The sequence below is a fragment of the Brevibacterium sp. FME17 genome (assembly GCF_014897515.1).
Lineage (GTDB): Bacteria > Actinomycetota > Actinomycetes > Actinomycetales > Brevibacteriaceae > Brevibacterium.
Genome location: NZ_JABUYD010000019.1, coordinates 1 through 56,849, shown reverse-complemented (window position 1 = coordinate 56,849; position 56,849 = coordinate 1). Strand labels below are relative to the sequence as shown.

Annotated in this window: 54 protein-coding genes and 1 pseudogene (1 of these 55 running past the window's edge); 19 read left to right on the top strand and 36 right to left on the bottom strand. The window is 61.4% G+C overall.

The window, feature by feature from the left end; all coding sequences use genetic code 11:
• Positions 1–699, bottom strand: partial view of a hydroxymethylglutaryl-CoA reductase, degradative gene (locus INT40_RS15595; protein WP_193096471.1) — the 5' portion only. It extends 579 nt beyond the left edge of the window; only the first 699 of its 1,278 coding nucleotides appear in the window; it begins with the start codon at positions 697–699; the stop codon falls past the left edge of the window.
• A 186-nt stretch (positions 700–885) separates the two neighbouring features.
• Here INT40_RS15595 and INT40_RS15590 point away from each other — a divergent pair, with 186 nt between their 5' ends.
• The gene (locus INT40_RS15590; RefSeq protein WP_193096470.1) at positions 886–2,214 is read left to right on the top strand and encodes an MFS transporter; all 1,329 of its coding nucleotides are present in this window, start codon (positions 886–888) and stop codon (positions 2,212–2,214) included.
• A 2-nt stretch (positions 2,215–2,216) separates the two neighbouring features.
• Here the strand turns inward: INT40_RS15590 and INT40_RS15585 are convergent, their stop codons facing one another.
• From INT40_RS15585 to INT40_RS15550, 8 genes are all read right to left on the bottom strand, one after another.
• Positions 2,217–4,181, bottom strand: coding sequence for a helix-turn-helix domain-containing protein (locus INT40_RS15585; RefSeq protein WP_193096469.1), 1,965 nt, complete (start codon positions 4,179–4,181; stop codon positions 2,217–2,219).
• A 54-nt stretch (positions 4,182–4,235) separates the two neighbouring features.
• Positions 4,236–5,051: an enoyl-CoA hydratase/isomerase family protein gene (locus INT40_RS15580; RefSeq protein ID WP_193096468.1), complete on the bottom strand. Its 816-nt coding sequence runs from the start codon at positions 5,049–5,051 to the stop codon at positions 4,236–4,238.
• Positions 5,048–6,310 (bottom strand): CaiB/BaiF CoA transferase family protein, encoded by a 1,263-nt coding sequence (locus INT40_RS15575; protein ID WP_193096467.1) that lies wholly within the window; start codon positions 6,308–6,310, stop codon positions 5,048–5,050. Before INT40_RS15575 ends, INT40_RS15580 begins: the two co-directional genes overlap by 4 nt.
• 370 nt (positions 6,311–6,680) lie before the next feature.
• The gene (locus tag INT40_RS15570) at positions 6,681–7,460 is read right to left on the bottom strand and encodes a dipeptide/oligopeptide/nickel ABC transporter ATP-binding protein (protein ID WP_193096466.1); all 780 of its coding nucleotides are present in this window, start codon (positions 7,458–7,460) and stop codon (positions 6,681–6,683) included.
• The gene (locus tag INT40_RS15565; RefSeq protein ID WP_193096465.1) at positions 7,457–8,329 is read right to left on the bottom strand and encodes an ABC transporter ATP-binding protein; all 873 of its coding nucleotides are present in this window, start codon (positions 8,327–8,329) and stop codon (positions 7,457–7,459) included. The genes INT40_RS15570 and INT40_RS15565 overlap by 4 nt, the downstream gene beginning before the upstream one ends.
• Complete coding sequence (locus tag INT40_RS15560) at positions 8,326–9,903, bottom strand: ABC transporter substrate-binding protein (RefSeq protein ID WP_193096464.1); 1,578 nt, start codon at positions 9,901–9,903, stop codon at positions 8,326–8,328. Before INT40_RS15560 ends, INT40_RS15565 begins: the two co-directional genes overlap by 4 nt.
• On the bottom strand, positions 9,900–10,916 hold the full coding sequence (locus INT40_RS15555) for an ABC transporter permease (protein WP_193096463.1): 1,017 nt from the start codon (positions 10,914–10,916) through the stop codon (positions 9,900–9,902). The genes INT40_RS15560 and INT40_RS15555 overlap by 4 nt, the downstream gene beginning before the upstream one ends.
• Entirely contained in the window at positions 10,913–11,863 is a 951-nt protein-coding gene (locus INT40_RS15550; RefSeq protein WP_193096462.1) for an ABC transporter permease, read from the bottom strand. The genes INT40_RS15555 and INT40_RS15550 overlap by 4 nt, the downstream gene beginning before the upstream one ends.
• Positions 11,864–12,494: 631 nt before the next feature.
• On the opposite strand from INT40_RS15550, the gene INT40_RS15545 reads away from it, so the two are divergent.
• Positions 12,495–13,949, top strand: a complete 1,455-nt coding sequence (locus tag INT40_RS15545) for an NAD(P)/FAD-dependent oxidoreductase (RefSeq protein ID WP_193096461.1) — start codon at positions 12,495–12,497, stop codon at positions 13,947–13,949.
• A 5-nt stretch (positions 13,950–13,954) separates the two neighbouring features.
• Here INT40_RS15545 and INT40_RS15540 read toward each other — a convergent pair whose 3' ends face one another.
• On the bottom strand, positions 13,955–15,580 hold the full coding sequence (locus INT40_RS15540; protein WP_193096460.1) for an amidohydrolase: 1,626 nt from the start codon (positions 15,578–15,580) through the stop codon (positions 13,955–13,957).
• A gap of 52 nt (positions 15,581–15,632) precedes the next feature.
• The gene (locus tag INT40_RS15535) at positions 15,633–16,955 is read right to left on the bottom strand and encodes an MFS transporter (RefSeq protein WP_193096459.1); all 1,323 of its coding nucleotides are present in this window, start codon (positions 16,953–16,955) and stop codon (positions 15,633–15,635) included.
• Between the two features lie 138 nt (positions 16,956–17,093).
• On the opposite strand from INT40_RS15535, the gene INT40_RS15530 reads away from it, so the two are divergent.
• Complete coding sequence (locus INT40_RS15530; protein WP_193096458.1) at positions 17,094–18,008, top strand: LysR family transcriptional regulator; 915 nt, start codon at positions 17,094–17,096, stop codon at positions 18,006–18,008.
• Positions 18,009–18,088: 80 nt separating this feature from the next.
• A complete protein-coding gene (locus tag INT40_RS15525; protein WP_193096457.1) occupies positions 18,089–19,258 on the top strand; it encodes a pyridoxal phosphate-dependent aminotransferase in 1,170 nt (389 codons plus the stop codon).
• A gap of 30 nt (positions 19,259–19,288) precedes the next feature.
• On the opposite strand, the gene INT40_RS21245 is transcribed toward INT40_RS15525, so the two are convergent.
• Positions 19,289–20,341 (bottom strand): XRE family transcriptional regulator, encoded by a 1,053-nt coding sequence (locus tag INT40_RS21245; protein WP_096146919.1) that lies wholly within the window; start codon positions 20,339–20,341, stop codon positions 19,289–19,291.
• On the bottom strand, positions 20,338–20,946 hold the full coding sequence (locus INT40_RS15515) for a hypothetical protein (RefSeq protein WP_193096456.1): 609 nt from the start codon (positions 20,944–20,946) through the stop codon (positions 20,338–20,340). The genes INT40_RS21245 and INT40_RS15515 overlap by 4 nt, the downstream gene beginning before the upstream one ends.
• 96 nt (positions 20,947–21,042) lie before the next feature.
• Between INT40_RS15515 and INT40_RS15510 the strand changes: the two genes are divergently transcribed.
• On the top strand, positions 21,043–21,726 hold the full coding sequence (locus INT40_RS15510) for an NAD(P)H-binding protein (RefSeq protein WP_096158039.1): 684 nt from the start codon (positions 21,043–21,045) through the stop codon (positions 21,724–21,726).
• A gap of 18 nt (positions 21,727–21,744) precedes the next feature.
• Here INT40_RS15510 and INT40_RS15505 read toward each other — a convergent pair whose 3' ends face one another.
• The 7 genes from INT40_RS15505 to INT40_RS15475 all read right to left on the bottom strand — a co-directional run bounded on the left by INT40_RS15505 (position 21,745) and on the right by INT40_RS15475 (position 27,005).
• Positions 21,745–22,392, bottom strand: coding sequence for an RraA family protein (locus INT40_RS15505; RefSeq protein ID WP_193096492.1), 648 nt, complete (start codon positions 22,390–22,392; stop codon positions 21,745–21,747).
• Positions 22,393–22,397: 5 nt separating this feature from the next.
• The gene (locus INT40_RS15500; protein WP_096158037.1) at positions 22,398–22,796 is read right to left on the bottom strand and encodes a RidA family protein; all 399 of its coding nucleotides are present in this window, start codon (positions 22,794–22,796) and stop codon (positions 22,398–22,400) included.
• Positions 22,793–24,202 (bottom strand): MFS transporter, encoded by a 1,410-nt coding sequence (locus tag INT40_RS15495; RefSeq protein ID WP_226831474.1) that lies wholly within the window; start codon positions 24,200–24,202, stop codon positions 22,793–22,795. Before INT40_RS15495 ends, INT40_RS15500 begins: the two co-directional genes overlap by 4 nt.
• Before the next feature lie 196 nt (positions 24,203–24,398).
• A complete protein-coding gene (locus INT40_RS15490; protein ID WP_226823970.1) occupies positions 24,399–25,031 on the bottom strand; it encodes a homing endonuclease associated repeat-containing protein in 633 nt (210 codons plus the stop codon).
• Positions 25,032–25,041: 10 nt separating this feature from the next.
• Positions 25,042–25,461 (bottom strand): hypothetical protein, encoded by a 420-nt coding sequence (locus INT40_RS15485; protein ID WP_069599283.1) that lies wholly within the window; start codon positions 25,459–25,461, stop codon positions 25,042–25,044.
• A 17-nt stretch (positions 25,462–25,478) separates the two neighbouring features.
• Positions 25,479–26,108 (bottom strand): hypothetical protein, encoded by a 630-nt coding sequence (locus INT40_RS15480; protein WP_009883493.1) that lies wholly within the window; start codon positions 26,106–26,108, stop codon positions 25,479–25,481.
• 132 nt (positions 26,109–26,240) lie between these two features.
• On the bottom strand, positions 26,241–27,005 hold the full coding sequence (locus tag INT40_RS15475) for a MerR family transcriptional regulator (protein ID WP_164513776.1): 765 nt from the start codon (positions 27,003–27,005) through the stop codon (positions 26,241–26,243).
• Positions 27,006–27,115: 110 nt separating this feature from the next.
• Here INT40_RS15475 and INT40_RS15470 point away from each other — a divergent pair, with 110 nt between their 5' ends.
• Complete coding sequence (locus INT40_RS15470; RefSeq protein WP_009883491.1) at positions 27,116–27,286, top strand: hypothetical protein; 171 nt, start codon at positions 27,116–27,118, stop codon at positions 27,284–27,286.
• Positions 27,287–27,339: 53 nt separating this feature from the next.
• Entirely contained in the window at positions 27,340–27,708 is a 369-nt protein-coding gene (locus INT40_RS15465) for a hypothetical protein (protein ID WP_009883490.1), read from the top strand.
• Positions 27,709–27,727: 19 nt separating this feature from the next.
• Here INT40_RS15465 and INT40_RS15460 read toward each other — a convergent pair whose 3' ends face one another.
• Positions 27,728–28,075 carry a biopolymer transporter Tol gene (locus INT40_RS15460; protein WP_413463557.1) on the bottom strand — a complete coding sequence of 116 codons (348 nt, stop codon included), beginning with the start codon at positions 28,073–28,075 and terminating at the stop codon, positions 27,728–27,730.
• 69 nt (positions 28,076–28,144) lie between these two features.
• Here INT40_RS15460 and INT40_RS15455 point away from each other — a divergent pair, with 69 nt between their 5' ends.
• The gene (locus INT40_RS15455; protein ID WP_193096455.1) at positions 28,145–31,213 is read left to right on the top strand and encodes a DEAD/DEAH box helicase; all 3,069 of its coding nucleotides are present in this window, start codon (positions 28,145–28,147) and stop codon (positions 31,211–31,213) included.
• A gap of 32 nt (positions 31,214–31,245) precedes the next feature.
• Positions 31,246–31,884 (top strand): hypothetical protein, encoded by a 639-nt coding sequence (locus tag INT40_RS15450; RefSeq protein ID WP_009883487.1) that lies wholly within the window; start codon positions 31,246–31,248, stop codon positions 31,882–31,884.
• Between the two features lie 142 nt (positions 31,885–32,026).
• Here INT40_RS15450 and INT40_RS15445 read toward each other — a convergent pair whose 3' ends face one another.
• Entirely contained in the window at positions 32,027–32,350 is a 324-nt protein-coding gene (locus INT40_RS15445) for a CHY zinc finger protein (RefSeq protein ID WP_193096454.1), read from the bottom strand.
• 101 nt (positions 32,351–32,451) lie between these two features.
• On the opposite strand from INT40_RS15445, the gene INT40_RS15440 reads away from it, so the two are divergent.
• Positions 32,452–33,492 (top strand): DUF2891 family protein, encoded by a 1,041-nt coding sequence (locus INT40_RS15440; protein WP_193096453.1) that lies wholly within the window; start codon positions 32,452–32,454, stop codon positions 33,490–33,492.
• A gap of 102 nt (positions 33,493–33,594) precedes the next feature.
• Here INT40_RS15440 and INT40_RS15435 read toward each other — a convergent pair whose 3' ends face one another.
• From INT40_RS15435 to INT40_RS20715, 7 genes are all read right to left on the bottom strand, one after another.
• The gene (locus INT40_RS15435; RefSeq protein ID WP_193096452.1) at positions 33,595–34,620 is read right to left on the bottom strand and encodes an Abi family protein; all 1,026 of its coding nucleotides are present in this window, start codon (positions 34,618–34,620) and stop codon (positions 33,595–33,597) included.
• A gap of 126 nt (positions 34,621–34,746) precedes the next feature.
• Entirely contained in the window at positions 34,747–36,306 is a 1,560-nt protein-coding gene (locus INT40_RS15430; RefSeq protein WP_226831472.1) for an aspartate ammonia-lyase, read from the bottom strand.
• Between the two features lie 131 nt (positions 36,307–36,437).
• Positions 36,438–36,599, bottom strand: a complete 162-nt coding sequence (locus INT40_RS15425) for a hypothetical protein (protein ID WP_164514354.1) — start codon at positions 36,597–36,599, stop codon at positions 36,438–36,440.
• Between the two features lie 47 nt (positions 36,600–36,646).
• Positions 36,647–36,880 (bottom strand): hypothetical protein, encoded by a 234-nt coding sequence (locus tag INT40_RS21390; protein WP_125187634.1) that lies wholly within the window; start codon positions 36,878–36,880, stop codon positions 36,647–36,649.
• A gap of 6 nt (positions 36,881–36,886) precedes the next feature.
• A complete protein-coding gene (locus tag INT40_RS15415) occupies positions 36,887–37,192 on the bottom strand; it encodes a hypothetical protein (RefSeq protein WP_125187633.1) in 306 nt (101 codons plus the stop codon).
• Positions 37,193–37,308: 116 nt separating this feature from the next.
• On the bottom strand, positions 37,309–37,488 hold the full coding sequence (locus INT40_RS15410) for a hypothetical protein (protein WP_125187632.1): 180 nt from the start codon (positions 37,486–37,488) through the stop codon (positions 37,309–37,311).
• A 137-nt stretch (positions 37,489–37,625) separates the two neighbouring features.
• The gene (locus INT40_RS20715; protein WP_206426721.1) at positions 37,626–37,835 is read right to left on the bottom strand and encodes a hypothetical protein; all 210 of its coding nucleotides are present in this window, start codon (positions 37,833–37,835) and stop codon (positions 37,626–37,628) included.
• Positions 37,836–39,004: 1,169 nt separating this feature from the next.
• On the opposite strand from INT40_RS20715, the gene INT40_RS15400 reads away from it, so the two are divergent.
• Positions 39,005–40,393, top strand: a complete 1,389-nt coding sequence (locus tag INT40_RS15400) for a DNA cytosine methyltransferase (RefSeq protein ID WP_193096451.1) — start codon at positions 39,005–39,007, stop codon at positions 40,391–40,393.
• Here the strand turns inward: INT40_RS15400 and INT40_RS15395 are convergent.
• The 7 genes from INT40_RS15395 to INT40_RS15365 all read right to left on the bottom strand — a co-directional run bounded on the left by INT40_RS15395 (position 40,373) and on the right by INT40_RS15365 (position 49,006).
• The gene (locus INT40_RS15395; RefSeq protein WP_125187628.1) at positions 40,373–41,143 is read right to left on the bottom strand and encodes a PmeII family type II restriction endonuclease; all 771 of its coding nucleotides are present in this window, start codon (positions 41,141–41,143) and stop codon (positions 40,373–40,375) included. The genes INT40_RS15400 and INT40_RS15395 overlap by 21 nt on opposite strands.
• A 481-nt stretch (positions 41,144–41,624) precedes the next feature.
• On the bottom strand, positions 41,625–42,782 hold the full coding sequence (locus INT40_RS15390) for a CoA transferase (RefSeq protein ID WP_193096450.1): 1,158 nt from the start codon (positions 42,780–42,782) through the stop codon (positions 41,625–41,627).
• 9 nt (positions 42,783–42,791) lie between these two features.
• Positions 42,792–43,661 (bottom strand): MaoC family dehydratase N-terminal domain-containing protein, encoded by an 870-nt coding sequence (locus tag INT40_RS15385; protein WP_193096449.1) that lies wholly within the window; start codon positions 43,659–43,661, stop codon positions 42,792–42,794.
• Between the two features lies 1 nt (position 43,662).
• Entirely contained in the window at positions 43,663–44,841 is a 1,179-nt protein-coding gene (locus INT40_RS15380; RefSeq protein WP_193096448.1) for an acyl-CoA dehydrogenase family protein, read from the bottom strand.
• Positions 44,842–44,855: 14 nt separating this feature from the next.
• Positions 44,856–46,004 (bottom strand): acyl-CoA dehydrogenase family protein, encoded by a 1,149-nt coding sequence (locus INT40_RS15375; RefSeq protein WP_193096447.1) that lies wholly within the window; start codon positions 46,002–46,004, stop codon positions 44,856–44,858.
• A gap of 93 nt (positions 46,005–46,097) precedes the next feature.
• Positions 46,098–47,813, bottom strand: coding sequence for a FumA C-terminus/TtdB family hydratase beta subunit (locus INT40_RS15370; RefSeq protein ID WP_193073223.1), 1,716 nt, complete (start codon positions 47,811–47,813; stop codon positions 46,098–46,100).
• Positions 47,814–47,818: 5 nt separating this feature from the next.
• Entirely contained in the window at positions 47,819–49,006 is a 1,188-nt protein-coding gene (locus tag INT40_RS15365) for a CaiB/BaiF CoA-transferase family protein (RefSeq protein WP_319020948.1), read from the bottom strand.
• A gap of 154 nt (positions 49,007–49,160) precedes the next feature.
• Here INT40_RS15365 and INT40_RS15360 point away from each other — a divergent pair, with 154 nt between their 5' ends.
• The 8 genes and pseudogenes from INT40_RS15360 to INT40_RS15325 form a co-directional block, all read left to right on the top strand.
• On the top strand, positions 49,161–49,841 hold the full coding sequence (locus INT40_RS15360; protein WP_164743140.1) for a GntR family transcriptional regulator: 681 nt from the start codon (positions 49,161–49,163) through the stop codon (positions 49,839–49,841).
• Between the two features lie 246 nt (positions 49,842–50,087).
• Positions 50,088–51,131 carry a TRAP transporter substrate-binding protein gene (locus INT40_RS15355; RefSeq protein ID WP_193073219.1) on the top strand — a complete coding sequence of 348 codons (1,044 nt, stop codon included), beginning with the start codon at positions 50,088–50,090 and terminating at the stop codon, positions 51,129–51,131.
• A 2-nt stretch (positions 51,132–51,133) separates the two neighbouring features.
• On the top strand, positions 51,134–51,712 hold the full coding sequence (locus tag INT40_RS15350) for a TRAP transporter small permease (RefSeq protein ID WP_226831482.1): 579 nt from the start codon (positions 51,134–51,136) through the stop codon (positions 51,710–51,712).
• A complete protein-coding gene (locus tag INT40_RS15345) occupies positions 51,712–52,998 on the top strand; it encodes a TRAP transporter large permease (RefSeq protein ID WP_193073216.1) in 1,287 nt (428 codons plus the stop codon). The genes INT40_RS15350 and INT40_RS15345 overlap by 1 nt, the downstream gene beginning before the upstream one ends.
• 291 nt (positions 52,999–53,289) lie before the next feature.
• Positions 53,290–54,633, top strand: a complete 1,344-nt coding sequence (locus INT40_RS15340) for a hemolysin family protein (protein ID WP_193073215.1) — start codon at positions 53,290–53,292, stop codon at positions 54,631–54,633.
• Complete coding sequence (locus INT40_RS15335; RefSeq protein ID WP_193073213.1) at positions 54,630–55,664, top strand: CNNM domain-containing protein; 1,035 nt, start codon at positions 54,630–54,632, stop codon at positions 55,662–55,664. Before INT40_RS15340 ends, INT40_RS15335 begins: the two co-directional genes overlap by 4 nt.
• A 414-nt stretch (positions 55,665–56,078) precedes the next feature.
• Positions 56,079–56,387 (top strand): IS3 family transposase, encoded by a 309-nt coding sequence (locus INT40_RS20710; protein ID WP_009885298.1) that lies wholly within the window; start codon positions 56,079–56,081, stop codon positions 56,385–56,387.
• A pseudogene (locus tag INT40_RS15325) lies at positions 56,384–56,849 on the top strand (hypothetical protein); the annotation flags it as partial. The gene INT40_RS20710 and the pseudogene INT40_RS15325, both read left to right, overlap by 4 nt.

Sequence of the window (56,849 nt, the reverse complement as noted above, 5' to 3'; positions counted from 1 at the left end):
GTCGAAGACACCACGCACTCGGGTGAGGCGTCGGTCGGCCTTATTCGTGAGAATGCGCAGCAGCGGACGCCCCCCAGCAATCTCTCCCAACCTCGGCGCCACGGCCTCTGCCATCGTGTTCACGGCATTGGCGCCCATAGCGTCGCGCACATCGACGACGAGGTGAACGACGACATAGTTCCCTCGCCTGCTCGGCACGAGGCGAACGATGATGTCACGAACACCGCCGCCGACCTCGACGAGTCGGGGATCCTGGCTGTCGGCGAGGGCGCTGATCTCTTCCGTCGATTCGAGCAGCCGCAGACGAGCGGCTTCGGGGTCAGTGACGTCGAGGAGTTGAATCTGCGCCTGCATCAGGGGATCTGTCTGCGACGTGGTGAATCCGCCGGTCCCACGTGTCATCCTCGCGAGATTGCTCGCCGCCGCAACGACGGAAGGTTCTTCCGTCGCCATCGGAACGAGCATATCTCTTCCATCGACGAGGAAGTTCGTCGCGATCCCGATCGGTGTGCCGAGCACACCCACAACGTTCTCGATCATCCGGTCGGCCTGGTCGAGCAGCAACCCCGACTCAGGGTTCCACGTCTCGAAACGGGACTCTGAAAGGCCCGAGACCTCGGCTACTTCGGCCCGTCTCTGGCTGACTGAGTACTTTCGGAATCCCGAAATCCTACTGCTCCGCGCCGCGTCACTGCTCACGCTGTTCCTCCACTGATGGCTCTCATCGATTGTCTGACGTGGTCACTGTAAGTGCTATGCCCCGTTCCGCGGTATGGCCGAAAGTCCATGCGCGCCCTCCTCATCATGGGCAGCCTGCCATACCTGTTTCAGCGCGCATGGGACACGATATGGCTGTCATGTCCGCTGCTCTCGATGAGGAGAACAATGTTCACGCCCAATTCCGATGCGCCCCCAGAGATCTCCGGGCCCGAGCCCGCCCCGGTGAACGGGGGTGGGAGACACGCACCTGAACCGAGCATGCGGACCATCGCCTTCTCTAGCCTGATGGGCACGACCGTCGAATGGTTTGACTTCTTCGCCTATTCCACTGCCGCAGCACTCATCATCAATTCGCTGTTCTTCCCCGATTACGACCCCATCGTCGGTACGATCCTCGCCTTCGGCGGTATCGCAGTCGGCTACTTCGGACGCCCACTCGGATCGATCGTCTTCGGGCATTTCGGCGACCGCATCGGTCGCAAGACCATGCTGGTCCTCTCGCTCATGCTCATGGGAGGTGCAACGTTCGCAATCGGACTCCTCCCGACTTACTCACAGATCGGAGTTGCGGCACCGCTGCTGCTCATGTCATTGCGCTTCGTCCAGGGCTTCGCTCTGGGTGGCGAATGGGGCGGGGCCGTCCTCATCGTCGTCGAGCACGCGCCGGCCAGACGCAGAGGACTGTATGGGAGCGTGCCTCAGATCGGTCTCGCACTCGGTCTGACTCTGGCAACGTTGATCTATCTCGGCCTCACCCAGCTTCCTGACGCGGCATTCGCGTCGTGGGGCTGGCGCGTGCCCTTCCTCGCCAGCGCTGCACTGGTCATCATCGGACTGCTCATCAGGATGCGGATCTCCGAGACTCCGGAGTTCCAGGCTCTGCAAGTAGAAGGACGCAGCTCACGCATGCCGATCGTGGATGCGCTGAGAACACATTGGCGTGAGATTATTCTTGCCGCACTGAGCTTCGCGGGCATCGGCGCGGTCTTCTATATGCTCTTCACCTTCAGCCTCACGTATGGAACCGAGTACATCGGCTTCGATCGAGGTCTAATGCTCATGATGGCAACGGTCTGCTCGCTGCTCTCTATCGTCGGGCTGCCGATCGCCGGATGGCTGGCGGACACATACGGGGCCCGGAAGGTATTCGGAGTCGGATCTGCGGCCATTGCCGTCACCGCGCTACCGTCGTTCTGGCTCATCGACACCGGCAATGCCGGGCTGGCCTTCCTCGGCTATCTTCTCGCCACAATTGCGTTCTGTGCCGCATATGGCACCCTCGGAGTCCTCTATGCGGACGCCTTCGACGCTCGAGTCCGATACACGGGTATCTCTCTTGCTCTGGGGCTCGGCACCATTCTCGGTTCGGCCTTCGTCCCCATCATCTATCTTGAACTGCTGTCGACGTTCGGCGGATCGTGGGCGATCAGCGTCTATATGATCGTCGCCGGTGCGATCTCGTTGGCAGCCTCGGCACTGCTTCGCCGACGCTGAGATCAAGTCGCGGTTGCCGGGCCCGACAGATTCTGCGCAGACTCGATGAGTTCGCTTCTGAGCCTGCGCAGTCGTACCGCCGCATGCATCCGAAAACGATACTCGGGATCGGCGAAGGCACCGCCGGTGAGTTCGCCGATCCGCTCCAGTCGCTGTTGGATGGTGTTCTTGTGGACGTGGAGTTCTCGTGCCGATCCGCTGCCGCTCTCCCCTGTGTCGAAGTACGCGCTCAGGGTGCCGAAGAGGTCTGTTCCCCTGCGTTCATCCCAGGCGACGATCGGTCCGAGCATCTCGGCGATGAACTGCTCAGCTGAACCGGGGTCGGATGACACCAAGGCCTGATACGGAGCGAAGGAGACGGCAGGCACGCTCACACCCTCGACACCAAAGGAGGGAAGGAGCTCCAGGCATCCCGTGACCCTCTCGACGGCTTTGAGAATGCCCGAAGAAGTCACTTCGGAGTGAACGGCGGTCGTGCGGTTGCGGTTCTCAGCTTCGAGGTGCTCGCGCAGGGCCTCAGTGCGCTTCCCTCCATCCGCCGCTGCCCACAGAACTATCAGGTGCTCGCCGCGCATCGCGAACAGGCCAGAATCTCCGATGAGCTGAACGAGGCGTCGAGATCGGCGACTGAGCTCACCGCCGGGCGACCACAGGGCCGACGCCGATTGAAGGGGGCCCGCGAGCGAATTGAGCTCGTCGGCAGGGTCGGCCCGAGCAAGTTCGGTGCCGTCAAGGATGTCGTTGAGGATACGAGACCGCCGGCTCGCACGGGCGCTGTCGACCGCCTCCTGTTTCAACGACAGCAGAGCGGCCACATGCGCCGCGCGTTCGAGCAGTCTGCCCTCGACGTCCCGTCGCTGTCCGGAAGCCACAGGCACTACGATCGCGCCGGTCACGGAATCGGCACCGACGATAGCGACGACGATCCACTCTGTGCCTCCGGCTTTGACCGCGGTGCACCGTCCACTGTCGCGACTCTCAGCGACCGAAGAGGCAAGGAGACGTGGTGGAGGAGCTGACCCGCAGTCGCTCGGCGACGACGACACTCTCCGCAGACGGGCATCGAGCGCGATGACCGGTCGGTTCAGCGCCTGGGCGAGCGTGGCGGTGATCTCCCCGATCGAGCCACCCGCTACGACAGCTGCCGTGAGGGTCTCGTGAACTCTATTCGCGCGTTCCATGTCGGTGACGTGGTCCGCAAGCTCACGATAAGCCTCTTTTGCTCTCTGAGCCGCAAGTTCGCTGTTGCCGAGAAGACGCGCAGAATTGAGCGCCAGCGCGGCGTGGTCGGCAAAGGCCGACAGAAGAGCGATCTGCTCAGGCGTGTATTCGTGGTCGAAGCGATTGCAGGCGAACAGTGCACCGATGATCTCGTCACCGACCATCATCGGAACCCCGAGGAATGAGACTAGGCCCTCTGCCTCAACTGCCGCATCGATGCTCGGATCCCGCGGTGCCGCGATCATCTCTTCGTATCGTGCGACCCACACTGGAGCCCGCGCCTCCACCACCTTGTTCGCCAGTCCTTTTCCGGCTGGAACGAAGAGATCCCTGAAGATCTCGGTGACTGTGCCGACGGAATGTCTGACTCGCATGCCGTCTGCACCGGCTTCCGTCTCGGCGAGATAGGTGACATCGGTGCCGATGAGCTCATGGGCTCTCTGCACCAACCTGCTGAGCACTGTGCCGACGTCGTGGAGCTGGACGAGTTCACGCGCCGTCGCAAGCAGCCCGGTCAGCTCCTGTGAGCGGCGACGAAGATGGGATCTGGTGCTCTGCAGTTGCCCGACTGCATCGGTGACCTGTCTCGATCTCTCGGGGCTGATCCCCTCGGACCGGACTCGATCGTCGAGGGTTCTGAGGGCATCCTGCTGCTCCGAATTCGCAGCTCTGAGGAGTTCGACAACCGTGTCAGTCGAGAGTCGATCGACCTCAGATGACCCGTCATGCGAACCCAGTTGCTCCATAAGCTCATCATAGTTCTCGTGCACCGACATCATCGTCGCCGCAGTCCCTTCAGATCAGCCCCTCTCATGCCCCTCCGGCGGTTGTTTCGTTGCCTCTGTCCTGCTAGGGAACCGAGGAGTTCGCCCCTCGGAGAAGGCTGCCAGACCCTCCTTCGCATCTGGACTCGCGAACGCTTGCTGACCGTAGAGGGCTTCGGCGTGAAAAGCGGCATTCAACGGCATCTCGGACAATTGAGCCGTCGCAGATTTGATGACGGAGAGCGAGGTCCCACTGCATTCGAGCAGCCGGTGTGCAAGTGCGAACGTCTCGTCGAGAAGGTCACCTGCCGGTACCACTCTGTTGACGAGGCCTCGACGTTCAGCGGTCACTGCATCAACTGGCTGCCCTGTGAGCAGCAGCTCCATCGCCCAAGGATAGGGAATCTGCCGGGTGAGGCGGGCCAGAGTTCCTCCTGCAGGAACGACCCCCACACCCGCCTCCGGCAACCCGAAGCGTGCGGTATCTGCAGCAATCCGAAGATCCGTAGAGAGCATGATCTCAAAGCCGCCGCCCAGGCAGAGCCCGTTCACCGCCGCGATGACCGGCTTGAACAGGCGCGAGTGCTTCTGGTGGGCGCCGTCCCACTCGGAGATGTCGAAGCGTTTCTCGGCCAGAGCAGGAATCGATTCTTTCAGGTCGGCACCCACGCAGAACGCCCGATCCCCGGCGCCAGTGAGGATGGCGACTCCGATCGCGGGATCGTCGCGTACCTCGTCAAAGGCATCGGACAGCTCGTCATACATGGACAGTGTGAGCGCGTTGAGCTTCTCCGGGCGGTCGATCGTGATGACTCCCACGCCGTCGGAACGCTCGAGAATGATCCCGCTCATCGGACAGTGCCCTCCGCTCGCATTGCCGCGATACCTTCATCGTCATATCCCGCCAGCTCTCGCAGGACAGCATCGGTGTGCTCTCCCGTCAATGGGGCCAGCGCCCGAGTCAGCGGTGGCGTGCGGCTGAGCTTGATCGGCGAACCGAACATCCGCAGCGGGCCGTGGTCGGGATAGTCGACTTCGACGACCATGTCTCGAGCGGCGATCTGCGGATCGTCGACAACCTCGGCGATGTCCTTGACCGCGCTGAGCGGAAGGGAATCCCCGGCGAGCTCTTCGAGCTCCGTCTTCGTCCTGTCGGCGAACCAATGGTTGACCAGCGGACGCACCTTGCGCTCGTAGACCTCGTCGTCGAACCGTGCGGCCATGGTTGCAAGCTCGGGATCATCTGCCTGATCGGCTGTTCCGAAGGTTTCGCAGCTCAGACGCCAGAATTTGTCGGTGTAACCGCCGAAGAACACGTATCCGTCCTTGCACGGGAAGAGCTCGTAGGGCCGAACAAAGGGATGCTGGTTGCCAAGCGGCTGCGGGACCGTGCCCTCGACGTCATAGGCGACTACCGCATTCTCGGTGAGACTGAGGACTGAATCCTGCTGAGAGATGTCGACGAGCTGACCTTCTCCAGTCGCTTCAGCGTGCCGAAGAGCGGCAAGCGTCCCGATCACCCCATAGAGGCTTGCCGAGAGATCTCCGATGATCGTTCCGACGCGAGTCGGCTGTCCGCCCTTCTCGCCGTTCATCGACCACAGCCCGCCTGTCGCCTGCGCGCTGTTGTCGTAAGCGGGTTTGCGCCGATAGGGGCCGGTCTGCCCGTAGCCGGACAGCGCTGTGTAGATGAGCTTCGGATTGACGGTGCGCAGGTTGTCCCAACCGAGGCCGAGTTTGTCCATCGTGCCTGCGCGGAAGTTCTCGACCAACACGTCTGCCCGTTCAGCAAGTCTGCGCAGCGCCTCCTTGCCCTCCTCATGGCGGAGGTTGAGAGTGAGACCCAGCTTGTTTCTGTTGTACTGCGCGAAGAAGCCGCTCACCGGCTCGCCGGCGTCCCCGGTCCTCAGCTCAGGGGGAAAGCCCCGGGTGTAGTCAGGGTCATCCGGATGCTCGATCTTGATGACTGTCGCACCCAGATCGGCCAGTACCTCCGAGCAGTAAGGGCCGGCAACAACTCGAGTGATGTCGAGCACCACAACTCCGTTGAGCGCCCCAGGGGCTGCGGATTCCTGACGCAGCGCGGTCAGGAGTCGATCAATCTCTGTCATGCTCTCTCCTCTGTCGGTTCGACGAGCACCCTTGCCGAGAGCCGGGTGCCGTATTCGGGGCTGAACAGTTCTTCGATGAGGATGCGTTCGCTCATCGTTGAGCCGGTCAAGTCTGAGGAGCGGTTCGTTTCGCCGCTCTTTGGCATCAAGCCTAGGGTGAAATTGGAGCGTCGAATATATGACGTGGCCACAGGTGCACACCCTTGACTGTGGTCAAATCGACCACACATATTGGTTTCTGCAACGGCCCACCGGAAATAGGCGCTGACAGTAAACGGCTGCGGAGAACGGTACCTGCAGCAGGAGGAGTGAGGCCCTGAGCGCCACCCCTCCTGCTGTATCGGCCGACCGCTCCACCGCCACAGACCGGTCAGCTCCGATAGAGCCCAGGCATCGAGGAGACCAGCTGCCGAGTGTATTCGTTCTCTGGGGTGTCCATGATTGAGTCACCGGCACCCTGCTCGACGATCTTCCCCCGCTCCATCACCGCGATGCGGTGGGATAGGTGGCGGACAACGGCGAGGTTGTGCGAGATGAACAGATAGGTCATTCCAGTGGCATTCTGGATCTCGACGAGGAGGTTGAGGACCTGAGCTTGGACCGAAACGTCGAGCGCCGAGGTCGGCTCATCCAAGACGATGAGCTCCGGCTCGGTGATGATCGCCCTTGCGATCGCGATGCGCTGGCGCTGTCCACCGGAGAATTCGTGTGGCAGGCGGTCGAGCACGTCTCGTTCGAGTCCCACAGATTCCAACGCGTCGGTGGCTCTTTGGTCCCATTCGGCTCGCGGGCTCCTGGCGGACCGCAGAGGTTCGACAAGTGTTCGACGCACCGAGAACCTCGGATCCAGCGAGTCATTCGGGTCCTGGAAGACCATTCGCACCGTTCTCCGGTAGGCCCTCCGTCGTCTCTTCGGAAGGTGGGTGACATCCTGCCCATCCATGAGGATGGATCCCTGAGTCGGTGCATCCATCAGTGTGATGGCGCGAGCGAGGGTGCTCTTCCCACACCCCGATTCTCCAACCAGTCCAAAAGTCTGACCTTGGGGAACCTCCAGAGAGACGCCGTCAAGGGCACGGAACTTGTTCTTGCCGTGGCCGTAGTCTTTGACGAGGTCGATTGCGGCGATCTTCGGCGTACTCTCACTCATGCGTCTTCCAACTCCTGGATGGTCTGCCGTCTGACAGCATCGATGGTTGCCAAGGGCGAACGTGGCGACAATGCTCTGCGCGGAAGGCTCTCGAGCAGAGCTCGTGTGTAAGGGTGCTCGGGTGCATCGAGAACTGCTGCGGCTCGACCACGTTCGACGATTCGTCCCTGGTACATCACCGCCACCCGATCGCATACCTCACTGACTATTCCCAGGTCATGGCTGATGAAAAGAATTCCGATTCCGGTTTCGTCTCGCAGATCACGGAAGATCTTGAGGATCTGTGCCTGGACCGTGACGTCCAGGGCCGTTGTTGCCTCGTCCGCCACCAGCAGCCGTGGTCCAGCCACCATCGCCATCGCAATCACGACTCGTTGTCGCTGACCTCCCGAGAGCTCATGCGGGAATGCACCGATACGTCGCTTGGCATCCGGCATTCTCACCGCTTCGAGCAGTTCGAGAGCGCGCGCGTCTGCCTCCTGCTTGGCCGGATGGCCGTGGATATAGAGCGCCTCGGCAATCTGATCGCCGATCCTCACGCACGGGTTGAGAGCCGTCATCGGTTCCTGGAACACCATGCCGGCATTCCGACCTCGGACTTCGGCCCATTCCGTCTCCTTGGCTCCGATCATGTCCCGACCAGCCACCTCGAGCCTCTCAGCGGCGACCACTGCCGAATCCGGAAGGAGGCCGAGAGCAGCATGGGCGATGCTTGATTTTCCACTGCCGGACTCGCCGATGAGGCCGACTATCTCTGAGCTGCCCACAGTCAGGCTGACGTTGCTGACGACGTTGTTTCCCGAACCGTAGTGCAGGTCCATCCCCTCGATGGCGAGGGCGTCGTTTCCTCCCGTCTGTGCCCGGTTCATTGCGACATCCAAGCGGTGCGCAGCGCAATTCGAGACGTGCTGTAGTCAGTGGAGTAGTCCTTGAGGACGTCTTGATTCCATACTTCGAAGTCCGACGGGACAGCCATTGGAACGATCACGAGTGCCTCCTCGGCAACGTTGTCTGCGAGGTCTTGGATGAGCTGCGCCTTCTTCTCCTCATCGGTTTCCTTCTTCGCTGCAGCCAGCAGCTCCATGGCCTTAGCAGCGTCAGGATTGCCCTTCCACTGATTGAGCGCACCATTCTCTGACAGGAACGAGTCGTAGTAGAAGGTCGGATCCGGCTTGTACGACCAGGGCAGTGAGACCAGGTCGTCGAAGCTCTGTCCCGAAGTGAAGATCGGACTCAGCTCGCTCGTTGATTTCGCTTTGAGGCTGACGTTGATGCCAACGTCCGAGAGCTGCTGCTGCATGAGCTCGTAGATCGGGTGCTGTGATTGGGAGGTGTCTCCGAAGTACGACAGCTCGATGGTGGGGTTGGGAGTCTCAGCCTCTTGGAGCAGCTGTTTGGCCTCGTCCAGATTGCGCTGGTAGTTGGGAGTCCTGTCCGTGACCGCTGGGGCAGCAGGGTCGCCTGCGGGCGCCGCATACGAGACTTCACCGTCACCGTACTGAGCGGTCTTGATGAGCACGTCCCGGTTGAGTGTCAGTGACACCGCCTGCCTGACCTTCTTGTCCTTCAAAGGACCAGATGTCGGGTTGATGAAGATCGGCAGAGCCTGGGTGGAATAGGTCTTGCCCAGCTTCCAGTTGCCGAATGCGGCCTGCTTTGCAGTGACGCCATCGGTGAAGCTCGCAGCGTCGACACTGCCCTGTTGGACCGCTGCCAATCTCGTGCTGTCATCTGGGATGATGCGAAACTCTATTCCATCCAATCTGGGCTGGTCCTTCGCCCAATACTCGTCATTCTTCTCAAACGTCATTGAAACGCCGTCCTGCCAGTCCGTGAGTACAAACGGACCCGTGCCGTAGCTGCGCTTCTCACGGTCTTCCTTGGACGCCTTCGCGTACCCATCGGAGCTGACCATGAGGAACAGCTCCCTGTTGGCCAGAGCGTTGACGAAGGTGCTGTCTGCCTGATTGAGAGTGAGCTCGACGCTGTACTCATCGAGCTTCTTCGCCGATTTCAGACTGGGCAGATATGCGGCTTTGCCTGAGGTCGACTTAATGTACTGCTCGAACGAATAGACGACATCGTCGGCGTCGAAGGCAGATCCGTCTGCGAACTTCACTCCCTCTCGCAGCTGGAAGCGGTAGGTCGTCTCGTCTTCTTGAGAGTAGGACACCGCCAGCTCTGGCTGAATCTTCCCCGCCTCATCCTTCGACAGCAGGGGCTCGTAGGCCTGGTCCATGAGGTGCTGGCCTGCGATGGACGATGCGATCACCGGGTCGATGCCTCCTGCCGGGGGCTGGATCGCAATGGCATATTTCAATGTGCCGCCGTCGGTGGGAGGGCCGTCGGCACTTGTCGATGAGGTGTTCCCGCAGGCTGTCACACCAATGAGCATGGCCGCGGCCGATGTCACGGCAATGGCCGAGCGAATGATTCTCTTCATCGTCGTGTCCTTTCAGATCCGGTCGATACGACGTCTTCGGGTTGATGTGCGGTTACTGTTTCTGTCGAGTCTGTGCGGTCCGTCGTGCCCGCAGGCGACGGAGTCTTCGACTTTCGAAGGATCGTGGGCCCACCTCGTGAACCGGGCAGACCGACATCGACACGGGGCGCAAGGTATTCCTGGGCACCGTCGGCCAGCAGATTCCACGCGATGGCAAGGACGACGATGAGCAACGTGGGCAAGATGACGAGGAGGGGGTCGATCTGCATGAATCTCGTCGATTCACTGATCATCCTTCCCGCCGATGGATTGGGGGCAGGCACTCCCTGTCCCAGGTAGCTCAGCGCAGCCTCGACGAGTACGACGGTCGAGGCCACAGTGGCGAAATTGATGGCGAGCGGAGTGAAGGCGTTCGGAAGGAGGTGGCTGAGCGCGATGCGCACCGGGCCCACCCCGTTCATCTCCGCGGCCCGAACGAAGTCACGTTCTTTGAGGACGAGCACCGGCCCTCTCGTCACTCGGGCGAATGACGGAGCGAAGACGACGCCAAGGGCGAAGACGAGAGGCAGCGGCCCGGTTCCGAAGGCCACGCCCACGATCAGGGCGACCAGAATCGCCGGGATGGAGAGCACAGTGTCGACGATCCGCATGATCACTGAGTCGACCCACCCTCCGGCATAGCCGGCTACCAGGCCGAGAACGGTGCCGACGACTCCGGCGAGCACGGCCGTACCGGCAGAGATGAGGAGGGACAGGCCAGCAGCGATGCCCATTCGCACGAGCAGGTCTCGGCCGACGTGGTCGGTGCCGAGCGGATGCAGTCCCGACGGCAGGAGCAGGGGGTCGCTGACGGTTTCGTTCATCGGAGACGTCGGTGCCAGGAGCATCACCAGCGCCCAGCAGACGAGCAGTCCGATGATGACGGCGCCTGCAATCAACGACGGCGCCTTGCGCAGGCCCGACCGCTTGCGTGCTCGCGGTATCCGGGCAATGCCGGTGTTCGGATTGTTCATGACGCCAGGCTCCTTACGCGTGGATCGATGATCGGGTACATCAGATCGATGACGAAGTTGATGAGCACGTACACACAGCCGATGAGAAGAACACACGCCTGAATCACCGGATAGTCCGAGGATCGAATTGCATCAACGAGCGTCGTACCGAAGCCAGGCAGTGAGAACACGGTTTCAACGACCACCGTCCCGCCCACGAGTGTGCCGAGCTCGATCCCGACCACGGTGGTGACCGGAATGAGTGCATTCCGAAAAGCATGCCGGGTGATAATGCGCCCGGGGAGGGCCCCTTTGGCTCGAGCGGTCTTCACGAAGTCCTGCGAGAAGGTGTCGAGGAGTGTTCCGCGCAGGTAGCGCATGATCACCGCTGCCATCACGACGCCCAGCAGCAGCGCCGGGAGCAGAAAGACGCTCAGATTCCTCACCGGATCCTGTGTGAATGGAACATAGCCGAAGAGCTGAGCCCGCACGGTCAGCGAGTTGAGCAGAAGCAGCACCGTGCCGAGGGCGAATGGTGGGATCGCCAGGAACGCGAAGCTGAGGAATCGACTGCTGGTGTCGAACACACCGTTGATTCGACGAGCCGCCCACAATCCGACGGGGATGCCGATGACCAGACCGATGACCGTGGCCATGATAGCCAGTTCAATGCTCACTGGCAGCCGGCCGACCACGAGCTGCATGACAGTGTAGGGCTTTGTCAGGGACTGACCGAAGTCCCCTTGGAGGACACCGCCGATCCACGAGAAGTACTGGATCCAGAACGGTCGGTCCAGGCCGAGCTCGTGGCGCAGAGAGGCGATCACTGCTGGGTCGGGATTGTTCTGGTCAACCAAAGCAGCGACGGGATCACCCGGAATGGCTCGCACCATCGCGAACACCATGAGCGACAGGAGGAAGAGAACGAAGAGTGAGGAACCAACCCGTTTGATCAGGTAGTGGAGCACGACTGGCCTCTCCTTCGACTCATGAGCGGAGTCCGGGCGGCAGAGTCGCCACCGCGGTCAAGCACTCGCTCGCGGGCCCTTCCCGGGGACTTCTCGGACGTGCACAAACGAAAAGTGAACATTCTGTACTATCACACTTTCTTTCTGTACTGAATCATTGATTGTGAACTGTAGCACATTGGAATTTCTGCGGTGTTTCATCCGCACACTGATGTCGAAGAGGCGCACGAGAGCACGGATCACGCTCTCCGGGTCGACTCGGGCTGAGCCTGGTCATCCCGAAGCGAGCCCGGTCAACTCGGGGCGAGCGGATTCGTGCGAGAGTCCTCGCCCATGTCGACCGCGATGGCGCGGGTGCGCCCAATGTCGCCGTCGATTGCTGCCAGAGGTGTCATATCGGATTCCTGTCTCATCTTTGAGATCGTTGGGTCGGCCACACGCGAATCGTCACGCAGCAAGATCGACCGTAGGACGAATGAACACCGATGGGTATGTGGAATAGCCACAGACACGCCTGCCCGCTCATAGGAACACGACCACTCGCCGCCAGCAGCGCCACAGTGGAAAACTCGGGGTGACATCGGCGTGCACACCATTTACACACGTCATCGCAGTGGGATAGAACTGGTCTATGTCCTACCTCAACGGCGAGGCCTCCCACTGGCTGTCGCAGTCCCCCGCCGAGACCACCGCCCTTTCCCCACTTCCCGCAGAAAAACAAGATCTTGTCATCGTCGGCGGCGGTATGACCGGGCTGTGGTCCGCCTACTATGCCCGGCAAGCCCACCCCGACTGGCAGATCACCATCATCGAAGCCAAGCACATCGGCTTCGGCGCCTCGGGTCGCAACGGTGGGTGGCTCTCGACTCTGTTACCCGGCAACCGGGCCAAGTACGCCGAGGCCGTCGACCGTGCCCGAGCCACAGACTCCACGGGACCGGTGGGCTCGGCAGACCAGGACGGGGTGGAATCGGTGAAGTCGTTCCAGTCGGCGCTGTTCGACTCGATCGACGAAGTCCTCGAGGTGCTCGACCGGGAGACCATCGACGCCCACCAGATACGCGGCGGCCACATCGACATCGCGCAGACCGAAGCGGGTATGGCGAGAGTCCACGAACTCTTCGATGCCAACCAGAAGTACGGCTATGGCCTACAAGACATGGAACTCCTCGGTGCGGAGGAGACACGGACACGCATCAGGGTCGATGGCGCCCAGGGCAGTGTGTTCGTCCCGGGCACGGCCCGCATTGACCCGGCCCTTCTGGCCCAGGGACTCGCCCGTGTGCTCCGGGCTCAGGGAGTGACGATCTGCGAAGACACGACCGCCGGCCACATCGGCAAAGGCGTCGTGTCGACGAATCGCGGCCCGGTCACCGGGCACACGATCTTCGTGTGCCTCGAGGGCTACTCGGACACCGTCCGCGGCGACCTGCCGGGGTTGGAAGGACGCCAGGTCATTCCCGTGTTCTCGTCGATGATCGCGACCAACCCGCTCCCCGCCTCGGCGTGGGAGGACATCGGTTGGCACGGCAGGGAATGTCTGGGCGATACCGCGCACACCTTCATCTACGCTCAGCGCACTGATGACGACCGGATTGCCCTGGGCGGGCGCGGGGCGCCGTACTCATTCGGCTCGGGACTGCCCGGTCAGGGGCAGGTTCCCACCGAGGTGGTCGACCTGCTGCGCACCCGCTTGGGTTCGCTGTTCCCCGAGCTCGACTTCGAGGTGGCCCATGCGTGGCGGGGCGCGCTCGGAGTGACCCGGGACTGGTGTGCCGGGGTCTTCTTCGACAACAGTCAGCGCATCGGTGTCGCCCGCGGCTACGCCGGCCACGGTGTCACGGCGACACATCTGGCGGCGAAGACCCTGATCGACCGGGCAGCGGGCGTCTCGACTCCTCTGACCGCCCTGCCGTGGAACGACCACTATTCGGGACAGTGGGAACCGGAGCCGATCCGATGGCTGGGCATCCGCTCGATGTACAAGATCCTCAACTTCGCCGACGACTGGGAACGCATCACCGGCGCAAAGAAGACGAGTCTGCTCGCGCAGTTCGGCTCACGGCTGGCCGGACTGCACGAGTAGCGACATCATTGATCCTCGCCGTGAAGCAGTTCACCGCCGATGACGGTCGCCGAGGCAGTGATCGTAGAGATCTCAGGAGAGTCAACTGCAAGGATGTCCTGGCTCAGGGAGACGAAGTCGGCGAGCGCTCCGACCTGCAGAGCCCCGACCTCGTTCTCCCGATCGACGGCATAGGCGGATCCATAGGTGTAGGCCCGAAGCGCCTCGGCAATCGTCACCTTCTCGCTGGGTGCGAAGTCCGCTCCCGAGGAGGTCTTTCGGTTGACGAGGTCGTGCATGGACACGAAGGGGTTCGCATCGGAGACGGGCGAATCAGTCGAACCAGGCACGACGATTCCGGCGTCGAGAAGGGACCTCATGCGGTAGGTGCCTTGGGAGCGTTCGGCACCGATGGAGGAGAGGATCCCGTCGCCGAATTCGGAGATGAAGACGCCCTGCGGAACGGGAATGACACCCAGATCGGCGGCGCGTTTGACCTGCTTATCGGTGGCGATCGCGAAATGCTCGATGCGGTGTCTGACCGTCCTCGGTGAGTCCGCGAGCGCGGCGGCGATTCCGTCGAGAGCATGGTCGATCGCCCGGTCGCCGATGGCATGAGTGGCCACAGTCCAGCCGGCCCGATGGTAGGCCGGGATGATCGTCAGCAGCTCTTCGGGTTCGACGACCATGAGTCCCCGGTTCGCGATCTCCCCGCAGTAACATTCGTGCACGGCAGCGGACCGGCCGATGAGTGAGCCGTCGGAGACGATCTTGACCGGGCCGAACCGCAGGCGTTCGTCGCCGAAGCCGGTGCGAATACCCAGGTCGAGTGTCTTCATGCCATCGGCATTGAGCTCGAGTTCGTGAAGGACCTGGTGGAAGGGCATGACCGTCATGCGCGGTCGCAGGACGTTCTCGGCAATGGCCGTCTGGTAGATGTTGAGGACCGGGGAATTGATGCCCGTCGCTCCACCGACAAGGATCCCGGGCTCGGTGAGACTGGTCAGCCCGTATTCGAGGGACTGCTGGGAGGCCAGGCGCAGGGCATTGATCGATTCCGCCTCGGTGACCTTTGCCGCTTCGAATTGGATCGGCTCACCGGCGGTCTCCTGCAGCAGGCCTTCGGCACGTCCCTCACCGTCGCGGACGACCCGTCCGCCGGGGATGTCCGCATAGTTCCTTCGCCCCGTGGCACCGACGCGTTCGAACGCCGCCGTGTTCGCGACGATCATGTGGTGCGAGACATGTTCGATGATCGCCGGGCGCCCACCGGTGACCTTGTCCAGGCCTTCGGCGGTGGGATGTCCGCCGAGGCGGTTCTGATCGTAGCCGCTGCCCCGCACCCAGGCGCCGGCGGGCAGTGACTGCGCCCGCTTCGCCAATGCCGAATAGAGTTCGTCGAGGTTCGTGACGGCTGGGTAGCGCAGGTCGACGTTGGCGAGCTGTTCACCCGTGCCCATCGTGTGGTGGTGGGCGTCATGGAGACCAGGGATGACACGTGCGTTTCCGAAGCTGAACTCCTCCCTCGCGCTCAGACCGTCCACCTCGTCGATGGCGATGATTCGACCGTTGTGGACGGCCACGGTCTTCGCTTCCGGCCGTTCGGGATCACCTGTCCAGAAACGTCCGTGCCAGATGCTGTCGATCTTCATTCCTGCCCTGCCTTTTTCATTTGACGCACTGTCGGCGCAGATTTCGAGTGAGTCAGACCGGTGAGGTCTGTGCAGTCTCCGACTGTTGCCGAGACTTCGTTCGATACAGTCCGATGACCCCGACAATCGAGAGCACGACCTGGATGATGTAGAAGGCCATCACCGACCAGGGACTGTTTCCGGTCGAGTTGAGAAGCCATTGCGCGACGATCGGCGTGGACCCGCCGAAGATCGTCGCGCAGAGCTGATAGGCCAGGGAGACTCCCGTATAGCGAATCCGTGCCGGGAAGGCATCGGAGAGGGCGGTGGCAAGCATTGCATAGTACGCGGTCGCGCCAATCGTGTTGATGACAAGAGTGATCGCCAGGAACAGTTCGTTCTTCGACTGGATCGCCATAAAGAACGGCGGGGTGACGATCAAGGTGAGGACGAGACCCCAGATCAGAATCGTCTGAATCCCATACTTCTCCGACAGTTTCGCGGCCACGGGCTGCCAGAGGAACTGAACGACGGCGGCGAGCAGGATGAGGTTGAGGATGACCGTGCGGTCCATGCCGAGGATCCCGGTGGTCCACGACAGCATGAACGTGTTGTTGAAATACGCCGAGGCGATTCCCACGATCGAGGCGAGGACGCCGAAGAATATGAAGAGTCCGGCAACGCTGAAGGCCTCGACCACGGGAACCTTCGGGGTCTCGCCAGCAGCCTTCACCTCGGTGAATTCCTGAGATTCCTCGACCCGAGACCGGATCAGGAGGGCCACGATGACGAGAACTGCGGAGAACAGGAACGGGACTCGCCATCCCCAGGTCATGAACTGGTCGTCGGGGAGCAGACCGACGAGCATGAACGCAGCCGTCGAGAGGATCGATCCTGCGGGTGAGCCCTGCTGCACCCAGGCGCCGGCGAGTCCTCGTTTGTCCGAGCTCGAGTTCTCGGTTGCCAGGACGACCGCGCCTCCCCATTCGCCGCCCACCGCGAGTCCCTGGACGGCGCGGAGGACGACGAGGAGGATGGGCGCGGCGAGTCCGATCTGCCCGTAGGTGGGCAGGAGGCCGATGCAGGTCGTGGCAATGCCCATCATGAGCAAGGTGACGATGAGAGTGTTCTTGCGTCCGAATCGGTCACCGAAGTGGCTGAAGATCAGACCGCCGATGGGGCGAGCGAGGAACCCGACCCAGAAGGTGGCGAAGGAGGCGAGCAGCCCCGATCCCTGCGCCATGTCAGGGTAGAACACGGTGCTGAAGACAAGAGCGGCGGCCGTGCCGAAGGCAAAGAAGTCATACCATTCGATGGCGGTGCCGACGAAAGCGCCGGCGATCGACCGTTTCTGACGCTGCTGGGCACTCTGGGCAGTCTGAGCTGTCGCTGACATGGGTGGTGGTCTCCGTTGACGAATGGCTGAGTGAACATGCGAATGATTGAGTCAATGCACGTTGGACAGCCCTACTCTAGGGTCAACCCTTCCATACACTCCAATACTTATTACTGAGGTTTGTGATAACTTCCGTGCATGGATATTGCTGCATGCGAGAGTTTCCTCGCGGTCTTCGACACCGGCACCGCCACAGCCGCCGCGACGCGACGGTTCATTTCCCAACCGGCGCTCTCACGACAGATCCACGCGCTGGAGAGCCGCTGTCGCACCGCTTTGTTCATCCGCTCGAAGACCGGAATGCAGCCCACCCACGCGGCACGCCAACTCGAGCCGGTCTTCCGACGACTCATCGACGAGGTGCGAACAGCTGAGTCGGCGATCTCGACGTTCGGCCAGGAGCGAGTTCCCCTCTCAATCGTGTGCCCGACGATGGTCGCCGAAGGTGTGATCCTTCCCTTTGTCGCCGATTCGAGGACTGAGGTGGCCAATATCGTCGAACGTCCCACCAACACGATCTTCGACGCTCTGGCTCGGCGCGAGGCCGATCTCGCTCTTGCCCCGGCGGTCCCGCCCCCGGAATTCACGTCCAGAATGATCTACCGGATCCCCTTCACGGTCCAGGTCGCAGAGTCCTCGCAGCTGGCCGAGCGTGATTCGCTCGATATCCGCGAACTCGACTCTCTGTCGGTGATCGTGCCGGACAAGTCCAATGGCACACGGATCGACCTCGACCGACAGCTGTCTCGTGCACACGTCAACTACCGTCCGCTGCAGGATGTCTCACGTGCTCACATTGGCCAGGCTATGGTCAAAGCTGGGAAAGGGGTCGTCATCACGGTCGATCCGCCTAAATACGGTCTTGTCGCACTCACGCTCACCGACGGCAATTCCCCGCTTTCTATGGAAGAGTGGGCCGCATGGCCGTCCGATCATTTCGCTGAGGACTCCATCAACCATTTCATCGCTGCGCTCCTTGACTGGATGCAGACCAGGCCGCTGTTCGACGCCCTGGACTTCTCACCTTCGGCCCGGGCCGAGCTGGATCGTTAGGAATCGGACGCGGCGGACCAGCGTCCGGAGGTCAAGATACCGTTGCAAGCACCGATGCTTGCAGAAGGAAGAGTGATCCAATGCCGCACACATACCGGCGCATCAGCCCCATGGCCCAGAACTACCCGGCCTCGAACATCAGGAAGATGTTCAATCTGGCCCTCGACTATCCGAATGCCGTGAAGGTGACGGTGGGCGAGCCCGATTTCAACACCCCCGAACACATCAAGGCCGCCGGGATCCGCGGCATCGAGAACAACCAGACGCGTTACGTCGCCAACGCCGGAATCCCGCCGCTGCGCAGCGCCATCGCCGGCAAGTATTCAGGTCGCTGGGGTCGGGAGCTGAGTTCGGACAACGTCATGGTCTCCTTCGGTGCGATGGAGGCTCTGACCTTCGCCCTCGACGTCACTGTCTCCCCCGGTGAGGAGGTGATCATCCCTGATCCCAGCTTCCCGAACTATGTCGGCCAGATCCACCGCCTCGGCGGGGTCGCAGTTCCGGTCCCGGTTCGTGAGGATGCAGGGTTCAAGCTTCGCGCCGAGGACATCCGTGGCGCGATCAGCGACAAGACCACGGCCATCATCATCAACAGCCCGTCCAACCCCCTGGGTTCGGTCATGGACCGGGCCGAGTTGGAGAAGATCGCCGATCTGGCCGAGGAGTTCGGATTCGCGGTCATCTCTGACGAGGTCTATGACCAGATCACCTTCGACGATGCGCAGTTCACCTCCATCGCCGAGGTGCGCCCTGGCTTCGATCGGTTCCTCGTTGTCAACAGCTTCTCGAAGACCTACGCGATGACCGGGTGGCGCTGTGGATTCGTCATCGGGTCGGTCGATCTCATCGCGCCGATGGCCTTCCTCCAGGAGGGAATCACCTCGAGCCTTCCCGGGTTCGTGCAGGAAGCGGCACTCGCAGCGATCGAGGGCCCGCAGACCGACGTCGACATGATGGTGCAGTCCTATGCGCAGCGCCGCGACCTCATCACCGAGCGCATTGCGGGCATCGACGGCATCAGCATGCTGCGCCCCGAGGCCACGTTCTATGCCTTTGCCAACATCAAGGACTGGGGACTGACCTCGTGGGAGGCGGCCACCGCTCTTCTGGAGAACCACGGGTTGGCAACGATTCCCGGCTCGGCATTCGGGGCTCAGGGTGAGGGCTACCTGCGACTGACGTTCTCCGTCGCCCCGGAGACCATTGAGACGGCCTGCGATCGGATCGCCGACTTCGCCGCGACGCGGTAATGCCTGCCGACACCTGTGACCCGGTGAAACTCAGACCGAGCTCAAGTGGCGACCCGATTGAGGCAGGAACACGTCAGGCACCGCATCCCTCGCGTAACCGGTCAAGTCTGCGAAGTCGTCGTTGGTCAAACCCGCCGATCTGAACTGAGCGACGAGACCTGACACCAGCCTCGGCGACTCCACTGGGACACGGTCTTCCTCTGGCTCTTCTGTGCGCCACCCTTTGCGGCTGATCTGCCGGTAGAAATTCTGCCGATCGGTTCCGCTCGCCAGACCAAGGCGAAATGCCCTCTCGAAGATGGCCTGCATAGAGACTCCCCACTCGAGCTTGAGAGCCAAGAGATTGGGCAGCTTCAGCGTCTTCAGCTGGTGACGGATCTCCGCCTCCGGCATCAGGAACTCGGCTGCGAACTCATTGGCCTGGGCTTCAACGTCGATCATCTCGTCATCGACATATCCGTCTGCGTGCATGACAAGATGCCCCAGCTCATGAGCCAACGTCAGGCGCTTGCGCGAAGGCGAGGACCAGGAGTTGACGATGACCAGCGGATAGTCGGAGACCCACTGCGAAAGACCATCGATTCGATGAGTGCCCAGGTCGAGTTCACAGACAATCGTTCCCGCTGTCTCCATCAGGTCCACCACAGACCTCACTGGCCCAAGTGGCACGCGCCAAGCTGTACGAACTCGACGAGCAGCCTCCGCCGGTTTTGTGAACTGATAATCGAAGGTCGGCACATGGGTTGCCGTCTGCAAAGGCGCGCGTTCGGTGAGCATCGACATATGCATCCGGAGCTCGTTCAGTTTCGCTTCGGCAGACTTCCACATCGACACCTTGGTCGACGACTGGCGGCGCATATGCGCTGACACTCCGATGGCGGCACGCATGCGAAATTCCTTGACGAGGAACGCCGGGGTGACACCAAGCTCGCCGGCAATCCTGCGGATTTCAGAGTCCTCAGGCGTCCTGGCCCCCGAAATATATCGGGAAACAGTGGCCTGAGCAGCACCGATCGCCAACGCGAGATCAGCCTGAGTCAGGCCTCGTGCGCGCATCAGTGTCTCTATGACTTCGCCTTTCACAGTTGGTCAGTTCCAGTCTCTTCGTCGCTGTCGACGAGGCCACTGAGATCCAGTTCAGGCATAGAAGTCTCGTAGACGTCTTCCACCCGGATCGTCGCCGGGCGCTCAACTTCGCGCTCGAGTGTGACGGCCCACAGGGCTCGACTATCAAGTGACTCTCGATAGGAGATGACGGCAGGACCGATTCGCCCATCCATCCACTTGTACCCGACAGCCAGATGCGTCACCTCAAGCCCATCGAGAGGAAGAGTCGGCTCATACCAACGTTTCGCCCCTTCGGTGGGGAATGCAGCGATGACGTCCCCCGCCCGGTGGCGCTTCACGCGAAGTTTGAATGAGTTCATCCATCCGATCTCACGTACCGGCTCGTCGTCAATGATCGTTGACTCCGGGGACGCGTCGATTCGACGAACGAGTCCTGCCCACACTCGCTCGTGGATGAAGCTGCTGATGAATCGCTGCGTGAATGTCGGAAACCAGGCGGGTCTGAAATCCTGGAAGTCACCCAGGTCAATGCGGGCTTGATCGACCGAATCGATCAGGGCAGTCTGAAATTCGTGCCCAACTGCGTCAAGAATCTCGTGTCCATTTTTCGCCGAAATCATACCAGTAAATATACCACCGCATTCGGAATACTGAGCCGACATCCGGACTTACACCAGGGAACCCGTAGAACGCACTCCACCATTTGAGAGGCAGACATGTCGACTATCACGATCATCGGCGGCCACGGAAAAGTTGCGATGCTTGCGGCACCGCTGCTCAACAATGCCGGGCACACGGTCCGTTCGGTCATCCGCAAGGAGGAGCAGTCCTCCGAAATCGAGGCGGCGAACGCCACGCCTGTCGTCGCCGATGTCGAAAACCTCGACACCGATGCCATCGCCGAGGTGCTGGCCGGCAGTGACGCGGTTGTCTGGTCCGCCGGTGCTGGCGGATCGGGTGAGGACCACACATGGGCGATGGATCGCGATGCCGCCATCCGCGTGATGGATGCAGCCCAGAAGTCGGGTATCCGCCGCTTCGTGATGGTCTCATACTTCAATTCCCGGCTCGTCGACGGCGAAGTTCCCGGCGTCGAGAAGGGCGACGGAATGTACGCCTACTACAACGCGAAGTCACAGGCCGACGAACATCTGCGCACGAAGACCGACCTCGACTGGACGGTCCTCGGCCCCTCAGTTCTGACCCTCGAACTTGCGACACAGAAGATCACCGTGGACAGCGCCGGCGAGACCCGCGACCTGGACGTGCCCTCGACGTCTCGCGACAACGTCGCACATGTCATCGCCGCAGCCATTGCCGAGCCCGCGAGCTTCGGCATGACGCTGAACTTCCACGACGGTGACACCCCCATCGCCGAGGCGGTCGCTCAGGGAGTCTGAGATCTGACCGTTCCGCGGTCAGCCCGGCAGTAGCTCCCGCAGGTCCTCCCCCGCGGCAATTCGCGCGAGAAGTGCTGGTTCGCCCCAGTCGGAGGCCAGCGCCGCCTGCAGGACCTCATTCCCCGGGCCCGTCGGTGGCAGTACAAGCACTCCCTGCCGGTCACCGAGAACCAGATCACCGGGGCGGACTGTGACGCCGTCGATCTCGACCTCGCAGTCAAGGACATCATCGCCGAGGCTGCCGGTACGTTTCGTCGTCCGCGCGATCAGTCCGGTGGCGAAGACCGGGAGCCTGTCCTGCACGTTGCGCAGCGCAGCGGCGTCGGTGACGGGTCCGTCGACGACGATGCCTGCGGCACCCTGGGCGATCGCGACCGCCGCCGTGACCGCCCCGACCGGCGCGTGGAGGCCGCTGGCGACCCGGATGACGAGAACGTCACCCGGCCTCAGTGCGTGCAGTGCGCGGTTGACGGCGAGCGCATCGGGTTCGCGCAGATCGAGGGTTCTGGCCGGGCCGACCATCTGCGGCCCTTCGTTGATCGGCACCATGCGGGGAGTGCAGAATCCGTCTTCGAGGAAGTGACCGAGCGTCGGGAGCTCGACCTCTCTCAGTGAGGCGATCAGTTCCTCGGAGGCCAACTCCTCACAGTCCAGGTCCACCGCCATACCGCTCACGCCCCACCCGCTGCTTCGGAAGAATCGCTGACAACCGCGACACATTCGACCTCAAGCGAGATGTCCCAGATGGAGACGCACACGGTGGTCCGTGCCGGTTTGGCCTCTCCGAAGAAGTCCGCATAGACACGGTTGAATGGTTCCCGTTGTTCCGGCGCGGTCAGATAGGCGTTGACCTTGACGACCTGGTCGATGCCGCTGCCGGCGGTTTCCAGAACCGATCGCAGGTTGCCCAGGCACGTCCTCACCTGGTCTTCGAACGCTTCAGGCGTGATGCCGTCGGCGGCGAAGGGCACCTGCCCGGTGGTGAAGACGAACCCATTGGCAACCACTGCCTGTGAGTACGGGCCGATACTCGGGGCCAAACCCGGGGCTGTTTCAATGCGGCGGATCATCGGTTCTCCACCCCCACCTCGGCGGTGGTGTCAGCGTTGACTCCGGCCTCGGCGGTATCGGCACGGTCGATGCTCTGCAGGCGGTTTTCGGTGAGCAGGAACAGGGCGATGAGTGACAGGACCGCGGAGCCGGCGATGTACCAGGCCATCGAGTCGGACTTGCCGGTGACGTCGAGCAGCCACACGGTGATCGCGGGGGTGATTGCCGAGCCCAGCAGGCCCGAGAGCATGTAGGACACGGACAGTCCGGAGTAGCGGATCTTCGCGCCGAAGAGCTCGGCGAGGAAGGTCGCGATCGGTCCGTAGTTCGCGCAGAAGGCGATCATCATCAGCCCGTAGGCGAGGAAGACTGCGGCGGGACTGCCGGTGTTCATGAGCCAGAAGAACGGGAAGGCGAGGATGACTTCGCCGGCGATTCCTGCGGCGATGATCGGGCGCCGTCCGACCTTGTCGGAGAGGCGGCCGAAGACCGGGATGAAGATGAGTCCGATGATGCAGGCGACAAGGACGACCCAGAGCATGAAGTTGCTCGACAGCCCCTTTTCCTGGGTTCCGTAGTTGACGCCGGAGGCAACCATGAGCGTGAAGGTCGACCCGGTCGACAGTGTGGCGACGCCGCCGAGGATGACGGGCTTCCAGTAGTGGCGCATGAGGTGGGCGAAGGGCAGTTTGGCCTTCGCACCCTGTTCGCGGACCTGCTGGAAGCTCGGCGTCTCCTCGATGTTGAGGCGGATGTAGATGCCGACGGCCACGAGCAGCACGGAGGCGATGAACGGGACCCTCCAGCCCCAGGAGATGAGTGCTTCTTCGGACACGAGACCGGTGACGATAAGGAAGGCGAGGTTGGCCAGCAGGGTCCCCACGGGCACGCCCACCTGGACCATCGAGCCGTACCAGCCTCGGCGCTCCTCAGGTGCGTGTTCGACGGTCATGAGAACCGCCCCGCCCCATTCGCCGCCGAGCGCCAACCCTTGGATGATGCGCAGGGTGAGCAGGATGAACGGGGCGGCGATGCCGATCGTGTTGAAGTCGGGGACCAAGCCGATGGCCAGGGTCGCACCACCCATGACGAGGAGGGAGACGAGCAGCATGGACTTGCGTCCGAGGCGGTCGCCGAAGTGTCCGAACAGGACCGCGCCGACCGTGCGCGCCAGGTAGGCGGCGGCGAAGGTGAGGAACGCGAGGATCGTGCCCAGCGCCGGTGAGAGTTCGGGGAAGAAGACCTGGTTGAACACCAGAGCCGAGGCGGTGCCGAAGAGGAACAGGTCGTACCATTCCACGGTGGTGCCGATGACGCTGGCGGTCGCGATCTTGCGCATCTTCGCGCGATCGAGGCGAGCGCTGGCGGCTGTGCCGGTGCCCGAGTTGTCGACGGATCCGCCGTCGGTGCGAGTTGGCGAACTCATGGTGGTGCCTCCAGAAGGGCAGATGAACAGAGTTGGAAGTGACTGTCATCACTCTTCCCTGTGCGCACTCCGCCAACAATGAAATTTCACACCAGGGTGAGGCTCAGAATTGTGTATTTGCACATTTCGGCATCATCGAGCCATCCCGTGGTGGCTTGAGAATCCGTGCTCGGCCTCTTACCTCGCGGTCAAACCCTCACCCCGCCGAGGCGAGTGCCGCGTTCCAGCTTCCGTAGAACTTCCGCACTGCGGCGGCCGAAGGAACTTCGCCCTTGTGTTCGGCGGCGTATTCGCCGTAGGCCTTGTAGGTGGCACCGAGGTCCCGGTCGTCACAGTCAGCGACGAAGTCGGCGATCGCCTTGTCATACGCGGCTTCGTCGAAGCGCAGCTGGCCCCGTGCTCGACCCACCGAGCTGGTGGCCAGGCCCGCGGCCTTGAGCGCCTCGTTCCAGGAGCCGAAGCGTTGGACGGCGGTCTGGCTGGTCGGCGGCCACACACTGGCGCCCTTGGTCGAGGCCACACCCAACTGCCTGAGGACTGTGGTGCGCGCCTTCTCGTATTTCGCCGCGGTCAACGCCACCGGGCTGGGTGAGCTGCGCACGCTGGCAATGGATCCGGCCACCTCGGCGAGGGCCTTCTTCACGCCATTCTCATTCAACGTCTGATTGCGGAGTGCGACCTCAACCTCGGCGAGGATCTCGCTGTCCTTGGGACTCAGCGCGGACGTGGCAGTCGGGGCCAGGCCAGCGTCGGTCGCGGCGAGGTGGAGCAGCGCCCCGATGAGTGCGGGGGCGGCGGTGTGGGACCTGTCGGTGTCGGAGTCAGTCATCGCCTTCATCTTACGTGCGATGCCTTTCCTGCGACGCCCCTTCTCTGCGTTGGAGGAGAATGCTCATCACGAGCGGCAGGCTGCAGACGGCCACGGCCATGAGCAGTGCGGCGATCGCGGAGTCGACGATGAGGAAGTAGCCTCCGCCGAGGAGCACCATCGAGGTCGCGGCCGACACTAGGCGACCGGTCACGGTTCCGCCGATGTCGCTGCCGTCGAGGATGACGTCGATGAGCCGGGAGATGACGAACCAGGCGACGAGGATGCCGAAGGTCGCCAGCAGTGACTCGGAGAGGGCCAATCGCATCGGCACCTCGAGCGCCCAGCCCAGCAGGGTGGCTGAGAACGGCATGAGCAGGGGAAGGGCCGTGGCCGCGAGAGCGATGGCCGAATAGGTGAGGATCTTCCTGTGGCGGTAAGCGGTGGTCATGGTTCTTCCTTTCCGGTTCAGCCGGTGAACAGGGACAGTGCTCCGGTGGCGATGAGTGTGGTCAGTGTCGTCCAGGCGACGATGGCGATGCCCTGCCAGAGCAGGATCCATGAGGTCTTGACACCTGAGCTGACCAAGATCGTCGAGGTGATCTGAGTCGGAATGGCCAGGGGCCCGAGCAGACTCGCGCCCGGGACTCCGAAGCGGGTGAGGAAGCGCTTGAACTTGATGCGGCCCTTCGATTCGGGCTTCTTCTGAGCAGGTGGCTCGTCGAGGAACCTTGCTTCACCGTCCGCAGGCCCGCGCTCGTCGGCAACGGTCGCGCCCTCATCGGCAACGGCTGCGTCGGCCCCAGCTCCAGCCGCGCCAACCCCGACGGGAACGCTTTCCCGAGCTCGGCTCCGGCGAGCAACCACGGCCTCGCGAGCCCGGGCACCGAGCAGCACGATGACGGTGACGCAGATGAAGTTGCCGATCGCCCCGGCGAGGCCTGCGACGATCGGGTTGAGGCCGGCCCACACGCCGATGACAGCCGAGACCTCGCCCTCGACGAAGGGCACGGCCCCGGCGAGCGCGATGATGAACGGCTGCACAAGCTCGGGGACATGTGAGGCGAGACCTTGGAAGAAGGTGATGAGGGAGTTCATGATGTCCTCTGGAAGTAGTCCGATTGATTACTTCCAGTGGAAACTGTGTTCTCAGAACAGGGTCAAGCCCTGATGGTCGAACACCGGAAATTCACAGCTGAGCGGGCTTTCACACCATCACCTCGGCGGACTTCAGTTGGATTCCTTGGCCGCCTGGGCCTTCACGAACTCGATGAAGTGCTCGCGTTCTTCGTCCGAGATGTCCAAGGTCGGGAAGATCTGGAGGAAGGCTCGTTGGATGACATCGACCTGGGCGCTGTTGTAGAGCTCGGTGATCGAACCGGCGATGGCCGACTGTCCGATGCTGATGTCTCCGCGCATGCCGTGTGCTGGTGCGAGCAGCCAGGGATTCGCCTCGAGATGCGCCTTCATGCTCGGCGCGACGACCTCGGCCAGCCGCGCTCGCGTGGCTTCATCGGCGTCCTCGGCGAGATCGTCGATTTCCCTATCGGCGGGTGAATTCGTGGCCATGATCGACTTGATCTCGGTCATCGTCGTCTCGTCATAGAGCCGCGAATACAGTGACATCAGGTTGCGGTCGGGAGCTGACATCTTCGCCGCGATGTCGATGAAGCCGGCGGCGGTGTCGATCGGGGCGCCGTACTCGAGCAGCTCCGCAATCTGCCCGCGCGCCTTCTCCAGCTCGGCGATGGTCTCGCCGAGTTCGACGTCGAGACGTTTGAGCGTCAGCTGCTGCGCTTCATGATCATCTTGAATGGAGCCGATGTCAGTCAGCGGAATTCCGAGGTCGCGCAGCCGCCTGATCTGCAGAAGCCTGAGCACGTGGGCCGCTCCGTACTGCTTGTACCCGTTGCTCATCCGTTCGGGCTGAGCCAGCAGCTCGAGCTTGTGATAGTGCCGGATCGTGTTGACCGTGGTGCCGGTCAACCTCGCCAATTCGCTGGTGCTCCACCCCACTGGCCGTTCCCCTCGCCGCCGCTGCGTCTTTGTCGGACAGTGACTAGTGTATTGGCCCAGCCAGAATGCGAGCGTGTTTAGACTGAACCATGACTGAGTTCAAGATCGGCGACACCGTCCAAGTCACCTCCGGAGCCATGGCCCACAGCGTCGGCACCGTCGTCTACCTCTATGAGGAGACAGGCAAGTACCTCGTACGCACGGGCGTGGGCGCACAGGACTACTATTCCCCGGACGAGATCGAGCTGTTCAAGCCTTGAACTGCCTCCGTGACTCCATGCAGTCACGGATACCGTCGCGCTAAAGTGTATGCATGGTCGTCGAACCACCAGCCGCCGAACGGCGAGAAACGCTGGGCGTCTACTTGATTCCCTTCAGCGTGTGGGCCCTGGCAGCACTTGCTGCCGTCGTTATGTGGGCTGTCGCTCCGGCCCACAACGTCGATGGGTCGTGTGAAGGCATTGGTTTCGGCTGCTCTCCATCTCCACGCGACACGATCGCGATGCTCGCCATGTTCTTCGGCATTCCCGCGACCATCGGCTGGCTGGGGTTCTGTGCAATCGTCACGGCCCTCCTGAACAAGACGATGCGGGCGAAATGGTGGGTGCGAGGGCTTGCGTCCCTGGCTATCTGCCTCACAGTCAGCGCGATCACCGTCGCTCTCATTCTCCTCGCAGGGTAACGCCACCCCTCGACGGTTCTCAGCGCAGTCGATCCAGCGCATCCTCGGCGCGGGCGAGTCGCTTGTCTGCGCACAGCTGCCACCAGTAGTCGCCCCGTTCGCCGAGTCCGTGCTTGGCGATATTGACCCGATTGCGGGCCGCGCTCACGTCCTCGTCCGTGCCTGTCTTCTTTGCAGTCCGGACAGCGTTGCGCGCTGTGCCGAGGTGGCTTTTCAGTTCTGCGACCATATCCTCAGGCAGTTCCGGATCGGTTCTGCGCCATTTCCGGCCCTTGATGACCATCCAATTCTGCGCATCGGTGTATTCGCACTCCCCCTCGTGGCCCATGATCAACAGTCTGTTCTCCTTCGAAGACTGTGTCCACATCGCGTGTCCACACGATGTTCTGTGGGCGCTGAGAACCGACATGTCCGCCCTCAATGAGAAGATGGCACAGTGCCCGACACTGACCATGCTTCGTCCCATCACGCTGCCGGCTGGCGTGATGCCTTCGCCTCCCTCGCCGAGGTGGCTCCGCAGGAGCATACGCCTGTGGCCCTGGGATTCGAGCTCGTCGAGGTCGTGGCCCGCACCTGGTTCGAACCGAAGCACTCCGTCGTGCTGGAGAAGCAGGAGGTCTCCCCCGGCTCCAATCCCAGCCTTGCGATCCGCCCGCTGATCCTCAGCGAATCCGGCAACTGGGTGAAGAAGTCCCTGACCTGGCGCACCATCGATCGCATGGCCAGACAGTTCAACGTCGATCCCCGCCACCAGGAATGGTTCACCCAACTTTCGGGACTGCGCACCCGGGACAAAACCGACTTCACACCCGATGGCGCGCCGTACAACCTCGGCGATTTTCACACTCCGCTGCTGTGGGACATGTTCGCTCAGGCCGCCGAACTTGGGATCGAACTCGTCGGCGTCAATCAGGGCATGGACGTGCACATCGGGCGTGAGTCGAAGGCGATCATCGACGTCAACCGGGTGAAGAACCAGCTGCGGGTGCAGCCACGGGTCACGATCGATGAACGCGAATTCTCACCAGGACTGACCAAGCCCATCTGGACGCACGGGTTCTTCGGTGTCGACCTGCGCACAGGGTTCACGGTGACCTTGGCTCCGGCGGCCAAACCCACCGCGCAGTCGGCACTCTCAGTCTTCCAATCAACTGGCCCAATCACGATCCCGGCGAACGAGTCCGAAGAATTCTTCGAGGAGTACTACCCATTGCTGCGTACTTCCGCCGAGGTCGTGAGCACCGACGAGACGGTGAAGTTTCCCCAGTTCAGCCAGCCGCGGCTGGTCCTCTTCATGGTCTACGGTGCAAAGGACCACCTGAGCCTGCAGTGGTACTGGGAGTACTCGGGACCGCGCCGGACCCTGCCCGTGGTGCCCCTGTCGAAACTCGGCACCTCCGCCATCCGCACCACAGCGGGCGCGCGCAGCACCACTCCGACGCCAGACCCACGCGACAACCGCGACCTTGAGCATGAGGGCGCTGTGCTCGACCAAGTCGCGTCCGTCCTCGCCGAGACCCAACCGCCGGGCCACCCCCGCGACATGGAGCTCTCCGACGTCGACACCGCGGACTTCGTCGTCAACGTCCTGCCCGGGCTCGAGGAGATCGAGCACGTCAAGGTCATCACGCGCGGGAAGAAGCAGCCCTATCGTGAGCTCGGCGGGGAACCGAACATCACGATCACCTCGGTCGAGTCGGAGAAGAACGACTGGTTCGACCTCGGCTTCCAGATCACCATCGACGGCAAGCCCATCCCCTTCGTCAAGCTCTACAAAGCCCTGGCGTCGGGGACGAAGAAGATCAAACTCGTCGACGACACGTTCCTGTCGCTGAACAAACCCGCCTTCGACAAACTCAAGGCACTCCTGGCCGAGGCCGATCTCATCCCCGAGTGGGAACCCGAGTCGCCCAAGATCACGCGCCTGCATGTGGGCCTGTGGTCGGAGTTCGAGGAGCTCGCCGATGAGACTCTGCCCGCCCAGTCCTGGCAGGAATCCGCGCAGGCACTGCTCGACCTCGACCACCTGCCCGCCGTCGAAGTCCCTCACCTGAACGGCGTCACCATGCGGCCCTACCAGGTGCAGGGATTCCGGTGGCTGGCGCTGCTGCACAAGTGCCACCTCGGCGGGATTTTGGCAGACGATATGGGCCTGGGCAAGACCCTGCAGACCCTGGCACTCATCGCCCACGCAAAGGCCGAGCACGCGAACTCTGGGAGCGGGGAACCGCACCCGCCGTTCCTCGTCGTCGCTCCCACCTCGGTGGTGGACAACTGGGCAAAGGAGTCCGCGAAGTTCACCCCTGACCTCGACGTTCGTGTCGTTTCCGAGTCGACGAAGAAGAGGCAGAAGCCCCTCGCCGAGGTGGTCGCCGGTGCCGATCTCATCGTCATGTCCTATGCGATGCTGCGCCTGGACGAGGACCCGATCTCCCGCCTGGACTGGGCAGGGTTCATCCTCGATGAGGCACAGTTCGTGAAGAACAGCTCCTCGCAGGTCCACAAGGCCGCGAAGTCGGTCAACGCACCCTTCCGCCTGGCTCTGACGGGCACTCCGCTGGAGAATTCTCTACGCGATGTGTGGTCACTGTTCTCCATCACCGCACCTGGACTCTTCCCCAGCTCGCATCGTTTCGAGAAGGAATACGTGCGGCCCATCGAAGGTGGTGAGGATCCGGGACGAATGGGACAGCTGCAGAAGCGGATCAGGCCGTTCATGCTGCGCCGCACGAAGGATCTCGTCGCAGCCGATCTGCCGGAGAAGCAGGAGCAGGTCATCAATGTCGAGCTCAATGCCGCGCACCGCAAGCTCTACGATCGGGTGCTGCAGAAGGAGCGGAAGAAGATCCTCGGCTTCATCGACAGCGAGTACGACAAGCAGCGGTTCATCGTCTTCCGGTCTCTGACCCTGCTGCGCATGCTCGCCCTGGACCCGCGCATCGTCGACGGCGAACACGAAGGTGTGCCCTCGTCCAAGCTCGCCGCCCTCATGGAACGCCTCGAGGATGTCGTGGCGGAGGGCCACCGGTCAATCGTGTTCAGCCAGTTCACCTCCTTCCTCGACAAGGTGGCCGAGGATCTCGATCGCCGAGGTGTCCCCTACGTCGTCCTCGACGGCTCGACTCGCAATCGCGGCCAGGTCGTCGACGAGTTCCGATCCGGCGCGGCTCCCGTGTTCCTCATCAGCCTCAAGGCCGGCGGTTTCGGCCTCAACCTCACCGAGGCCGACTATGTCTTCCTTATGGATCCGTGGTGGAATCCGGCGACGGAGAACCAAGCGATCGACCGAGCGCACCGGATCGGACAGACGAAGAACGTCATGGTCTATCGCTATGTCGCCGAGGGAACGATCGAGGAGAAGGTCCTGGCCCTGCAGAAGAAGAAGGCTGAGCTCTTCGACTCCCTCATGACCGACGGCGGGGCCTTCGAAGGGCGCGGCCCCAACGGTCAGGCATTCAGCCAGACGGTGACGGCCGAGGACATCCGGGGACTGCTCGAGGGGTAGCACAGCGCCAACCAACTATCCTGATAGTGACGATGACTGATGACTCAAAAGCGACCCGGGAGCAACGCTGGCAGGAACGCCTGGCAGTGCCGGTTCTGGTCGCCGCACTCGTCTCGATCCCAGCAATCTTCCTCACCTTCCTCTCTGAGCCGTGGAGCGACGCCGGCAGAGTCATCAATCTCTTGTCCGGCTTGGTCCTCGTAGGTGAGACGCTCATACTCTTCCTCGTTACTCCTGACAAGAAGTCCTGGTTCAAACGGCACCTGTGGCTGATCGTGCTCACAGTTCTCGTGATCATCGGAGTCATCTTCGCCCTCGGCCCCGTGCAGCTGTTTCGCATCATTCGACTCGTCGGCGCATTACGTATTCTGCGTACAGGCAGAATCATCAAGGCCGGGCGACTACTCTCGGGACGCATCAGCGGCAGATGGAATCGTCTCGCAGCCCTGGGTGTCTCAATCCTGGTCGCGATCTTCGTCGCCGCCACTCTTGCCGATCCGAGTTCAACGGTCCGTGAGATCTTGCGCGGCGTCTTGCCCTTCGACTTCGGACCCATCGCGGTCATTGCCTCAGGGCTGATCCTGGCAGGCGCCACGTTCATCGTCCTCTTTGATCGCAACAGCAAAGACGAATTGGACGCAGAGCCTGGCAACGATGGCGGTCAGAGCTAAAGTCACCATCCGCCCGAGAATATTTACTTTAGATTGCCTAAAGTAAATATTGACGGCCACCTCGTGAGCTGAGGTTCGCAGCAAGCTGCACGAGAGGACGGCGCCCAGCGGAATCCGCGATAACTACGTGGCGGTCGCTGAGTCAGCCCTTGAAGTAGAAGCTCGAATGCGCCGCACACCGGGGGTTGAACGCCGCCGCGCACTCGGGACAAGCATCGGTACCCCGGTACGTGTCGATTGTCAGCTGCGTCCAGCACAAACCGCACAGGATCGCAGCCTGATCCCACTTCTCACGCGGCCATTGCTGGGCGGGATGATCGGTGGTCTCGCTGTGGCAGAGGTGGCACGGATAGTACCGGTCGCAGCACGCGAAGCGAATGGCGATGATGTCGAGCTCGGTCGCATAGTGGACACACCGCGTGTGCTCATCGACCGTTTTGCCATAGACCTGAGGAGACCGAGACATCCGACATCCACCTTCCCCTTATTGAGCCGCTGCCAGTACTCACTCTAATTGCCGACGCGACTCGTCCGAGTAGAGTGAAATCCCCCAACCGATGAGGATCCATGCCGCAGTCTGCCAAGTTCATCACCCCCTTCGCCGAGGTGGCCCTGAGCAACATCACCAGCAACTATCCGTACGCCGCCCACCACGTCGCCGGGTCACCTGCCGACATCGTCGAACCGCGGAAGAAGAATCCGGCCTTCGCGAACTCCTTCGACTGGCACTCCAGCGTGCACATGCACTACCTGCTCGTGACCCTACTGAGCACCGAGACCGCCCAAACGGCTCCGTGGCGCGACGAGGCCATCACGGTTCTCACCTCTCACCTGAGTGCTGAGAAACTTGCCGCCGAAGCGATGTTCCTCCGCGAGCACCCGACCTGGGAACGTCCCTATGGCTGGGCCTGGGCCGTCGAGCTCGTGCGTGCGCTTCGGGCCAGCGATGACCCGCAGTTGCGTGATCTGGCTCCCGACGCCGAGGTGCTCGCCCAGACAGTCTTCGACCTGACCGTGGCATGGCTGCCGAACATGCCCGAACCCGTCCGCCACGGAATCCACCCGAACACCGCGTTCGGCCTGCGGCGTATTCTGCTCGGCGCACGAGACTTCGGCCGACATGATGTCGTCGATGCGATCGCGGCGTCCGCTCGTCGCTGCTTCGCCGATGATCATGCCTGGAACTTCAGCCAGGAACGCAGCGGCCAGGACTTCCTCTCCCCTGGTCTGTGCGAGGCCGACCTTATGGCTGAGGTTCTCACCGCCGACGAGCTCGCCGTTTGGCTGCCAGACTTCCTCTCGGAACTGGCGCCGGAGTCCCCCGCGCTCTCCCCTGTCGAAGTGCTCGACCCCACGGACGGGTATCAGAGCCACCTCTATGGTCTCGGGCTCTCCGTTGCGGCCTCGATCATGCGCTTGGCCCCACGACTGCTGCAGATCGCCGAGGACTCAGGCAATCTGGACCTCGCTGACCGCACCAGGGGCTTCCTCACCCGAGTCGATACGCTCATGGCTCCCGGGCTCGAGGCGTCTGTGTCCGATGAGTACATGGCCTCACACTGGGTTGCGACTTTTGCGTGGGAAGTACTGGAGCTCAAGAAGGATTGAGATGGATAGGTACGGCAGGTGACCTGCGGACCCCAAAAGGCACGGGGGTCGTGTAAGTGTCTGCTCTCCACCCAAACCTGGTGGTCGACTATCGTCCAGAAGTTACTGCCACAGGAGCTTGGTGTTCCAACTCGCAGGGAAGCCCATGTCCAACTCCGGCGTGACTACACGATGTCCTTCGGGTGTGATTAGCGGGAGGCTGAAGGACAGGATGTGATCTCGAAACCTGGCAGGCCAATCACTCGGTTCAGAATGTGACCTAAGCATGAAGGCCAAGACGGCGGCATTTATATAGAGCCGCTTGCTCTCAGTTGAAGTGCGAGAATATCCAGGGGTTGAGACGTGGTCCAGCAATGGGCCAGCTGTGTGCCTGGGCGCGATCGACTGCGCGCGCTTGAAGTGTCGGTTGAAAAGCCGCGAGCCATGGGCGCAGTAGTTGCGCAAATCGGCGACTGCCCGGACGACTTTCCCGAACGGGGCGGGATGCATGAAGCCAAAATCATTGGCCACAGTCCGGGCATCAGCGGACTTCATCAGCTCGAAGAGATACGGCAAGCTCCCGAAACTGAGAAGTTCGGTTACGGCCCAGACCGGTAATGGTTGAGAGGGATATTTCGCTAGGTGATGAGCAACAAAGTCCTCTTCCGGCTTCGCACTTCCTATGGCTCTATCGACGGTGCGTTTCCAGGCCTGGAATTTAGTTTGAGGTGGCTTACTCCTGGGGATCAGCGTATTGCACTTCGCGGTGTCAAGGCAGTTTCGGTCTAAGTGCGCAGCCGGATCCAACCTGGCCAAAGCGTGCGCAATCGAAGCACGCAAGCGAATTTCGAAGTCCAAAGTCCCGTCTAGGCAGATGCGGGCCAACTTCATGTCGAACTCTTCAAGAGTTATGACATGATCGATGCTCGCCCCTGTCATGTACGTGGCAGCTCGGTATTCGCGCATTGCGGCATTGATCTGGTCGGCAGGCAGCAGCTCACGGAACACGTAGCGGTATGCTCCAGACCGGTGGTAGCCCACCCGAGTGAGGAAACCGAGGGCGCGTGCGTGATTCGGAATCTTCAGCCCAGCTTCAGCCAAGTCTGTAATCAGATCCTCGCGCTCTTTGAACGCTTTTGTGAAGTGCATGCAGCTCATTATCGCGCAAATGAAAATCGTCTCCTTGAGTCCGAGGACTCAGAGGGAGACGATGTCTGATGCCCCCAGCTTAGCACTCGGCGAAGGAATATTCACTCCGCCCACGGCCAACGCTGGTCACTCAGGAGGCGGAATCACCGGCAGTTCCGAGGTCATCTCGTCACGGGGAACAGCCTCGGCGCTGTCTGCCGTGTTCTCGACACCATGGTCGGCGGGCAGACCGGTCAGGCGGTCGGGCTTGAGGATCTCTTCGAGCTGGGTTCGGTCGAGGAGACCCTGCTTCACGACGAGGTCGGAGATCGGTTCATTCGTCGCCAGCGCCTGCTTGGCCAGCTGCGCGGCGGGCGCGTAGCCGATGACCGGGGCCAGAGCGGTGATGACGGTGACGGAACGGGCCACGGTGTCCTCAAGCGCCGCCTCGTTGGCGGTGATGCCGTTGACGCAGTTGACGCGGAAGGTCTGGCAGGCACGCTCGAGCCAGGTGATCGACTGGAACAGTGAGTGGGCGATGACCGGCTCGAAGGCGTTGAGCTGGAGTTGGCCGCCCTCGACAGCCATGGACACGGTGACGTCGGCTCCGGCGACCGAGTAGGCGACCTGGGAGACGGCCTCGGGGATGACGGGGTTGACCTTGCCGGGCATGATCGACGAGCCGGCCTGGCGGGCAGGCAGGTTGATCTCACCGAAGCCGGCCTGCGGTCCCGAGGACAGCAGGCGCAGGTCGTTGGCGATCTTCGACATCTTCAGGGCGCTGCGCTTCAGCGCCCCGGAGAAGGTGATGAAGACGCCGGTGTCGGAGGTGGATTCGACGAGGTCACCGGCGGTGACGAGCTCGAGTCCGGTGATGGTGCGCAGGTGCTTGATCACCGCTTCCTTGTACCCGACCGGGGCGTTGATCGCCGTTCCGATCGCGGTGGCGCCCATGTTGACCTCGCCGAGGAGGGCGACGGCGTCTTCGAGTCGCTGCACATCCTCGCGCAGGGTGGTGGCGAAGGCGTTGAATTCCTGTCCCAGGGTCATCGGCACCGCGTCCTGAAGCTGGGTGCGACCGACCTTGATGACGTGGGAGAACTCGCGACCCTTCGCGGCAAAGGCATCGGCTAGAAGCGTGAGTTCGCCGAGGAGGTTCTGCAGTGAGAAGGCCAGAGCAATCTTGATCGCCGTTGGGTAGGTGTCGTTCGTGGACTGGCTGTGGTTCGTGTGGTCATTGGGGTTGATGAACGAGTAGTCGCCCTTCACATGACCGCCGATCTCGAGGGCGCGGTTCGTGATCACTTCATTGGCGTTCATGTTCGTCGAAGTGCCAGCGCCGCCCTGGATCACGCCGACGGTGAACTCGTCGTGGAGCCGCCCGCCCTTGACCTCTTCACAGGCGGCGTCGATGAGGTTGGCTCGCTGTTCATCGAGCGCCCCGATCTCAAGGTTTGCCCGTGCTGCGGCCTGCTTGACGCACGCGAAGGCACGGACGAAGTCCGGATAGACGGAGACCGGGCGGCGGGCGATCGGGAAGTTCTCCATCGCTCGCGCCGTGTGCACACCCCAATACGCTGCAGCGGGGATCTCGAGGCTGCCGATCGAATCGGTCTCGGTACGGGTGGGTGCAGAAACGCTGTCGGTCACCGCTGGTGCCTTCTTTCGTCGTGAGGATGCGTCATGATCGCCGAGGTTGTCCCTCATTTCTCACGATACTGCGCGGTCGAGGAGGGCGTTATGATCTGGCTCATAGTCGCGGTACTTCCGCTGGATCTCGATCTGGGGATCTGCTCGTTCGAAGTTCACCCCTGCGAACTCTCGGCTCGCCCCGATCCCTAGAGCAGGCGCTCGCCGAGTGCTGAGAACGCTTGGTCTGCCTCAAGTCCTGTGTCATCGGGCAGTCGACCTGAGTGGATGCCGGAGATAGATTCTTCGATTCTCGTTGTGGAGAGGCGGAAGAAGCGTTTGGTGACTGCGACGACCAGTTGTTCCTTCATGGGCGCCACGGAATAAATCGTCGATTTGGAGCAGTGCATGCGACGGGTCACCTCGTCGACACTGATGGAGGTAAAGCCCCTTCTGGCAGGGAATGCCGCGCGGCTTCGGCGGCCGCATTCATCTCGGCTTGCTGAGTGTGGTCACCTTCGGGAGGCATTGAGTTATCGCCGGCAGAGGCAATGACCGTGCCGTCAGCGGAGACAACCATCGAAGCGAACGGGTGCCATCCACGGTTCTCCGCATCCGTCGCGAGGTCGATGCTCTGGCGCAGGAACGCCAAGTCCGCCTATGTAGGGTCGGTAGCACCCGGTGCGTCCACACCAGCCCGTCGCAACCATTCGGATTCCGATTTCGCGCTGATGGCTCGCTTCTTCGCGATTATGTAGCTGAAATACTCCTCCACGTTGAATGCCAGTGCGAGGAAGAAGAGGAGCAGGAACGGTGACATCGGCGTGTCGTCTGAGTCGAGGTTCAACAGGAAGAAGAACAGCGCTGCCGCTCCCATGACACCAGTGCTCCAGGCAGCCCGCTCGAAATATTTCGCCTTGATGGCCGGCAGAGCCTGCAAACTGACCACTTCTTCGTTCGCCAACGGACCTCCCTGTCATCAGGACAAAATTTCTTGCCGCTTCACGATGGTGGGTGTCAGGCCATCGTGGCTGATTGAATAGGGCAATCAACAGACGCAAATCCAAATGGCCGAGTCGTTTACTCTTGTATGCGCTTACGTCGTGAAATGTAGACGATGAAAAGTGCCACCCCGATCAGCACTGGAGCCAAAGCCCACATCGGGTAGCTGCCGGTAGTCAGCGTAAACAGGAATACGACGTTGATTAGGCCGCCAGTGATGACGAATACCCACGCGGCCGCCTTGATTGCCTTGTCCATAGATCTGACCTCCCATCTTTGCCTCGAGACTCGGATAATGGCGCATCAGGCTAGTGGAATGCTAGCCAGGATTCACCCTACGAGCTTCAGTTTGTCTCTACATTCGCAGCTATGTGCGTCGAGGCATTGTTCAACCGCTACAGCGATTCACCGACTGCGAAGTAGTAGAAGTAGTAAGAGGAGTGTGCCTTCCAGCTGCGGTTGAACGCGACCGAGCTTGCCGTGCATTCGTCCACTCCCAGAAAGGTCTCGATCGTCAACCGTCTGGCACGCACCGCAGAGAATAGCTGGCTGGCTCCACCCTTCACGAGGTCACTGCTGTGCGGGGTGCTCTGCACATTCGGCATGTTAGAGATGGCACGGATAGTACTGAACACAACAGTAGAAGCGGATAGCAGTGATGTCGAGCTTGGTCGAATAGTGCTCGCACCTGGTGTGGTCATCGACCGTTCAGCCGAATACCCGCGGTGATGTCGTCATCGTCTCTGCTCTACTGTTCCAGGAGCAGGTCAGGACACACAGTCGATGCAAAGCCCCCGCGCGGAGCACACAATATGGAATTCCAACAACCATTCCTGCCTTGGAGCGTTAACGCGAACTCGCGCGACCACTGCAATCATTCAACGCAGCGGCGACGGAAGAACCCCCGCCAAAGTGACACTCTCCAGGCTTATCTTGCTTGTACTCCTGTCGCTCTTCACAATCAGCATACTGACCATTCTCGGCATTGCAGATGTCACTTTAGCCACCGATGGCGCCGGATTCTCGGGTTCCACTGGCTGGTCGGGCTTGGCTTCGGTGCAATGTGGGTAGCATTCGCGTGCCCAGCCCTCATTGCATTGCTACCTGCGGTGGCATGGGTCAAACGTCGTTCGAACTCAAACGCTGAGTAATTGCGTTCAGTGACCCGTATGACGGTGAGAACGGATCCCAAAACCAAGGGCGTCGGCCTCAGCCTCGCTCGTAGACGACCTCTCCCGCCGACGCCGTCGAGTCCGCCAGAATCTCCCCAGATCCGCCACCGCAACCTTGAACGGGTCTCGGTCGAAGGCTGCGAAATGGGACTAATGCATGGTTTGGTGGCAGGTAATCTGGCTCGTCGACAGACAAGTCTGGAATTCAGACATTACTACCTTGGCCTACTGGGCGCTCCGACGACCATTTTTGCGTGCAAGCAGCCCACTCGCATTGAGCGTCGGCGAACGTGTAGCTAGGATAATTTGACCCTTGTGTCGCTCGTCCGCGAATCTTGACAGTCGATCTAGTTGGATACGACCCTTCACACACCATGCGTCTCGTGTCGTGAAGGTTCCCACCGAGACCACGAGTCGCTTACACCCCTACCAGCCCAAGACCCGACAAACTATCCGGGCATGTGACAATTCTTCCGTCAGCTCTGACAGTTTTCAGCAACAGGGTTGCCATGCAAACTAAGGCACAACGCAAACACAACACTCTCGGGAATGCCGTTGTGCAAAATACTTTTGGAATCACAGACCAGTGATATACTCATGCCATGACCAAGTCGGAACTTCTCACAGCAAGTCAAGCCTCATCGTGGCTCGGCGTTTCTCAATCTGTTGTCACTCGCCTTTCCAACAATGGCACCATCCCTTACCAGACCGTTGGAGCGAGGAAAGCTTACTCGACGGAAGACTTGGAAGACTACCTATACAAAGCGAACTTAACGCAAGCTCCACCAGACACACCGAGGGAATCTCAAGAAGTCCCGAATATTACCGCGATCTCTTTCTTCTCTGGAGCCGGAGGACTAGACCAAGGCCTGGAAAAGGCCGGGATACCCGTCCAACTGTACTGCGAAAATAACCGCGAATGCAGAATGACGCTATCAAAAAACCGCCCGGACGCTGGGCTAATTGGCGACATAAATAATGCAACCAAAGAAATGGTTCTCGAATTTGCAAACATCACTCCTGACCGAGGAATAGACCTAATGGTCGGAGGGCCGCCCTGCCAGGCATTCAGCACCGCCGGCGCGCGGCGCGCCTTCGCAGACGATCGCGGGAATATATTCTTAAAATACCTCGAGCTAGCCGACGAACTTCAGCCCAAATATCTTGTAATTGAAAATGTTAGAGGTTTGCTCTCAACTCCCTTCCCACTCAAGCCCGACACTCCACCAGTGAGAGGCGGAGCGTTATCTTTGATCCTAGAAAAACTGAAGACTATGCAATATAAAGTCTCTTTTAATCTATATAATTCGGCTAACTTTGGCGCCGCGCAGCTACGTGAACGTGTCATACTAATAGCCAAGCGAGAGGGTTCCGCTCCTCCTTATCTTCAACCCACTCACAGCAACGATCCGAAATGGGGCCTCCAGCCGTGGGTAACCTTCAATCAGGCGACTAAACACCTGCGCGACGTGCGGCACGAACACACACAGTTCCCTTCCAAACGGCTGGCTCTATTCGAACTACTTGAAGAAGGTCAATACTGGACGTCCCTACCGACAGACCTTCAAGAATCGGCTATGGGGAAGGCATACCATCTGTCGGGGGGCCGCACAGGATTCTATCGCCGGATCGACGGGAATCGCCCATCACCGACTCTTGTAACTAGCCCCACGATGCCTGCAACAGATCTGTGTCACCCTACTGAGCTTCGTCCATTGAGCGTGGAAGAGTACAAAGCAATACAAGGCTTCAACACCGACTGGTGGATTGCGGGCTCGGTTCCAGAAAAGTACAAGCAGATAGGAAATGCGGTGCCAGTGAAGCTGGGCCAGGCAATAGGGGAGCTTATCAAATCGGATATGGCCGGAGCCGCGCAGGCAGAATCAAAGCTGGGAACTAGTTTCCCATTCTCTCGCTACCGTGAAACTAGCGATATTTCCTGGAGAAACCCAAGATCTCACCAGGCACCACTAGGACAGACGGTCGCGTAGCAACACCAAATCGTCAATTGACTGCCCCAGGCCTCTCTCTTCAAGCATCTTGAATAGTTCGTTGACCAAGCGTACATGGCACCTGTCTCTAGCCATTCTTACTGCAGTGCCGTCGATCTCGCTTATCGGCATAAGTAAGCCAATTTCACTATCATAACCAGCAAGCCACTGCCAAAACTTCGTCCCTGTAATGTACCTGTACTCAAATCCAGCGATATCACGGTTCTCTCTTTGTATATCACTAGGAGAATATACTCGGATTTCATCTCTCGATTTCTTATCCCGAGCTATACACATTGCCACTTTAACTGGTTGGCCTGAAGCTCGCCTGCGGCTCTCGATCTCTTCTTTCCTCGTCCTTAGCCCTCGAAGCTCCTGGACAAAACTAGCCGAGTTGGTGGTATTAGTTTGACTTTTAAGCTCAAGCACCCAAACTACACCATCCCGCACTGTGGTTAAGTCACCGGTGTCGATCGTGTCATCCGAAATTTTGGCTAATATATTTTGCCAAGAAGTTCCCATGACAGTCTCTTCAGAAGAAGACTCTTTTGCATGGAAGGCTTCCAATATATAGTCGGCGGCCGTTTCGCAACCACGGGCGGCAAAGATGGTTACATCTTTATTGAGGAGATCTTTGACTTTAAGTTTGTCATACCATTCTATACGTTGCACCTGGTAGCTCTTGATGACCTCCAGGGCTATATCACGATGGCTCGACAATTCCTGTGGTACATGCGGCTTATCAATCATGAGGCCAGTGTACTGTGTCTACTGAAACTGCAGGGCATCACGTCTGGATATTTTTAGGTGAGCGCAGCACTCCATTGGACTCCCCAACCTTCGCATCGAATAAAATCAGAGCACCGGTTCCTCGCAGACGAGAGGCCCCCACTATCGCTGGCTGGTTCGTGGCGAACACTAGGCCTCTTCTGCTCATCGTTGTTCCGCACCTCTCGGATCTACCACTGCATTGAATATGCAATCACCTGGCTCCTGGTCACCGGAGCGATGCTTCCATTGCAGGAGCATTCATGGAGAAGGTTCTGAACCATTTTTCCGAAACACTCTCTCCCTCATTTTAGGAGCTGCTAGCATGAAGAATCATGTCAATGGTCTGCTGGAATTATAGTGGAATAGATTCGCCTTGCGGTTAGAGGCAACAGGCATTTGGTGCGATCTAATTCGTTCTGCCTGTGATTCTACCGTTATTGAATTTGTCCGGGCGTCTGGATCACGACTCGTGCGCATCATTCAACACACTCTCGGTATCCCCGCCCAGCTGCGGAGCCGGAACCGCGCCAGCCGCCGGAGACCCAGCAAACTGCAACGGCACCCTCGGAGCTAAAACTCGCCCGACCCCCGGCTGATCAATCTCTCCGAACAGCGGGTTCTCCAACGAGCACCAAGGATCGTTGTTGACGAGCTCCTCGAATGTCTGGAACTCACCCTGCAGCACGCCGGCATCGGCCAACACTGAAGCAGCCTCGGCGGCAGTGTGCGCAGCGAACCATGGGCGCACCACTGCGTCGATGGCTTCGCGAGCTTCGAACCGACCGCCTTCGGTGTTCAGATCAACATCGAGCAGCGGCCCGATCATCTCGAGCTTCTCGCTCAGCCCCGTCGCCTTCCCCAGCCCGCGCCAGTGCTTGTTCGAGATGACGGCAACCATGATCTCGCGACCATCCGACGTCGCAAACGACTGCCCATAGGCACCATAGAGTCCATTGCCCAGCGGCCCACGCGTCTTCCCTGTCGACTGCACCTCGGCGATGTAGCCGAGGTTGCCGACGGTCGCGAGCATGACATCCGAGAGCGCCAAGGTGATCTCCTGGCCCTTGCCTGAGGAACGCCGTTCCAATTCGGCGGCGATGATCCCATTGGAAATGTAGAGTCCCGCAGCGACATCCCAGGCCGGCAGAGCATTATTGACTGGACGCTCGTCATCACCGGTGATGATCGGGAACCCGCTGGCCGCATTGATCGTGTAGTCCACGGCCGGCTTCCCATCATGGGAGCCACTCAAGCGCAGCATGACGAGATCTTCGCGATGCTGGACGAGATTGTCATAGCTCAACCATCCACGGGCGGGCAGGTTCGTCACCAAGGTGCCCGCCTCGGCGATGAGGTCGGTCGCGATCTTCTGTCCCTCTTCGGACTTGAGATCCAGGGTGACCGAGCGTTTGCCCTTATTCAGGCTCGCCCAATAGATCGACGTCCCGTCATCACTGATCGGCCACCGATTGGCGTCGATGTTGCCGCCGATCGGGTCGATGCGGATGACGTCCGCGCCCAACTGTGCCAGGGTCATCGCGCCCAGAGGGGCTGCGATGAATGCGGAGATCTCGACGACTTTCAGTCCGGCCAGTGGTGCCGATCGTGTCTCTGACATGGGTGCTCCTCAGCTTTCGGTAGTCGTCACTGTTGCCGCGATCGCGGTCTTGCCGTCGGGTCCAATGGCTTCGAGTTCATGGGTGTTCGCTCCGGTGCTGCGACCGACGAGGTGGATCTGCTCGTTCGCAAACAGGGGTGACTTCGCTCGGAAGTCGTATGTCGCGATCGTGGACTCCGGGTGGTTCTTCATGAATGCGTCCAAGAGCAGTGTGGCTGTCAGCGGGCCGTGTGTCACCAGCCCAGGATACCCTTCGACCTCGGTGACATACGGGTGGTCGTAGTGGATGCGGTGGGAGTTGAACGTCAGTGCCGAGTAGCGGAAGAGCATGACTTCGTTGGGCCGCACCGAGCGCACCCAGTCCCATCCTTCGGGGGCAGGTGTATCTGCCCGAGCTGGTGCTGCGGCGGATCCTTCGGGCGCCGAGGTGGCTTCCCGGTAGACGATCGTGTGCCGATCCGTTGTCGCCAGGACTCCGTCGGCGGAGACTTCGTGGCGCAGCACGACGAAGCAGAGGGTACCGCTGCCGCCGGTCTTCTCCGTGATCGATTCGATGGTCGTCGTCCGCGAAAGCTTCTGCCCGGCGAGGATGGGGGAATGGAACTGCAGCTTACTGCCAGCCCACATGCGCCGAGGTAGTCCGACCGGTGGCATGAAGCCGCCGAGCTTCACGTGTCCATCGTTGCCCAGTTCACTCATCGGCACGTCGTCTTCGGCGAAGTGCAGCCAATGTCCCAATGGGAACAGCGTCGCTGGCTCGGTCGACGACGATACGTCCTGCTCAAGCAGCGTGGCTAAGCGTGCCGCACTGACTCCCGAGGCGATGTCCTCTTCCGTGTGGGACCGGCCCACCCAGTCCTGCAGATTGATTTCAGTCATGTCAACGTCCTAACAGTTCATCTGAAATGATGCGCATCTGGATCTCCGAGGACCCTTCGAAGATCTTCGTCAACCTGGCGTCCCGCCAGTGCCGTTCGACCGCGAAGTCCTTCGTGTATCCGGCACCACCATGGATCTGCACCGCCTCCGAGGTGACCTTCTCCGCCATCTCGGCAGCGAGGTATTTGACCATCGCCGCTTCCTTGTCGCAGCGTGCACCAGAATCGATCTGCGTGCACACGTGATACATCAACGCCCGGCTGGCTTCGATCTGCGCGGCCATGTCGGCAACCTTGAACCGCAGATGCTGGAAGTCAGCCAAGGGGTGACCGAACTGGACCCGCTGCTTCAAGTACGCGATCGAATCCTCCAGGGCCGCCTGTGCGAGACCGATCGACCGAGCGGCAGTATGCGCACGCCCGACCTCGAGCCCGGACACGGCCTGGTAGAAGCCCCGCTCTTCCTCACCCAGCAGTGCGTCTGCTGGAAGGTGGAAGTCGTCGAAGTTGAGATCCCAGGTCTTCCACCCGAAATACCCGATCTTCTTCACAGCAGTCCCCGACATGCCTGCGGGGAACTCACCGCGGTTCTTCTCGACGAGGAATGCCGAGATTCCACGGTGACGTTTCTCTTCGTCGGTCGAGGTGCGGGCGAAGAGGATGATGTAGTCGGCCTGATCGGCAAACGTGCACCACATCTTCGTGCCGTTGATGACCCACCCACCGTCATCAGCACGGGTGGCCTTGCACCGAATATTCGCAACATCCGACCCAGCCTCGGCCTCGGAGAGGGCAAAGGCGCCGAGGTATTCACCGGTCGCGACCTTCGGCAGCAGACGAGCTTCCTGTTCGGGTGAGAATCCACCGCCCATCCCATTGCCGCGAGCCAACAGGCCACCAACGGACATCCAGGCTCTGGAGAGCTCTTCGGCAACGAGGCAGTACTCGAAGACGCCGAGCCCGAGGCCCCCGTATTCTTCGGGGATGAGAATCCCGAAGAACCCCATGTCCGCCATCTGCTTGATGAACCACTCCGGGAACTGACCCTCCACGGGGTCGAGTTCATTGGCGAGCGGCAGGACAACATCGCGGGCGAACTCTCGAGCCAGCTGCTGGATCTCCAGCCGGTCCTCGGTCATGAAGTGCGGAGTATTCGGCCTAGGCCTGGGCTTATGCGTCATAGTGAGACTCCTTCTCAGGCCTTGTTGCGGCCGATGAGCTGCTTGGCGATGACGCCGAGCTGGATTTCGTTGGTGCCCTCGCCGACGATCATCAGCGGAGCATCACGGTAGTAGCGTTCGACGTCGTACTCGGTGGAGTATCCGTAACCGCCATGGACACGGATAGCGTCAAGGGCCACCTCGGCGGCCATCTCTGAGGCGTAATACTTGGCCATGCCGGCCTCCATGTCCACGCGATCACCGGAATCATAGGTGCGAGCGGTGTGGAGGACGAGCTGACGGGCGGCCTCGAGCTTCGTGGCCATCTTCGCGAGCTGATTGCCCACAGCCTGGTGCTTCCAGATGGGCTTGCCCATGGACTCGCGTTCCTGGGAGTACTTCACCGCGTCATTGAGGGCAGCCTGGGCCACGCCGAGTGAGCGGGAGGCCACCTGGATGCGGCCGATCTCCAGGCCCTTCATCATCTGCTTGAAGCCCACGCCCTCCTTCTCACCGAGCAGCTGGGACTGCGGCTGGCGCAGATTCTCGAACACGAGCTCGCAGGTCTCCACACCCTTGTAGCCGAGCTTCGAGAGGTTCTTCGACACGGTGAAGCCCTCGGCCTTTTCGACGAGGATGATCGAGATGCCCTTGTGGCGAGGTTCGGCCGTGGGGTCGGTCTTGACGAGCAGGGCGATGAGGTCGGACTTGCGGGCGTTGGTGATCCAGGTCTTCGACCCGTTGATGACGTAGTCCTCGCCGTCCTTGGTCGCGACGGTGCGCATGGCCTGCAGGTCGGAGCCGCCGCCGGGTTCGGTCAGGGCCATCGTCGCGCGCAGTTCACCGGTGGCCATGCGCGGCAGGTATTTGTCCTTCTGCTCGGCCGTGCCGTATTCGGCGATGAGCTTGGCCACGACGGTGTGCCCGCCCATGGCACCGGCTAAGGACATCCACCCGCGGGCCAGTTCCTGCGTGATGAGCGCATAGGCCTCGGTCGAGACTTTGCCGTCGCCCCAGGGCTCGTCGATCGCGAGTCCGTAGATGCCCATGTCCTTCATGGTCTGGATCCACTTCTCCGGATATTCGTCGGCATGCTCGACCCGGTTGACGTGGGGTTTGACGTCGTGGTCGATGAACTCGGCGACCGTGTCGATCATCATCTGCTCTTCGCTGCTGACTGCCATCTCGAAGTCCTTTTCCTCTGCTGCTGAAGTTGTGATTGTCTGCCTCGCCGAGGTGGCCCGACGTGGCCGTGTTCGTGGTGGTCCGTGGCCGGTTCAGTCCAGCCGGGCGCCGTCCTTGGCTGTTCTCGTCCGCCCGAGCCCGATCGTCGTATCCGGTCCAGTGCTGTCGAAGAAGTCGTTGCCCTTGTCGTCGGTGATGATGAAGGCTGGGAAGTCCTCAACTGTGATCCGCCAGACGGCTTCCATACCGAGGTCCTCCATGTCGAGGACTTCGACCTCGGTGATGCAGTCCTGGGCCAGACGTGCCGCGGGCCCGCCGATGGAGCCGAGGTAGAACCCGCCGAATTCCGCACAGGAGTCTTTGACCTGCGCCGAGCGGTTGCCCTTGGCGAGCATGATCATCGACCCGCCGGCCTCCTGGAACTGGCGCACGTAGGTGTCCATCCGTGAAGCGGTGGTCGGTCCAAACGATCCCGAGGGCATTCCTTCGGGAGTCTTGGCCGGTCCCGCGTAGTAGATGGGGTGGTCCTTAAAGTAGTCGGGCAGCTCCCCGCCGGCATTGAGGCGTTCGCGCAGGTTGGCGTGGACGATGTCTCGGGCGACGATCATCGTGCCTGACACTGAAAGCCTGTCCCCTACGGCCAGCTGGCTCAGCTGGGACTGGAGTTCGGGCATCGGCCGGTCGAGGTCGACGGCGGTGACGTTGCCGGATTCGATCTCATCGACGCGACCCATCGACGGCAGGAACCGAGCCGGATCGTGTTCGAGTTCTTCGATGAAGACACCGTCTGCGTTGATGCGGGCAATGATCTGCCGGTCGGCCGAGCAGCTGACGGCGATCGCGATCGGCAGTGACCCGTTGTGGCGGGGCAGCCTCACGACGCGCACGTCGTGGCAGAAGTACTTGCCACCGAACTGCGCGCCGAAGCCGAGCGTCTGGGTCAGCTTGAACACGGTGTCTTCGAAGTCCGTGTCGCGGAACCCATGGCCCAGCCTCGAGTCACCGGTGGTGGGCAGGTCGTCGAGGTAATGGGCGCTGGCGAGCTTCGCGGTCTTGAGCGTGAACTCCGCCGAGGGTCCGCCGATGACGACTGCCAGGTGGTAGGGCGGGCAGGCAGCGGTGCCCAGGGTGGAGATCTTCTCGGCGAGGAATTCGAGCATCGAGTCCTCGTTGAGCACGGCCTTCGTCTCCTGGTAGAGGAAGGACTTGTTCGCACTTCCCCCGCCCTTGGCCATGAACAGCAGCTCGTAGTCATCGGCCGGGCTCAACCCCACTTCGATCTGCGCGGGCAGGTTGGTGCCCGTGTTCTTCTCCTCGAAGAGGCTGACCGGGGCGAGCTGGGAGTAGCGGAGGTTGAGCTCCTCATAGGCCCGGTGGATGCCGGCCGAGAGATATTTGGCGTCGTCACCGTCGGTGAGCACATTGGGTCCGCGTTTAGCGGAGACGATCGCGGTTCCGGTGTCCTGGCACATGGGCAGGATCTCCCCGGCCGAGACCGAGGCGTTCTGCAGCAGGTCGAGTGCGACGAAGACATCGTTGGCGCTGGCTTCCGGATCGTCGATGATCGCGCGCAGGCTGGCCAGGTGATCGGTGCGCAGGTAGTGGGAGACCTCTTTGAACGCGACCTCGGCGAGGCCGGTCAGCGTCGACGGCGCCACCTGCAGGAATGACCTCGGCTGGCCAGCCACCTCGGCGTGCACCGTTTCGACTCCGTCGATGTCGAGGCGCCGCATGGCCGGGCCATCACCGTGTGTGGGCAGCAACGGGGTATACGCAAAGGCCGGTGTTGTGTCAGGTTGTTCGGCCATGGTGATCAGATGGCTCCTTCACGATGGAGTTCGGCAACCTTCTCAGGACTGAATCCCAGATCGCCGAGGATGGTGTCCGTATGGTCTCCAACATCGGGAATCGGATCCATCCGAGGTTCGACCCCGGACATCTCGACCGGAGGCACGAGCATCGAAATCGGCCCGACCGGGGAGCCGACGTCCTGCCAGCGGTCACGCTCGACCAGCTGGGGGTGATCGGCGATCTCAGTCATGTCCCGCTGCCGCGAGTGTGCGACCTTGGCGGTTTCGAGGAGCTCGTCGCATTGCGCGCCGGTGAAGTCGGCGAAGACTGCTTCGATGATGGTTTGCAGCTCATCGCGGTGGGCGTAGCGGTGGGCTGCCCGATCGAAGCGTTCGTCGGTGACCATGTCGTCACGGCCCAGGACCTGGGTGGCGAAGCTCTTCCATTCGCGTTCATTCTGAATCGCGAGCATAATCTGGGTGCCGTCACCGCAGGTGAACGCACCATAGGGGGCGATGGCCGCATGGGAGGTCCCTGCCCGGGTGGGGCGGGTGCCGCTGCCGTGGGTGAAGTAGAGGGGGTAGCCCATCCATTCGACGAGGGAGTCGAAGAGGCTGATTTGGAGGGTGGCGCCTTCGCCTGTCTTCTCACGGTTGAACAGGGCGGTGAGGATGCCGGAATAGGTGTACATGCCGGCGGAGATGTCCGCCGTTGAGATCCCCGTCTTCGCGGGGTGATCCTCGGTCCCTGTCACGGAGACCAATCCTGCTTCGGCCTGCACAAGTGCATCGTATGCCTTGGCGTTCTTGTACGGCCCGTCTGGTCCGTATCCGGAGATCGAGGCGTAGATGAGTCGGTCATTGGTCCCGCGCAGGTCATCGGCGCCGAAGCCCAAGCGTTCGGCGGCTCCGGGGGCGAAGTTCTGGATGAACACGTCGGCCTCGGCGACGAGGCTCTTGAGAATCGCTTTGCCCTGCGGGTGCTTGAGGTCGAGGCTCAGGCTCTCCTTGTTGCGGTTGAGCCATACGAAGTGGCTTGCCATGCCGTTGACGGTGGTGTCGTAGCCGCGGGCGAAGTCTCCGGTTCCGGGGCGCTCGATCTTGATCACGCGCGCACCCAGATCGGCGAGCTGCCTGGAGGCGAACGGTGCCGCCACGGCCTGCTCGCAGCTGATGACGCTGATACCGGACAACGGAAGTTCGGCGTGCACGGGGCCTCCACAACGAGATTTCATAAGCTTTCCACGATAGAATACATCATTCTCTGGATCATGCATTATTCACGCTGAAACCTTGCAGCGGGATACACTTCACGAAGCGAAGGCAATTGGCGAGGCACGACGAGCGGCGACGGAAGGCTGTGGAGTGGAGCAGGAATCAGCATCGACGAAGCGGGACAAGATCGTCCTGGGCCTGCGTCGGAAGATCCTCGGCCGCGAGCTCGAACGCGGCGAACGACTGCGTCAGGACGAGGTCGCCGAATGGTTCAAGGCCTCGATCACTCCTGTCCGCGAAGCCTTGCGCATCCTCGAATCCGAAGGCCTCGTATCCTCCGAGGCCCATCGCGGCGTGCGCGTGGCCGGCGTCGACGTCGACCGCCTCAAATCTCTCTTCGTCACACGCAAACTGACCGAGACCTTCGCCATCGCCCGCGCCACGACCCGGATCTCCCGTCACGAGCTGCGCCAGGCCGAGAAGCTCCTCGAGGCACTGGACTCCGCCAGCGAAGAGGGCGATGCCATGGGCCGCAACACCCGCAACGAGGAGTTCCACTTCTTCTTCTACGATCGGTGCGGACTCCCGGCCCTGCGCGATGACATCGCCACCCGGTGGCGGGCCTTTCCCTGGGATCTCACCCTCGACAGTTCGGACCGACTCAATCAGGTCCACAGTGAGCACCAGGCCATCGTCGATGCTGTGAAACGCATCGATCCGGACGCTGCGGCGAAGCACCTCGGCGATCACATCACCAATGGATTCCTGCGCCTGGCCGAGTCCACGGCCGGTGAGCCGATCTCCGACCCCTTCGATTTCGACGCGGACTGAGCAGCCCCACTCCCCCGTTCTCTGTATCCATCGCCCTTGGATTCCCACATCTCAAGAAATAATGCATTCCTTGGTAGATAATATTGGAAATCGACTGATTCTCGTCTAAGCTCAAATCGTTTGACTCCTTGTGTGACTCAGCGCACCGCCAAGGCACGTTGCCGTGCATTGTGCAGCAGACTGCGATGTCTGCACTGGTCACCTCGGAGACTGACATGACACTGGTCTCGATTACTGGAGCTGACGATGACGTCGATACGACGACCCAGGTGGAAACCGCTGGTTGCCTGCCTGTCGATCTGCCTGCTGGCCCTGAGCGGGTGCAATCCCGCGCGCAGCGGCAAGCAGGAGAAGTTCGAACTGCGCTTCGCCCATGTGACTTCGACGAGCACGCCGAAGGGACTCGCCGCTGACTTCTTCGCCAAGCAGATCGAAGAGAAGTCCGATGGCCGCATCCAGGTCGAGGTGTTCCCGAACTCGGAACTCTACGGCGGCAAGGACGAGATGCAGGCGCTGCAGTCCAACGCCGTGCAGATGCTCGCCCCGGCGAGCGCGAAGTTCACGACGATCGCGCCGAGCCTGCAGGTTCTCGACTTGCCGTTCATTTTCGATCACCCGGATGAGATCCCGGAGATCGTCAGTCCCGACACCGAGATCGGCAAGGCCATCTACGCTAACCCCGACCTCGAGGCCAATGGACTGAAGGTTCTGGGCCTGTGGGATTCGGGAATGAAGCAGATCCATTCGAACAATGCGACGCTGTCCCCGGATGACATGAAGGGCAAGAAGTATCGCATCCAACCTTCGGACGTGCTGCGCACTCAGTTCGAGACCTGGGGCGGAATCCCGTCGCCCCTGGCCTTCGCGGAGGTCTACAACGGACTTCAGCAGGGACTCATCGACGGTGGTGAGAACACATACTCGAACATCGAGTCGCAGAAGATGCACACCGTCCAGAAGTACGTCACCGAACTCAATCACGGTTACATCGGCTACATCCTCACCGTGAACAAGCGCTGGTATGACGAACTGCCCGATGACCTGCAGGCCGTCGTCGACGAATCTGCCGATGAAGCCTCCGAGTTCAACCGCAAGGAAGCACAGAAGGTCAACGCGGAATCCAAGCGGCTCATCGAGGAGTCCGGGGGCACGAAGATCGTGGTGCCCACGAAGGAAGAACGTCAGTCGTTCAAGGACATGGTCGTGCCATCCGAGTACGAGAAGTACAGCGATGTCATCGGACCTGAGGTCGTCGACGAGCTCCTGCAGCGCGACAAGGAACGTGAGTGACGATGAAGACCTTCGACAAGTATCTGAGCCGGGTCGAGAACTTCCTGGCCGGCGCCAGTCTCATCGGCGCCACAGCACTCGCGGTCTTCGCAGTGCTCCTGCGCAATATCACCGGAGACGTGCTCTTCTGGTCCGAAGAGGCCATCATCTATCTCATCATCTGCTCGACCTTCTTCGGTGCGGTCGTGACCCTGCGCCACAACGAGCACGTGGCCGTGGACATCATGCCGACGCTGCTCAAGGGCAAGAAGAAGAAGTTCTTCGTCGTCCTCGGCGGCCTGATGACTCTCATCTATGCGGGCTTCATCGCCTACCTGTCCTGGGCACTGATCAGCGAACCCTTCTCGCGCACGACGATCACCCCGGCGCTCAAGCTGCCGCTGTGGGTCGTCGAACTCTCACTGGCGATCGGCATGACGCTGTTCTTCATCCGCGCCGCCGAAATGCTCATCCGAGCGATCAAGGCCCCGGCCGAAGAGCTCGACAAGGACGTGTTCGCTGAGGAAGCCGCGGCAGTCGGCATCGACGTGAAGGATGTCGCCATCGATGACGACGACGATTCGAAGGAAGGGGATCGCTGATGCTCGAAGCAACATTCGTTCTCATTGCAGTCCTCATTCTGCTGCTCGTCACCTCGGCGCCCATTGCGGTGGCCCTGGGCCTGACCAGCCTCGTCTACTTCTACTACTTCACGCTCATCCCGATGACCCAGGTCTCGGAACGGCTCTTCAACGCTCTGAACTCGTTCCCGCTGATGGCGATTCCGTTCTTCATCCTCGCGGCCAACATCATGTCCCGCGGTGGAATCTCGCGGCGACTGACCGACTTCGGTGCCGCCATGGTCGGCCACCTGCGCGGGGGCATGGCGATCACCACGGTGCTTGCGTGCATGTTCTTCGCCGCCGTCTCCGGCTCATCACCGGCCACGGTCGTCGCCGTCGGTGCGCTGATGATCCCGGCCATGATCAAGAACGGATACCCGAAGGAATTCTCCACGGGACTCGTGGCCACCTCGGGGTCCTTGGGCATTCTCATCCCGCCGTCGATTCCGCTCATCGTCTTCGGCATCGCCACAGAGCAGAACATCGGCGACCTGTTCCTCGCCGGCATCCTGCCGGGCATCCTCGCCGGCGTCATGCTGCTGGGCATGGCCGTGTTCGTGGCCTGGAAGAACGGTTACGGCAACGCCGGGGAAGGCTTCCGGATATCCAATGTGGACAAGCTCAAGGCATTCCGCGACGCGATCCTCGCCTTGGCCCTGCCGTTCCTGGTCCTGGGTGGAATCTACTCAGGCTGGTTCACCCCCACCGAGGCGGCGGCCGTCGCGGTCGCCTACTCACTGGTGGTGTCCCTGGTCATCTACCGCGAGATCAAGATCTCGCAGCTGTGGGAAGTCACGCTCTCATCCGTGAAAACCTCGGCGATGGTCATGTTCATCATCGCCAACGGCATCCTCTTCACCTTCGTCCTCGCCAGTGAGCGGATCCCAGGGTCGATCTCGGAGACGATCACAGCTTGGGACCTGCAGCCCTGGCAGTTCCTCATCCTCGTCAACATCCTGCTGCTGTTCGTGGGCTGTGTGATGGAGACGTCGTCGGCGATCCTCATCCTCGCCCCGATCCTGCTGCCGATCGCCATGGAGCTGGGCATCGACCCGATCCACTTCGGCATCATCGTCGTGATGAACCTGGAGATCGGCATGATCACGCCGCCGCTGGGACTCAACCTGTTCGTGGCTTCCGGCATGTCGGGTATGAGCGTAATGAAGGTCGCCAAGGCAGCCATCCCGAGTGCATTGGTGCTGCTGGCTGCTCTGGCGCTGGTGACGTTCGTTCCGTTCTTCGCCACGGCATTCGTGGGTTCGTAGGGCCCGAGGACGTAGGGCCCGAGGACGATCGATCACTTGTGGTGCAGGTGGCCAGTTTGCAAACTGGCCACCTGCACCACAAGTGTTCAGTGGTCATAGAAGCGTGGCGAGAGTCGTCACCTCGTCGCAGCACCCACCCACAGCGCGCTGCCAGCTTTCATCTGGATAATCGTAGTCAGCCGCCTACATGCAGACTTCCGGAAGGAACATGGACGACTATCGAAGTCCCGGCTGGGACATCATTGGCAGTATCAGACCTCAGCAACACCCCGCGCGGGCAGGTGAACTCCGTTGACCTGGCTTCTCTCGCTTCTCATCGGCCTGCTCGTCGTCCTGCTCATCACAGTGGCCACCGGCTACTTCGTGGCCCAGGAATTCGCCTATATGGCCGTCGACCGTTCTCGCCTGGCTGCCCGGTCGGCCGCCGGTGACAAAGCCGCCGAGCGCGCTCAATCGATCACTCGCCGCACCTCGTTTATGCTCTCCGGTGCTCAGCTGGGTATCACCGTCACCGGGCTGCTGGTCGGCTATGTCGCCGAACCCCTCATCGGCACTGCCGTCGGTGAGGCCCTCGGCGGGACCGCGATCCCCACCGGCACCGGAGTCGTCATCGGCACTGTGCTCGCCCTGGTCGTGGCGACGATCATCCAGATGGTCTTCGGTGAACTGTTTCCGAAGAACCTCGCGATCGCCCGGCCTGAGCCCCTGGCTATCTGGCTTGCGCGATCGACTGCGATCTATCTCGCCGTATTCGGTTGGCTCATCACGATCTTCGACAAGGCTTCGAACGCCCTGCTCAAGGTCCTCGGGATCGAACCTGTCCACGATGTCGACCACTCCGCGACCCGTCGCGATCTCAAACATATCGTCGCGGACTCACGACAGAGTGGGGATCTCGTCGACGAAGATTCCCTTATCCTCGACCGCATCCTCGACTTCCCACAACAGAGCGTCGACCACGCCACCGTGCCCCGCTCACGGGTCGACGTCATCCGCGAGGACACGCCGCTGCATCAGGTGCGAACTCTCATGCAGACCGGTCATTCCCGGTACCCGGTACTCAACGACGCCGAGGAAGTGGTGGGCACGATCGATCTCCTCGACGTCCTCTCCGCCGCTGACGGAGACGATCTGCGTCCCTTGCTCAAATCGCCGGTCTTCGTTCCCGAGTCCCTGCCCCTGCCCGACGCCGTGCGCACCTTGACTGAGAACCGGGCCCAGATGGGCTGCGTCGTCGATGAGTACGGAGGGTTCTCCGGCATCGTCACGGTCGAGGACCTCGGCGAGGAACTCGTCGGTGACATCGTCGACGAACACGATGAGGCGATCGAGGAGATCGTCGCAGATGATGACGGCACCTGGACGGCTCCGGGGGCGATGCCCCTCGACGAGCTCTCCCGCGCGCTCGAACGCGACCTGCCCGCCACCTCGGCGCAGACGCTTTCAGGCCTTGTCATCGAAGAGGCCAAGGGCTTCCCCGAGGTCGGTGACCGGATCGAGATCACCTTGCCGGTCGACCCAGCCGAGCTCGCCGGCACACGAGCGCCGAGTCCGGTCAGGCTCACCGTCGACGTCCTCGAGGTGTCCTCCCATGTACCCTCCCAGCTGCGGATCGGAATCGAGGTTCAGCGATGAGCAACCCCTGGGTCATCGTCACCCTCACTGTCCTCTTCATCGGCCTCAGCGCGTTCTTCGTCTCCGTGGAATTCGCCCTCATCGCCGCCAAACGCCACCGGCTGGAAGATGCAGCGGCCGACAGCCGCTCGGCCAGAGCGGCGCTGCGCAGCTCCACCGAGCTCTCCGTCCTCCTCGCCGGTTCCCAGCTGGGCATCACGGCGTGCACACTGGCACTGGGTGCGATCACGAAGCCCGCGGTTCATCATTGGATCACGCCGGTCGCCGAGGCTCTGGGTCTGCCCCTGTGGATCGCCGACCTCACCGGATTCATCCTCGCCCTCATCATCGTCACGTTCCTCCATCTCGTCGTCGGTGAGATGGCCCCGAAGTCGTGGGCTGTGGCCCACCCGGAGCGCTCCGCGATCTTACTCGCGCTTCCAATGCGGGCGTTCATGTTCCTCACCCGGCCCCTGCTCCACGTGCTCAACAACGCGGCCAACGCCTGCCTGCGACTCGTCGGCGTCGAACCCGTCGACGAGGTCGATCAGGGCCACACCTCTGATGACCTGCGCGAGCTGCTGCGCCATTCGGCGCAGGCGGGGACTATCGAACGGGAGTCCTCGGATGCACTGCTCGGTGCTCTCGAGCTGACTCAGCTCAGCCTCGGCGAACTGGTGGCGAAGCAGGGGAAACTGACTGCCGTCGGCCCGCAGGCGACAGCGGACACAGTGCGAGAGGCCGCGCGCCGCGATCGCCACCGACGCGTCCTCGTGCACACAGCGTCTGGGCAACCACCGACTCACGTGGTCCATGTCCGCGATGTGCTCGGTCTCGATGGCGGGGACACCGTCACCGAGGTGGCTCGCTCGGTCGAGGTCCTGCCCGCAACGATGACCGTCGGTCGCGCCTTCGGTGCAATGAAGGATGCAGGAACACAGCTGGCACTGGTCGAGCGATCTGATGGCAGCCATGCGGTGGTCACAGTCACCGACGTGCTCAGCTATCTGCTCGCCTCAGATGGTTCCGGCAGGCGTGGTGCCGGATCCTAAGAGCTGACCTGCTTCAGCGTCGCAGTCGGGAAGAACCTGAAGTTCGGCATGAGCACATCGTTGCTGAGACTCAGCCTGTTCGTCACCTTCGGGATGTTGGGCATGAGCGTGATGAGCGTTGCGAAAGCCGCGATCCCCAGTGCCCTGGTGCTCCTGGCTGCCCTGACCCTCCGACCCAGATCAACCAGCTGTCGAGCAGGTAACGAATTGAGAACTTAATCAAGACACTCCAGCTCATTGATCTAACTACCTCATATGATCCAGCCATGCACAAAATGATCCTCTGGTCGATCAGCAAATTGGGGCAACGCGGAAGGCACCGAACATGCGAGCAAACCCAATGAAGGGACTGATGCAGGGTTAGGTGACATCTAATCTGGCTTGTTCATAGGCAAGCCTGAAAGGATAGACACCATGCCACAGCCCTACCCGAAAGAATTCCGCGACGACGTCATCCGCGTCGTCCAGACCAGGGATTCCAAGACGACGATCGGACAGATCGCCAAGGACTTCGGAGTCCACGAAGGCACCATCAACAAATGGCTCCGCCAAGCAGAAGTCGATGCCGGCAACAAACCCGGCAACACCAGCGACGAGTCCGCCGAACTACGAGAGATGCGTCGGCGTAATCGTCTGCTTGAGCAGGAGAACGAGGTCCTGCGCCGCGCGGCCGCGTATCTGTCACAGGCGAATCTGCCGTCAAAAGGCTCTACCCGCTCGTGAGAGAGCTCGCCGTCGACGGGATCCCCGTCGCGGTGTCGTGCCGGGTACTGAAGCTCTCGCGTCAGCCCTACTACCGGTGGCTGGCCGTCCCTGTTCCTGGGGCCGATGTCATCGAGGCGTATCGGGCCAACGCCTTATTCGACGCCCACCGCGATGACCCTGAGTTCGGGTACCGGTACCTCGCCGACGAAGCCGAAGCGAATGGCCAGCCCATGGCAGTGCGCACCGCATGGCGACTGTGTTCAGGCAACGCCTGGTTCTCCGCCTTCGGCAAGGGCCGGGCCAAGAACGGGAAGAGGCCGGGACCACCCGTCCACGACGATCTGTGCGCGGTTGTCGATGCCGATGGGAAGACCCGGCACGAGTTTCGAGCTGATGGCCCGAACCAGCTGTGGTTGACCGACATTGTGCGCCACGAGGCGCTGTTGAACCGAGTGGAGGTGAGAGACCACCACCGCCTGG

What these genes read in the sequence shown, in the direction of transcription:
- INT40_RS15590 (WP_193096470.1), top strand. Translation starts at nt 886, where the DNA reads ATGTTCACGCCCAATTCCGATGCGCCCCCAGAGATCTCCGGGCCCGAG.
- INT40_RS15425 (WP_164514354.1), bottom strand. Translation starts at nt 36,599, where the DNA reads ATGAAGGAACAACTGGTCGTCGCAGTCACCAAACGCTTCTTCCGCCTC.
- INT40_RS15465 (WP_009883490.1), top strand. Translation starts at nt 27,340, where the DNA reads ATGGTCGTCGAACCACCAGCCGCCGAACGGCGAGAAACGCTGGGCGTC.
- INT40_RS15350 (WP_226831482.1), top strand. Translation starts at nt 51,134, where the DNA reads ATGAAGACCTTCGACAAGTATCTGAGCCGGGTCGAGAACTTCCTGGCC.
- INT40_RS15370 (WP_193073223.1), bottom strand. Translation starts at nt 47,813, where the DNA reads ATGGCCGAACAACCTGACACAACACCGGCCTTTGCGTATACCCCGTTG.
- INT40_RS15540 (WP_193096460.1), bottom strand. Translation starts at nt 15,580, where the DNA reads ATGAAGATCGACAGCATCTGGCACGGACGTTTCTGGACAGGTGATCCC.
- INT40_RS15500 (WP_096158037.1), bottom strand. Translation starts at nt 22,796, where the DNA reads ATGATCCGCCGCATTGAAACAGCCCCGGGTTTGGCCCCGAGTATCGGC.
- INT40_RS15565 (WP_193096465.1), bottom strand. Translation starts at nt 8,329, where the DNA reads ATGAACCGGGCACAGACGGGAGGAAACGACGCCCTCGCCATCGAGGGG.
- INT40_RS15450 (WP_009883487.1), top strand. Translation starts at nt 31,246, where the DNA reads ATGACTGATGACTCAAAAGCGACCCGGGAGCAACGCTGGCAGGAACGC.
- INT40_RS15385 (WP_193096449.1), bottom strand. Translation starts at nt 43,661, where the DNA reads ATGACTGAAATCAATCTGCAGGACTGGGTGGGCCGGTCCCACACGGAA.
- INT40_RS15585 (WP_193096469.1), bottom strand. Translation starts at nt 4,181, where the DNA reads ATGGAGCAACTGGGTTCGCATGACGGGTCATCTGAGGTCGATCGACTC.
- INT40_RS20715 (WP_206426721.1), bottom strand. Translation starts at nt 37,835, where the DNA reads ATGCCGAATGTGCAGAGCACCCCGCACAGCAGTGACCTCGTGAAGGGT.
- INT40_RS15575 (WP_193096467.1), bottom strand. Translation starts at nt 6,310, where the DNA reads ATGACAGAGATTGATCGACTCCTGACCGCGCTGCGTCAGGAATCCGCA.
- INT40_RS15375 (WP_193096447.1), bottom strand. Translation starts at nt 46,004, where the DNA reads ATGGCAGTCAGCAGCGAAGAGCAGATGATGATCGACACGGTCGCCGAG.
- INT40_RS15580 (WP_193096468.1), bottom strand. Translation starts at nt 5,051, where the DNA reads ATGAGCGGGATCATTCTCGAGCGTTCCGACGGCGTGGGAGTCATCACG.
- INT40_RS15545 (WP_193096461.1), top strand. Translation starts at nt 12,495, where the DNA reads ATGTCCTACCTCAACGGCGAGGCCTCCCACTGGCTGTCGCAGTCCCCC.
- INT40_RS15535 (WP_193096459.1), bottom strand. Translation starts at nt 16,955, where the DNA reads ATGTCAGCGACAGCTCAGACTGCCCAGAGTGCCCAGCAGCGTCAGAAA.
- INT40_RS15490 (WP_226823970.1), bottom strand. Translation starts at nt 25,031, where the DNA reads ATGACTGACTCCGACACCGACAGGTCCCACACCGCCGCCCCCGCACTC.
- INT40_RS15495 (WP_226831474.1), bottom strand. Translation starts at nt 24,202, where the DNA reads ATGAGTTCGCCAACTCGCACCGACGGCGGATCCGTCGACAACTCGGGC.
- INT40_RS15390 (WP_193096450.1), bottom strand. Translation starts at nt 42,782, where the DNA reads ATGTCAGAGACACGATCGGCACCACTGGCCGGACTGAAAGTCGTCGAG.
- INT40_RS15555 (WP_193096463.1), bottom strand. Translation starts at nt 10,916, where the DNA reads ATGAACAATCCGAACACCGGCATTGCCCGGATACCGCGAGCACGCAAG.
- INT40_RS15510 (WP_096158039.1), top strand. Translation starts at nt 21,043, where the DNA reads ATGTCGACTATCACGATCATCGGCGGCCACGGAAAAGTTGCGATGCTT.
- INT40_RS15485 (WP_069599283.1), bottom strand. Translation starts at nt 25,461, where the DNA reads ATGACCACCGCTTACCGCCACAGGAAGATCCTCACCTATTCGGCCATC.
- INT40_RS15435 (WP_193096452.1), bottom strand. Translation starts at nt 34,620, where the DNA reads ATGCACTTCACAAAAGCGTTCAAAGAGCGCGAGGATCTGATTACAGAC.
- INT40_RS15445 (WP_193096454.1), bottom strand. Translation starts at nt 32,350, where the DNA reads ATGTCTCGGTCTCCTCAGGTCTATGGCAAAACGGTCGATGAGCACACG.
- INT40_RS15440 (WP_193096453.1), top strand. Translation starts at nt 32,452, where the DNA reads ATGCCGCAGTCTGCCAAGTTCATCACCCCCTTCGCCGAGGTGGCCCTG.
- INT40_RS15515 (WP_193096456.1), bottom strand. Translation starts at nt 20,946, where the DNA reads ATGATTTCGGCGAAAAATGGACACGAGATTCTTGACGCAGTTGGGCAC.
- INT40_RS15400 (WP_193096451.1), top strand. Translation starts at nt 39,005, where the DNA reads ATGACCAAGTCGGAACTTCTCACAGCAAGTCAAGCCTCATCGTGGCTC.
- INT40_RS15345 (WP_193073216.1), top strand. Translation starts at nt 51,712, where the DNA reads ATGCTCGAAGCAACATTCGTTCTCATTGCAGTCCTCATTCTGCTGCTC.
- INT40_RS15380 (WP_193096448.1), bottom strand. Translation starts at nt 44,841, where the DNA reads ATGACGCATAAGCCCAGGCCTAGGCCGAATACTCCGCACTTCATGACC.
- INT40_RS15570 (WP_193096466.1), bottom strand. Translation starts at nt 7,460, where the DNA reads ATGAGTGAGAGTACGCCGAAGATCGCCGCAATCGACCTCGTCAAAGAC.
- INT40_RS15525 (WP_193096457.1), top strand. Translation starts at nt 18,089, where the DNA reads ATGCCGCACACATACCGGCGCATCAGCCCCATGGCCCAGAACTACCCG.
- INT40_RS15505 (WP_193096492.1), bottom strand. Translation starts at nt 22,392, where the DNA reads ATGGCGGTGGACCTGGACTGTGAGGAGTTGGCCTCCGAGGAACTGATC.
- INT40_RS20710 (WP_009885298.1), top strand. Translation starts at nt 56,079, where the DNA reads ATGCCACAGCCCTACCCGAAAGAATTCCGCGACGACGTCATCCGCGTC.
- INT40_RS15480 (WP_009883493.1), bottom strand. Translation starts at nt 26,108, where the DNA reads ATGAACTCCCTCATCACCTTCTTCCAAGGTCTCGCCTCACATGTCCCC.
- INT40_RS15430 (WP_226831472.1), bottom strand. Translation starts at nt 36,306, where the DNA reads ATGAGGGACAACCTCGGCGATCATGACGCATCCTCACGACGAAAGAAG.
- INT40_RS15395 (WP_125187628.1), bottom strand. Translation starts at nt 41,143, where the DNA reads ATGATTGATAAGCCGCATGTACCACAGGAATTGTCGAGCCATCGTGAT.
- INT40_RS15530 (WP_193096458.1), top strand. Translation starts at nt 17,094, where the DNA reads ATGGATATTGCTGCATGCGAGAGTTTCCTCGCGGTCTTCGACACCGGC.
- INT40_RS15460 (WP_413463557.1), bottom strand. Translation starts at nt 28,075, where the DNA reads ATGTGGACACAGTCTTCGAAGGAGAACAGACTGTTGATCATGGGCCAC.
- INT40_RS15560 (WP_193096464.1), bottom strand. Translation starts at nt 9,903, where the DNA reads ATGAAGAGAATCATTCGCTCGGCCATTGCCGTGACATCGGCCGCGGCC.
- INT40_RS15355 (WP_193073219.1), top strand. Translation starts at nt 50,088, where the DNA reads ATGACGTCGATACGACGACCCAGGTGGAAACCGCTGGTTGCCTGCCTG.
- INT40_RS15410 (WP_125187632.1), bottom strand. Translation starts at nt 37,488, where the DNA reads ATGGACAAGGCAATCAAGGCGGCCGCGTGGGTATTCGTCATCACTGGC.
- INT40_RS15470 (WP_009883491.1), top strand. Translation starts at nt 27,116, where the DNA reads ATGACTGAGTTCAAGATCGGCGACACCGTCCAAGTCACCTCCGGAGCC.
- INT40_RS15335 (WP_193073213.1), top strand. Translation starts at nt 54,630, where the DNA reads ATGAGCAACCCCTGGGTCATCGTCACCCTCACTGTCCTCTTCATCGGC.